The sequence below is a fragment of the Methylopila sp. 73B genome, assembly GCF_000526315.1.
Classification (GTDB): Bacteria; Pseudomonadota; Alphaproteobacteria; order Rhizobiales; family Methylopilaceae; genus Methylopila.
The window spans coordinates 3,327,060-3,381,645 of sequence record NZ_JAFV01000001.1 but is presented as its reverse complement, the minus strand read 5'-3'; the positions used below and the strand labels follow the sequence as shown (position 1 = coordinate 3,381,645).

The 54,586-nt window shown below is 69.9% G+C and carries 56 protein-coding genes and 1 tRNA gene (2 of these 57 only partly in view); 16 read left to right on the top strand and 41 right to left on the bottom strand.

Annotation, left to right across the window (positions count from 1 at the left end):
• The 6 genes from K244_RS0116265 to K244_RS0116240 form a co-directional block, all read right to left on the bottom strand.
• A protein-coding gene (locus K244_RS0116265; protein ID WP_020187343.1) for an FAD-binding protein crosses the window boundary here: on the bottom strand, positions 1 to 450 show its 5' portion. The gene continues 492 nt to the left of window position 1, outside the view; the window shows 450 of its 942 coding nt (coding positions 1–450); it begins with the start codon at positions 448 to 450; its stop codon lies off the left edge, out of view.
• Between the two features lie 2 nt (positions 451 to 452).
• Positions 453 to 1,202 (bottom strand): electron transfer flavoprotein subunit beta/FixA family protein, encoded by a 750-nt coding sequence (locus K244_RS0116260; RefSeq protein ID WP_024816554.1) that lies wholly within the window; start codon positions 1,200 to 1,202, stop codon positions 453 to 455.
• 218 nt (positions 1,203 to 1,420) lie between these two features.
• Positions 1,421 to 2,851, bottom strand: coding sequence for a chromosomal replication initiator protein DnaA (gene dnaA, locus K244_RS0116255; RefSeq protein WP_020187341.1), 1,431 nt, complete (start codon positions 2,849 to 2,851; stop codon positions 1,421 to 1,423).
• 109 nt (positions 2,852 to 2,960) lie between these two features.
• Positions 2,961 to 3,407 carry a rhodanese-like domain-containing protein gene (locus tag K244_RS0116250; protein WP_020187340.1) on the bottom strand — a complete coding sequence of 149 codons (447 nt, stop codon included), beginning with the start codon at positions 3,405 to 3,407 and terminating at the stop codon, positions 2,961 to 2,963.
• 675 nt (positions 3,408 to 4,082) lie between these two features.
• Positions 4,083 to 4,349, bottom strand: coding sequence for a 30S ribosomal protein S20 (rpsT, locus tag K244_RS0116245; RefSeq protein ID WP_020187339.1), 267 nt, complete (start codon positions 4,347 to 4,349; stop codon positions 4,083 to 4,085).
• Positions 4,350 to 4,503: 154 nt separating this feature from the next.
• Entirely contained in the window at positions 4,504 to 5,829 is a 1,326-nt protein-coding gene (locus K244_RS0116240; protein WP_245259783.1) for an ActS/PrrB/RegB family redox-sensitive histidine kinase, read from the bottom strand.
• Positions 5,830 to 6,039: 210 nt separating this feature from the next.
• Between K244_RS0116240 and phaZ the strand changes: the two genes are divergently transcribed.
• The 3 genes from phaZ to K244_RS0116225 all read left to right on the top strand — a co-directional run bounded on the left by phaZ (position 6,040) and on the right by K244_RS0116225 (position 9,124).
• On the top strand, positions 6,040 to 7,650 hold the full coding sequence (gene phaZ / locus K244_RS0116235) for a polyhydroxyalkanoate depolymerase (RefSeq protein WP_024816553.1): 1,611 nt from the start codon (positions 6,040 to 6,042) through the stop codon (positions 7,648 to 7,650).
• Between the two features lie 151 nt (positions 7,651 to 7,801).
• A complete protein-coding gene (locus K244_RS0116230) occupies positions 7,802 to 8,221 on the top strand; it encodes a hypothetical protein (protein WP_020187336.1) in 420 nt (139 codons plus the stop codon).
• A gap of 156 nt (positions 8,222 to 8,377) precedes the next feature.
• Complete coding sequence (locus K244_RS0116225; protein ID WP_020187335.1) at positions 8,378 to 9,124, top strand: metallophosphoesterase; 747 nt, start codon at positions 8,378 to 8,380, stop codon at positions 9,122 to 9,124.
• A 57-nt stretch (positions 9,125 to 9,181) separates the two neighbouring features.
• Here K244_RS0116225 and typA read toward each other — a convergent pair whose 3' ends face one another.
• From typA to K244_RS0116165, 12 genes are all read right to left on the bottom strand, one after another.
• On the bottom strand, positions 9,182 to 11,011 hold the full coding sequence (gene typA / locus K244_RS0116220) for a translational GTPase TypA (RefSeq protein ID WP_020187334.1): 1,830 nt from the start codon (positions 11,009 to 11,011) through the stop codon (positions 9,182 to 9,184).
• Positions 11,012 to 11,215: 204 nt separating this feature from the next.
• Positions 11,216 to 12,451 carry an argininosuccinate synthase gene (locus K244_RS0116215; protein ID WP_020187333.1) on the bottom strand — a complete coding sequence of 412 codons (1,236 nt, stop codon included), beginning with the start codon at positions 12,449 to 12,451 and terminating at the stop codon, positions 11,216 to 11,218.
• A gap of 117 nt (positions 12,452 to 12,568) precedes the next feature.
• A complete protein-coding gene (locus K244_RS0116210) occupies positions 12,569 to 13,936 on the bottom strand; it encodes an MFS transporter (protein WP_020187332.1) in 1,368 nt (455 codons plus the stop codon).
• 37 nt (positions 13,937 to 13,973) lie between these two features.
• Positions 13,974 to 18,788, bottom strand: coding sequence for an NAD-glutamate dehydrogenase (locus K244_RS0116205; RefSeq protein ID WP_020187331.1), 4,815 nt, complete (start codon positions 18,786 to 18,788; stop codon positions 13,974 to 13,976).
• 106 nt (positions 18,789 to 18,894) lie between these two features.
• Positions 18,895 to 19,713, bottom strand: coding sequence for a tRNA glutamyl-Q(34) synthetase GluQRS (gene gluQRS, locus K244_RS0116200; RefSeq protein WP_020187330.1), 819 nt, complete (start codon positions 19,711 to 19,713; stop codon positions 18,895 to 18,897).
• 71 nt (positions 19,714 to 19,784) lie between these two features.
• Positions 19,785 to 20,771: a cysteine synthase A gene (cysK, locus tag K244_RS0116195; RefSeq protein WP_020187329.1), complete on the bottom strand. Its 987-nt coding sequence runs from the start codon at positions 20,769 to 20,771 to the stop codon at positions 19,785 to 19,787.
• Positions 20,772 to 20,889: 118 nt separating this feature from the next.
• Positions 20,890 to 21,357 carry an Rrf2 family transcriptional regulator gene (locus tag K244_RS0116190; RefSeq protein WP_020187328.1) on the bottom strand — a complete coding sequence of 156 codons (468 nt, stop codon included), beginning with the start codon at positions 21,355 to 21,357 and terminating at the stop codon, positions 20,890 to 20,892.
• Positions 21,358 to 21,374: 17 nt separating this feature from the next.
• Positions 21,375 to 21,824: a dUTP diphosphatase gene (gene dut / locus K244_RS0116185; RefSeq protein ID WP_020187327.1), complete on the bottom strand. Its 450-nt coding sequence runs from the start codon at positions 21,822 to 21,824 to the stop codon at positions 21,375 to 21,377.
• Positions 21,821 to 23,032: a bifunctional phosphopantothenoylcysteine decarboxylase/phosphopantothenate--cysteine ligase CoaBC gene (gene coaBC, locus K244_RS0116180; protein WP_020187326.1), complete on the bottom strand. Its 1,212-nt coding sequence runs from the start codon at positions 23,030 to 23,032 to the stop codon at positions 21,821 to 21,823. The genes dut and coaBC overlap by 4 nt, the downstream gene beginning before the upstream one ends.
• A gap of 70 nt (positions 23,033 to 23,102) precedes the next feature.
• Entirely contained in the window at positions 23,103 to 24,674 is a 1,572-nt protein-coding gene (gene ubiB / locus K244_RS0116175; protein WP_020187325.1) for a 2-polyprenylphenol 6-hydroxylase, read from the bottom strand.
• 64 nt (positions 24,675 to 24,738) lie between these two features.
• Complete coding sequence (ubiE, locus tag K244_RS0116170) at positions 24,739 to 25,512, bottom strand: bifunctional demethylmenaquinone methyltransferase/2-methoxy-6-polyprenyl-1,4-benzoquinol methylase UbiE (protein WP_020187324.1); 774 nt, start codon at positions 25,510 to 25,512, stop codon at positions 24,739 to 24,741.
• Positions 25,513 to 25,584: 72 nt separating this feature from the next.
• Entirely contained in the window at positions 25,585 to 26,676 is a 1,092-nt protein-coding gene (locus K244_RS0116165; RefSeq protein ID WP_020187323.1) for a DUF2125 domain-containing protein, read from the bottom strand.
• Between the two features lie 131 nt (positions 26,677 to 26,807).
• On the opposite strand from K244_RS0116165, the gene K244_RS0116160 reads away from it, so the two are divergent.
• Positions 26,808 to 27,350, top strand: coding sequence for a gamma-glutamylcyclotransferase (locus K244_RS0116160; RefSeq protein ID WP_020187322.1), 543 nt, complete (start codon positions 26,808 to 26,810; stop codon positions 27,348 to 27,350).
• Here the strand turns inward: K244_RS0116160 and K244_RS0116155 are convergent.
• The 5 genes from K244_RS0116155 to ftsE all read right to left on the bottom strand — a co-directional run bounded on the left by K244_RS0116155 (position 27,251) and on the right by ftsE (position 31,067).
• On the bottom strand, positions 27,251 to 27,754 hold the full coding sequence (locus tag K244_RS0116155) for a hypothetical protein (protein ID WP_024816551.1): 504 nt from the start codon (positions 27,752 to 27,754) through the stop codon (positions 27,251 to 27,253). The genes K244_RS0116160 and K244_RS0116155 overlap by 100 nt on opposite strands.
• Positions 27,755 to 27,827: 73 nt before the next feature.
• Positions 27,828 to 28,631: a lysophospholipid acyltransferase family protein gene (locus K244_RS0116150; protein ID WP_020187321.1), complete on the bottom strand. Its 804-nt coding sequence runs from the start codon at positions 28,629 to 28,631 to the stop codon at positions 27,828 to 27,830.
• Positions 28,632 to 28,650: 19 nt separating this feature from the next.
• Positions 28,651 to 29,352, bottom strand: a complete 702-nt coding sequence (locus tag K244_RS0116145; protein ID WP_155932035.1) for a YdcF family protein — start codon at positions 29,350 to 29,352, stop codon at positions 28,651 to 28,653.
• Between the two features lie 63 nt (positions 29,353 to 29,415).
• Positions 29,416 to 30,411 carry an ABC transporter permease gene (locus K244_RS0116140; protein WP_020187319.1) on the bottom strand — a complete coding sequence of 332 codons (996 nt, stop codon included), beginning with the start codon at positions 30,409 to 30,411 and terminating at the stop codon, positions 29,416 to 29,418.
• Positions 30,408 to 31,067 carry a cell division ATP-binding protein FtsE gene (ftsE, locus tag K244_RS0116135; RefSeq protein ID WP_020187318.1) on the bottom strand — a complete coding sequence of 220 codons (660 nt, stop codon included), beginning with the start codon at positions 31,065 to 31,067 and terminating at the stop codon, positions 30,408 to 30,410. Before ftsE ends, K244_RS0116140 begins: the two co-directional genes overlap by 4 nt.
• Before the next feature lie 169 nt (positions 31,068 to 31,236).
• Between ftsE and K244_RS0116130 the strand changes: the two genes are divergently transcribed.
• From K244_RS0116130 to K244_RS0116120, 3 genes are read left to right on the top strand one after another with little or no spacing between them, the layout of a single operon-like run.
• Positions 31,237 to 32,121 (top strand): zinc-ribbon domain-containing protein, encoded by an 885-nt coding sequence (locus K244_RS0116130; RefSeq protein WP_020187317.1) that lies wholly within the window; start codon positions 31,237 to 31,239, stop codon positions 32,119 to 32,121.
• Positions 32,122 to 32,150: 29 nt separating this feature from the next.
• A complete protein-coding gene (gene hpt / locus K244_RS0116125; protein ID WP_020187316.1) occupies positions 32,151 to 32,699 on the top strand; it encodes a hypoxanthine phosphoribosyltransferase in 549 nt (182 codons plus the stop codon).
• A gap of 11 nt (positions 32,700 to 32,710) precedes the next feature.
• Positions 32,711 to 33,100 (top strand): response regulator, encoded by a 390-nt coding sequence (locus K244_RS0116120; RefSeq protein ID WP_020187315.1) that lies wholly within the window; start codon positions 32,711 to 32,713, stop codon positions 33,098 to 33,100.
• Between the two features lie 4 nt (positions 33,101 to 33,104).
• Here K244_RS0116120 and K244_RS0116115 read toward each other — a convergent pair whose 3' ends face one another.
• Positions 33,105 to 33,725 (bottom strand): 2-dehydro-3-deoxy-6-phosphogalactonate aldolase, encoded by a 621-nt coding sequence (locus K244_RS0116115; protein WP_020187314.1) that lies wholly within the window; start codon positions 33,723 to 33,725, stop codon positions 33,105 to 33,107.
• Complete coding sequence (locus K244_RS0116110) at positions 33,722 to 34,663, bottom strand: 2-dehydro-3-deoxygalactonokinase (RefSeq protein ID WP_020187313.1); 942 nt, start codon at positions 34,661 to 34,663, stop codon at positions 33,722 to 33,724. Before K244_RS0116110 ends, K244_RS0116115 begins: the two co-directional genes overlap by 4 nt.
• Before the next feature lie 129 nt (positions 34,664 to 34,792).
• On the opposite strand from K244_RS0116110, the gene K244_RS0116105 reads away from it, so the two are divergent.
• From K244_RS0116105 to K244_RS0116095, 3 genes are read left to right on the top strand one after another with little or no spacing between them, the layout of a single operon-like run.
• Positions 34,793 to 36,010 carry an acyl-CoA dehydrogenase gene (locus tag K244_RS0116105; protein ID WP_245259782.1) on the top strand — a complete coding sequence of 406 codons (1,218 nt, stop codon included), beginning with the start codon at positions 34,793 to 34,795 and terminating at the stop codon, positions 36,008 to 36,010.
• 35 nt (positions 36,011 to 36,045) lie between these two features.
• A complete protein-coding gene (locus tag K244_RS0116100) occupies positions 36,046 to 37,176 on the top strand; it encodes a polysaccharide pyruvyl transferase family protein (RefSeq protein WP_245259781.1) in 1,131 nt (376 codons plus the stop codon).
• Positions 37,177 to 37,200: 24 nt separating this feature from the next.
• Positions 37,201 to 39,723, top strand: a complete 2,523-nt coding sequence (locus K244_RS0116095; protein WP_020187310.1) for a hypothetical protein — start codon at positions 37,201 to 37,203, stop codon at positions 39,721 to 39,723.
• Between the two features lie 187 nt (positions 39,724 to 39,910).
• On the opposite strand, the gene K244_RS0116090 is transcribed toward K244_RS0116095, so the two are convergent.
• Positions 39,911 to 39,997, bottom strand: a tRNA-Leu gene (locus K244_RS0116090).
• Between the two features lie 156 nt (positions 39,998 to 40,153).
• On the opposite strand from K244_RS0116090, the gene K244_RS0116085 reads away from it, so the two are divergent.
• Together K244_RS0116085 and K244_RS0116080 are read left to right on the top strand one after the other, a co-directional pair.
• On the top strand, positions 40,154 to 40,735 hold the full coding sequence (locus tag K244_RS0116085) for a YqaA family protein (RefSeq protein ID WP_020187309.1): 582 nt from the start codon (positions 40,154 to 40,156) through the stop codon (positions 40,733 to 40,735).
• A 5-nt stretch (positions 40,736 to 40,740) separates the two neighbouring features.
• Positions 40,741 to 41,235 (top strand): disulfide bond formation protein B, encoded by a 495-nt coding sequence (locus K244_RS0116080; RefSeq protein WP_020187308.1) that lies wholly within the window; start codon positions 40,741 to 40,743, stop codon positions 41,233 to 41,235.
• Positions 41,236 to 41,242: 7 nt separating this feature from the next.
• On the opposite strand, the gene K244_RS22130 is transcribed toward K244_RS0116080, so the two are convergent.
• The 14 genes from K244_RS22130 to hisB form a co-directional block, all read right to left on the bottom strand.
• Entirely contained in the window at positions 41,243 to 41,431 is a 189-nt protein-coding gene (locus tag K244_RS22130) for a hypothetical protein (RefSeq protein WP_020187307.1), read from the bottom strand.
• Positions 41,432 to 41,485: 54 nt separating this feature from the next.
• Positions 41,486 to 42,043 (bottom strand): HNH endonuclease, encoded by a 558-nt coding sequence (locus K244_RS0116070; protein ID WP_024816549.1) that lies wholly within the window; start codon positions 42,041 to 42,043, stop codon positions 41,486 to 41,488.
• Positions 42,044 to 42,108: 65 nt separating this feature from the next.
• Positions 42,109 to 42,792, bottom strand: a complete 684-nt coding sequence (locus K244_RS0116065) for a dienelactone hydrolase family protein (protein ID WP_020187305.1) — start codon at positions 42,790 to 42,792, stop codon at positions 42,109 to 42,111.
• Positions 42,789 to 43,319, bottom strand: a complete 531-nt coding sequence (locus K244_RS23975) for a DNA-3-methyladenine glycosylase 2 family protein (RefSeq protein ID WP_280949672.1) — start codon at positions 43,317 to 43,319, stop codon at positions 42,789 to 42,791. Before K244_RS23975 ends, K244_RS0116065 begins: the two co-directional genes overlap by 4 nt.
• Positions 43,320 to 43,468: 149 nt before the next feature.
• The gene (gene coaA, locus K244_RS0116055) at positions 43,469 to 44,425 is read right to left on the bottom strand and encodes a type I pantothenate kinase (protein ID WP_020187303.1); all 957 of its coding nucleotides are present in this window, start codon (positions 44,423 to 44,425) and stop codon (positions 43,469 to 43,471) included.
• Positions 44,425 to 44,748 carry a phosphoribosyl-ATP diphosphatase gene (locus K244_RS0116050; protein WP_020187302.1) on the bottom strand — a complete coding sequence of 108 codons (324 nt, stop codon included), beginning with the start codon at positions 44,746 to 44,748 and terminating at the stop codon, positions 44,425 to 44,427. The genes coaA and K244_RS0116050 overlap by 1 nt, the downstream gene beginning before the upstream one ends.
• A gap of 354 nt (positions 44,749 to 45,102) precedes the next feature.
• Positions 45,103 to 45,885 (bottom strand): imidazole glycerol phosphate synthase subunit HisF, encoded by a 783-nt coding sequence (hisF, locus tag K244_RS0116045; protein WP_020187301.1) that lies wholly within the window; start codon positions 45,883 to 45,885, stop codon positions 45,103 to 45,105.
• A gap of 328 nt (positions 45,886 to 46,213) precedes the next feature.
• On the bottom strand, positions 46,214 to 46,642 hold the full coding sequence (locus tag K244_RS0116035; RefSeq protein ID WP_020187299.1) for a TA system VapC family ribonuclease toxin: 429 nt from the start codon (positions 46,640 to 46,642) through the stop codon (positions 46,214 to 46,216).
• On the bottom strand, positions 46,639 to 46,866 hold the full coding sequence (locus tag K244_RS0116030) for a hypothetical protein (protein WP_020187298.1): 228 nt from the start codon (positions 46,864 to 46,866) through the stop codon (positions 46,639 to 46,641). The genes K244_RS0116035 and K244_RS0116030 overlap by 4 nt, the downstream gene beginning before the upstream one ends.
• 109 nt (positions 46,867 to 46,975) lie before the next feature.
• Positions 46,976 to 47,953 carry a PAS domain-containing sensor histidine kinase gene (locus tag K244_RS0116025; protein ID WP_020187297.1) on the bottom strand — a complete coding sequence of 326 codons (978 nt, stop codon included), beginning with the start codon at positions 47,951 to 47,953 and terminating at the stop codon, positions 46,976 to 46,978.
• Positions 47,954 to 48,060: 107 nt separating this feature from the next.
• Positions 48,061 to 48,810 (bottom strand): 1-(5-phosphoribosyl)-5-[(5-phosphoribosylamino)methylideneamino]imidazole-4-carboxamide isomerase, encoded by a 750-nt coding sequence (hisA, locus tag K244_RS0116020; protein ID WP_020187296.1) that lies wholly within the window; start codon positions 48,808 to 48,810, stop codon positions 48,061 to 48,063.
• Positions 48,798 to 49,433 (bottom strand): imidazole glycerol phosphate synthase subunit HisH, encoded by a 636-nt coding sequence (hisH, locus tag K244_RS0116015; protein WP_020187295.1) that lies wholly within the window; start codon positions 49,431 to 49,433, stop codon positions 48,798 to 48,800. The genes hisA and hisH overlap by 13 nt, the downstream gene beginning before the upstream one ends.
• Positions 49,430 to 49,912, bottom strand: a complete 483-nt coding sequence (locus tag K244_RS0116010) for a DUF2628 domain-containing protein (RefSeq protein ID WP_020187294.1) — start codon at positions 49,910 to 49,912, stop codon at positions 49,430 to 49,432. Before K244_RS0116010 ends, hisH begins: the two co-directional genes overlap by 4 nt.
• Before the next feature lie 23 nt (positions 49,913 to 49,935).
• The gene (hisB, locus tag K244_RS0116005) at positions 49,936 to 50,529 is read right to left on the bottom strand and encodes an imidazoleglycerol-phosphate dehydratase HisB (RefSeq protein ID WP_020187293.1); all 594 of its coding nucleotides are present in this window, start codon (positions 50,527 to 50,529) and stop codon (positions 49,936 to 49,938) included.
• Positions 50,530 to 50,740: 211 nt separating this feature from the next.
• Between hisB and K244_RS0116000 the strand changes: the two genes are divergently transcribed.
• From K244_RS0116000 to hslU, 4 genes are all read left to right on the top strand, one after another.
• The gene (locus K244_RS0116000) at positions 50,741 to 51,265 is read left to right on the top strand and encodes a DNA starvation/stationary phase protection protein (protein WP_020187292.1); all 525 of its coding nucleotides are present in this window, start codon (positions 50,741 to 50,743) and stop codon (positions 51,263 to 51,265) included.
• 88 nt (positions 51,266 to 51,353) lie between these two features.
• The gene (gene hslV, locus K244_RS0115995) at positions 51,354 to 51,902 is read left to right on the top strand and encodes an ATP-dependent protease subunit HslV (RefSeq protein WP_020187291.1); all 549 of its coding nucleotides are present in this window, start codon (positions 51,354 to 51,356) and stop codon (positions 51,900 to 51,902) included.
• Complete coding sequence (locus tag K244_RS0115990; RefSeq protein ID WP_020187290.1) at positions 51,886 to 52,926, top strand: hypothetical protein; 1,041 nt, start codon at positions 51,886 to 51,888, stop codon at positions 52,924 to 52,926. Before hslV ends, K244_RS0115990 begins: the two co-directional genes overlap by 17 nt.
• Before the next feature lie 17 nt (positions 52,927 to 52,943).
• Positions 52,944 to 54,239: an ATP-dependent protease ATPase subunit HslU gene (hslU, locus tag K244_RS0115985; protein ID WP_020187289.1), complete on the top strand. Its 1,296-nt coding sequence runs from the start codon at positions 52,944 to 52,946 to the stop codon at positions 54,237 to 54,239.
• A 252-nt stretch (positions 54,240 to 54,491) separates the two neighbouring features.
• Here the strand turns inward: hslU and K244_RS0115980 are convergent, their stop codons facing one another.
• Positions 54,492 to 54,586 carry the final stretch of an ActR/PrrA/RegA family redox response regulator transcription factor gene (locus tag K244_RS0115980; RefSeq protein ID WP_146035717.1) on the bottom strand. The gene runs 475 nt beyond the window's last position, so only the last 95 of its 570 coding nucleotides appear in the window; its start codon lies off the right edge, out of view — the gene reads right to left on this strand; its stop codon occupies positions 54,492 to 54,494.

Sequence of the window (54,586 nt, the reverse complement as noted above, 5' to 3'; positions counted from 1 at the left end):
CGCGGTGCGCACCGTGATGATCTTCTTCGGATCCGAGCTCGTGACCGTCTGCAGCGCGTTGCCGGCGTAGATCGGCCGCTCGAAGGTGTCCGGGCTCTCGACCTTCACGATGTCGGAGATCTGCATGACGTCGAGCTTGGCGGCGACGCGCGGGAGCACGTTCTTGCCCGTCGTCGAGGACGAGGCGACCAGCGCGTCGTAGTTCGCCATCAGGCCGACGATGAGCTCCGCGAAGGGCTCGGCCAGGCCATGAGCGTAGATCTCGGCGCTTACGACCAGCACCTTCTCGACGCCGTCGAGCTTCGCAGCGGCTTCGGCCGCGCCCTTTGGCGACTGGCCGGCGACCAGCACGTGCACTGGGGCGCCGAGCGCCTTGGCGGCGGTGAGCGCCTTGGCGGTGGCGTCGCCGAGGCTGTCTTCGTGATGGTCGGCGAGAAGCAGGGTCGCCATGATCAGATCACTCCCGCTTCGGTCTTGAGCTTCTGGACGAGCTCCGCGACGGAGCCGACCTTCACGCCGGCCTGGCGCTTCGGCGGCTCGGAGGTCTTCACCACCTGGAGGCGCGGCGTGACGTCGACGCCGAGATCGGCCGCCGACTTTTCGTCGATCGGCTTCTTCTTCGCCTTCATGATGTTCGGCAGCGAGGCGTAGCGCGGCTCGTTGAGGCGCAGGTCGGTCGTCACGATGGCGGGGAGCTTCAGCCGCACCGTCTGGAGGCCGCCGTCGACCTCGCGGGTGACCGACACGCCGTCGGCGTCGGGCGCGACTTTGGAGGCGAAGGTGCCCTGGGGCCAGCCGAGCAGCGCGGCCAGCATCTGGCCGGTCTGGTTGCAGTCGTCGTCGATCGCCTGCTTGCCCATGATCACAAGGCCCGGCTGCTCCTGCTCGACGAGCTTGACCAGGATCTTCGCGACGGCGAGCGGCTCCACCGGGCCATCGACCTTCACGAGGACGCCGCGGTCGCCGCCCATGGCGAGACCGGTACGGATCGTCTCGGCGGCCTGGGCGGGTCCGATCGAGACCACCACGACCTCGGTCGCGGTCCCGGCTTCCTTGAGGCGAAGCGCTTCCTCGACCGCGATCTCGTCGAAGGGGTTCATCGACATCTTGACGTTGGCGAGCTCGACGCCCGACCCATCCGGCTTCACCCGGATCTTCACGTTGTAGTCGACCACTCTCTTGACGGGAACGAGAACCTTCATCGCGGCGGTCACCTCAAGGGTTCGCGGCGGGCCCCGGGCGATCGCCTCGGGCCGAGCGGCGCGGCAAGACTTGGCGCGCCGGCAGGCAGATCCGGTCGCGAGCGGGGCGGACAGTAGGGTTGCCGCAGGCGCGAAGTCAACGCTCGCAGGGGCCGCTCGCGCCCGTCAAAAGTCTAGGGTCGGGGCCCTGCGCCGCAGGGGTTTGCGCCCACGCCGGATCACTCCAGGAGCATGCGCCGGATCAGTTCGATCTCGTCGGAGAGGGTCTGGTCGCGCTTCGCCAGGTCGTCGATCTTGCGCACCGCGTGGAGCACCGTGGTGTGGTCGCGCCCGCCGAAACGGCGGCCGATTTCAGGCAGCGACCGCAGGGTCATCTGCTTCGACAGATACATCGCCACCTGGCGCGGCCGAACCACCGTCTGAGTCCGGCGGGACGACAGCACGTCGGCGCGGCTGACGTTGTAGTGCTTCGCGACGATGCGCTGGATGTCCTCGATCTTGACGCGCTTCGGCTCGACCTGGCGCACGAGGTCGCGCAGCGCCGTCTCCGCCATCTCGACCGTGATCGGCGCGCCCGTCAGCGTGTTGTGCGCCAGCAGGCGGTTCACCGCGCCGTCGAGATCGCGGCCGTTCGCCGTGATGATCTTCGCCACATAGGCGATCACCTCGGACGGCACGTCGAACTTCACATGCACGGCGCGGGCGGCGGCGATCCGCTCCACCAAGATCTTGGCGCGCAGCTCTTCGTCGAGCGAGCCTATCTCCAGCGTCAGGCCGCCGGCGAGACGCGAGCGCAGCCGCTCGTCGACGCCCTCGAGCTCGGACGGCGCGCGGTCGGCGGCGACGATCACCTGCTGGCGGCCGTCGAGCAGGGCGTTCAGCGTGTGGCCGAACTCCTGCTGCACCACCTTGCCCTGCAGGAACTGCAGGTCGTCGATCACCAGCAGGTCGATCGCGCGCAGCTTCTCCTTGAAGGCGAGCGCGGTCTGCCCCTTCAGCGACGCGACGAAGTCGAACATGAACTTCTCGGCGGTGAGGTACATGACGCGCCGGCCGGAGGCCTCGACGGCGTGCGCCGTCGCCTGCAGCAGGTGGGTCTTGCCGAGTCCGACGGCCGCGTGGATCACCAGCGGGTTGAAGGTCACGGGGTCGCCGGCCTTGGCGTTCGCAACCTGCAGCGCAGCCGCGTAGGCGAGCTGGTTGGCGCGGCCGACGAGGAAGGTGTCGAAGGTCAGCCGCCGGTCGAGCGGCGAGCCGGGAAGGCGCTGGTGCTCCGATGGGCGGCTGGAGCCGGACTGCGACGCGGGAGCCGCGCCGGCCTGGGCGGCGCGGTCGAAGAAGGGCTCGCGCGGGGCGGGCGACGTCACCACGTCGCCGCCGTTGGTCGCAAGCTTCGGCGCCGCGACACGGAGGCCAAGGGCGATGCGGGTGACGTCCGACCGCTCCTCGCCGAACACCGCCGCGATGCGGTCGGCGTAGTGCGACTGAATCCAGCTCTTCAGGAAGCGCGTCGGCACCGTCAGATGGGCCACGCCGTCCTCGATCCGGTCGAGCACCAGGCGGGCGAACCAGCTCGCGTAGACGTCGTCCCCGAACTCGGCGCGCAGCCTTTCGCTGGCCTTCCGCCACGCGGCCTCCCCCTCGGTCATCTCGCCGACCGCCGGAGTCGCAGGGAAACGTCGTTCGGGTTGCGCTGAAGGCATAGGGACCACTCCGGGGGAAGCTGATGCGGCGGTCGAAAAGATTGGCGGAGACGGATCAGCTCTGGATCCAGGGAAGGCCGTCGGCCTTCCAGCCGGCGGCGGCGCCGCGGTGGCGGTCCTGATCGAGAGGGCCTTCGAAGCCGCCGGCGACATTGTAGCAGCGGGTCCAGCCCGCCGCGGCCATCGCGGCCGCCGCAGCCTGGCTCCGCGCGCCGCTGCGGCAGAGAAAGAACACGGGAACGTCCTTGCTCGCTCCGGCGGCGGCGAGCGCGCCCTCCACCTTCGCGGGGAACTCGGGATCGACCTGCATGGTCGGAAAGGTCTGCCATTCCTGCAGCACCGCGCGCTTCGACAGCGGCGAGAGATCGGGAACGCCGACGAAGGTCCACTCGACGCTGGTCCGCACGTCGACCATCGCCGCCGCGCCGTCGCTCCCGAGCGCCGCCCAAGCCTCGGTGGGCGTCACGTCGCCAGCGTAGGGATGCCCTTTCGTCTGAGACATAGACTAGCCTTCGCCGGACTCGCCCGACGCTCCCATTTCACGTTGTCACGACTGGCCGTGCGGCGAGGCTCCCTGGTTGGGAACGTCTCGCCGGGCCACGGCTTTAAATATCCTGGAACACTAACTCAGGTGATAAGCAGCCAGCGCACACAAAAAATACTTTGAACGACTGGAGGTTATCTCCGGATGATCCGCTTTTATGTTTCTGTGGAAGAAAGATATTTGCGGCGTCTCCATGGGTTCAGACGATACACAGCGGTCTAAAACGGCGCAATGCCGACTCCCAAACGAATCGATTCATATCGCCGCAGCGTCAGCCGACCGAAGCGCCCAGACCTCCGCAAAACCTTGGGTAGCCAGCAAAATCACAGCGTCCCGGAAGGTCCTCCAAAAGCGACTCCAAGGTGTCGAATCTTGTCCTCCGGACCCATGCGACTACCCCGTGACGGGGCGGATTCCGGGTCCCTTTCGAGGTCTTGCCCCTAAGGCATTGAGATACATCGATTTTTCCTGCTCGCCTAGGCCGGATGGACTCGATCTGTTGCGAATCCTTCACAAATCGGAGTCAAGCGCGGAATCCGGGCAGCGGCGCGTTCATGGAGCCCGTCGCGCAGGCGCCACAAACGAAAAAACCCGGCCGCGAGGCCGGGTTTCGACGCGTCCTGAAACCGTCGTTCAGGCGCTGAGGGCGCGCACGCGAGCGGCGAGGCGCGAGACCTTCCGCGAGGCGGTGTTCTTGTGCAGCACCCCCTTCTGGGCGGCGCGCATGATCTCCGGCTCGGCGGCGCGGAGAGCGTTGCGGGCGTCGTCCGCCTGGCCGGAGGCCAGCGCCTCTTCGACCTTGCGGAGGAAGGTGCGCACGCGGCTGCGACGGGCGCCGTTCACGAGCGTGCGGCGAGCGATCTTACGGGCGGCCTTTTTGGCCGACGGCGTGTTGGCCATGGGCGTCTCGTTCCTTGATCCGATGCGCCGCGAGCGTCGAGCGCAGGGGCGGCGATAAAATGACGAGCGGCGAGCTCAGGCCCGCCGCGAGTGGCGGTCTCCTAGCAACGAAGCGCCCGCGCGTCAACGCCGGAGCTCATGTCCACGGCGCGGATCAGCCGAACAGGCCGCGCTCCTGAGCTTCGAAACGCCCGCGCGGCCAGGCGACGCGCACCACCGCCCCCTCCTCCGGCGCCGCGGCGTTGCCGATCTCGATCGTCGCACCCGACCGCTCCAGCAGGGTCTTGGCGATGAAGACGCCGAGCCCGAGGCCGCCGGCCTCCTGGTCGTGGCCGCGGTCGTCCGAGCGGGTGGAGACATAGGGTTCGCCCACCTTGGCGAGGATCTCGGGCGCGAAGCCCGGGCCGTCGTCCGCGATCTCCAACGTGACCCGCGCCGCATCCCAGCCGGCGGTCACGCGCACGCTCGACCGGGCGAAGTCGACCGCATTCTCCACGATGTTGCCGAGGCCATACAAAACGCTCGGGTTGCGGCGCCAGTGCGGCTCGGTCGCCCGGTCGCCGATCAGCGCGACCCGCAGCGCCACGCCGAAATTGCGGTGCGGCTCGACGACGTCTTCGATCAGGTGGCCCATGGCCATGATGTCGAAAGGCGCGCCGTGCTCGTCGAGCGACGTCAGCTTCTTGAGGATGTCGCGGCAGCGGTCGACCTGCTCGCGCAGCAGCACGATGTCGTCGCGCTGGGGGCCGGCCTCCATCCCCCGCTCGAGCTCCTTGGCGACGAGCGCGATGGTGGCGAGCGGCGTTCCAAGTTCGTGGGCGGCCGCTGCGGCGAGGCCGTCGAGCGCGGACAGGTGCTGCTCGCGTGCGAGCACCAGTTCGGTCGCCGCCAGCGCCTGTCCGAGCTCCCGACTCTCGGCCGCGACGCGCCACGCGTAGACGCCGATGAAGCAAAGCGCCAGCAGCAGAGCGCACCAGATGCCCGCCACATAAAGGAACGGCATGTCGACGGGCTCGGCGCCCGACCAGGGCAGCGGGCGATGGACCAGGCCGAGCAGGGTCGCGCAGGCGACCACGAGCGCCGCGAGCGACAACGTGGCCTTCGGCGGCAGCGCCGTCGCCGAGATCATGACCGGCGCGAGGAACAGGACGGAGAAGGGGTTCTCCAGCCCGCCCGTGAGGTAGAGCAGGGCCGCAAGCTGCAGCACGTCGTAGCCGAGCAGCGCCGCCGCCGCCTGCGGCGCGAGCCGGTGCGTCACCGGAAACCGCAGGCGCAGCAGAACGTTCAACCCGGCGGAAAGCGCGATGACGAGGAAGCACGCGGCGAGCGGCAGCGGAAAGCCGAGCGCCGCGTGGACCAGCACCACCGCCGCGCTCTGACCCGCGACAGCGAGCCAGCGCAAGCGCACGAGCGTGTCGAGCCGAAGGCGGTGCTGGACGAAGAACAGGCGCTCGCGGGCGTGGGAGATGTCGAGGGTCACGGCGACCACCTTACACGCGCTTCGCCCCCGGCGGAGAGCCGGCGCCATCGGATGGATTGACGGCGCGGCCGAAGCGCGGAATCGTCTGGCAGGTTGTGCGACGCAACATATCCGGAAGGATGAGCGATGCCGAGAGACATCAAGAGCGCGGGTATCGGCGAGTTTGGCGGGGCGCCCGCCACCGCCGACTGGGGCGGCTCGCTGACGACCATGCCGTTGTACTGGATGTACGAGGCGGCGCAATCCTCGCTGGGGCCGGCCCGAGCGCTGGCGGACGCCGGTCGGCTCTACTTCAAGAACCCCGCGAACCCGGCCTCCCACACCGACTGGGGTCGGAAGATGGGGGCGATGTGCGAGGTGTTCGAGCGCGCGACGCGCCGCTACGGCAAGCCCGAGTTCGGCCTCGCCACGACGCTCGTCAACGGCGAACGGCTGGCGGTGACCGAGAAGGCGGTCTGGAGCCGACCGTTCTGCAACCTCGTCCATTTCGAGCGCGCGATGCGGCCGGGCGCCCGCAAGCAGCCGAAGCTGCTGATCGTCGCGCCGATGTCCGGTCACTACGCCACGCTGCTGCGCGGCACCGTCGAGGCCATGCTGCCGGACCACGACCTCTTCATCACCGACTGGACCGACGCCCGCCTTGTCCCGGTCACCGACGGGTCCTTCGACCTCGACGACTACATCGACTACCTCATCTCGATGTTCCGCTTCATGAAGGGCGACGTGCACGTGATGGCGGTGTGTCAGCCCGCCGTGCCGGTGCTCGCCGCTGTCGCGCGCATGGAAGCCGACAACGACCCCTTCGTGCCGCATTCCATGACCTTGATGGGCGGCCCGATCGACACACGCGAGAACCCGACCGCCGTCAACCAGGTCGCGATCGACCGCGGCACCGAGTGGTTCCAGCGCAACGTGGTGACCATGGTGCCGTGGCCGCACCCCGGCGCCATGCGTCAGGTCTACCCCGGCTTCCTGCAGCTGACGGGCTTCGTGTCGATGAACCTCGACCGGCACGTCGAGGCCCACAAGGAGTTCTTCAACCACCTCGTGGACGGCGACGGCGACAGCGCCGAGAAACACCGCGAGTTCTACGACGAGTACCTTGCGGTGATGGACCTCACCGCGGAGTTCTACCTCCAGACGGTCGACACCGTGTTCGTGCGGCAGTCGCTGCCGAAGGGCGAGATGACCCACCGCGGCAAGCCGGTGGACTGCTCGAAGATCACCCGCTGCGCTCTGATGACGGTGGAGGGCGAGCGCGACGACATCTCGGGCGTCGGCCAGACCAAGGCGGCGCATACGCTCTGCTCCAGCCTCTCCGACGACAAGCGCGTCCACTATCTGCAGGACAAGGTCGGCCACTACGGCGTGTTCAACGGTTCGCGATTCCGGTCGCAGATCGCCCCGCGCATCCATGACTTCATCCTGTCGAACCAGCCGCGCGCCGCGTCGCCGTCGAAGCCCGCTGCGCCCGCCGAGGCACCTCAGAAGGCGGAGCCCGCCGACGTCGGCGCCGAGGCGAAGGCCTCGACGGGCGCGGACGCCGCCGTCAAGGTTCGCGCCACGGCCAAGCGCGCGAGGTCGAACGGCGCGACCCGGCTCGCCGAGCCGCAGGGCCCGGCCGACGACCTCACCCGGATCACCGGTGTCGGGCCGAAGCTGCAGGCCGTGCTCAACGAGGCCGGGATCTTCCATTACTGGCAGATCGCGCGGATGACCGAGGACGAGCGCGTGTCGCTGGACGCCAAGATGACGCCGCCCGGCCGTATCGCGCGCGACAAATGGGTGGAGCAAGCGGCGCGCCTCGTCGAGGCGGGCTGACTTCAGCGGCTTTTTGCGCGTCGGCTCTGGTCGACACTTATAAAACGCTTATAAGGAGCCCATGCAGCGTGGTTCCGCAAGGTTTGTTGTTGCGCGCGGAGTCACCGCTGCCGATTGCTCCGTTTAAGCTTATTATTATCAGGAAAACACCATGAGCGTGATCACTCATCGTCTTGGCGCCGCCGCAGCGGCGCTTGTCCTCGTGGCGGCTCCCCTCGTGGCGCAGGCCGCGACGACCATGACCGGCGCGGAAGTTCTGGCGAAGTACAACAAGGACGGCGATCAGACCATCGAGCTGCCCGAGGCTCTGATGCTCGCCGCCGACACCTATCAGGCGATCAATCCGGACGGCGACAAGACCCTCGAGCCGAACGAGACCGAAGGCCGCCTGACGGCGAAGGACTGGGAGCGCGCCAACAAGGACGGCGACAAGACGCTCGAGCTCGACGAGTGGCTCAGCATCGCGCGCAAGCGCTTTAAGGGCGCCGACGCCGACAAGGACGGAAAGCTCACCGCCGCCGAGCTCGACTCCAAGCGCGGCCAGCTGTTCGTCGCGATGATCGCGCACTGATCCGAAGGATCGACGGGCCGCATGCGCCGGCCTGTCCTTGACGCTTCGACGGCCCGCGGGGAGACCCCTCGCGGGCCGTTCGCGTTTCCGCATCGCGAACCGCGCACGGCGCGTTATGTCTTCGATCGTGTCCGTTCGTCTTTCGTAGAGCCCGCCATGGTCGCCGTCACCGTCCTGCGCCATGAGTGGCGTCCCGCCATCCGTCCCGCGCCGCCGGGGGTCGCGATCGCGGCCGTCGGCGACGTCCATGGCCAGATCGACCTGTTCGCGGCCCTGCGCGACGTGCTGGAGGAAGAGATCGCGTCGGCGCCGGAGCGGATCTTCGTCAGCGTCGGCGACCTGGTGGACCGCGGGCCGGGAAGCCTCGCCGCGCTACGGCTCGCGCGCGCCGCGCCGCAAGGCGCGACCGCGATCACCTTGAGGGGCAATCACGAGGACGTCCTGCTTGACGTGCTGGCCGAGCCTCGACCCGAGGTCGTCGCGCACTGGCTGGAGTTCGGAGGCGGGGAGGTGGCGGACGAGGCGGGCGTGCGCGTCGGCGAGAGCGGCTGGACGGACGCCCTGAAGGAGGCGATCGGCCCGGACCTGCTGGAATGGCTCGACGCGCGGCCGACGCTGTGGCGGATCGGCGATCTGGTCTTCGTTCACGCCGGGCTGGACCCGCAGACGTCGCTCGCGGCGCAGACCGACCGGACCCTGATGTGGATCCGCCGGCCCTGGCTGGAGAGCGCGGGCCCCTACGCCGAGAACGTCGCCGTGATCCACGGCCACACGCCCCAGCGCGGCGTGGATCTCGACCATCCGCACCGGATCAACCTGGACACCGGCGCCTACCGCTCGGGCCTGCTGTCGGGGCTCGTGATCCTCGGAGACAGGATGCGCCTGGTGCAGGCGGCACGATGAAAAAAGGGCGGCTCGCCCGGCTCATGGAGCCCGGACGACGCCGCCTTTCGTCAAGCCTTACGCGACTTCGGCTTCGCCCTTGCGGCTGTCGCGCTTGCGGGCGTTCGGATCGAGCAGGCGCTTGCGCAGCCGGATCGACTTCGGGGTCACCTCGACCAGCTCGTCGTCCTGGATCCAGGCGAGCGAGCGCTCTAGCGTCATCCGGATCGGAGGCGTGAGGCGCACGGCCTCGTCCTTCGACTGGGTGCGGATGTTGGTGAGCTTCTTGCCCTTGAGGACGTTGACCTCGAGGTCGTTGTCGCGCGAGTGGATGCCGATCAGCATGCCCTGATAGACCTTCCAGCCCGGCTCGATGATCATCGGGCCGCGGTCTTCGAGGTTCCAGAGCGCGTAGGCCACCGCCTCGCCGGCCTCGTTCGCGATCAGCACGCCGTTGTTGCGGCCGGCGATCTCGCCCTTGAACGGGCCGTAGGAGTGGAATAGGCGGTTCATGATCGCCGTGCCCTTGGTGTCCGTCAGCAGCTCGCCCTGGTAGCCGATGAGGCCGCGGGTCGGCGCGTGGAACATCAGGCGCAGGCGGTTGCCGCCGGACGGGCGCATCTCGAGCATGTCGGCCTTGCGCTCCGACATCTTCTGCACGACGACGCCGGAATGCTCCTCGTCGACGTCGATCACGACCTCTTCGATCGGCTCGACGATCTCGCCGGTCGCCTCGTCGCGCTGCAGCACGACGCGCGGACGCGACACGCCGATCTCGAAGCCCTCACGGCGCATCTGCTCGATCAGGATCGCAAGCTGGAGTTCGCCACGGCCGGACACGATGAACGAGTCCTTGTCGGCGGCTTCCTCGACCTTGAGCGCGACGTTGCCCTCGGCCTCCTTCAGCAGCCGGTCGCGGATGACGCGGCTCGTGACTTTGTCGCCTTCGGTGCCGGCGAGCGGGCTATCGTTGACGAGGAAGCTCATCGACACGGTGGGGGGGTCGATCGGCTGCGCCTGGATCGGCTCGGTCACCTGCGGATCGCAGAACGTGTCGGCGACGGACGCCTTCACAAGGCCTGCGATCGAGACGATGTCGCCAGCCTCGCCGACGTCGATCGCCGTGCGCTCGATGCCGCGGAAGGCCAGGATCTTGGAGACGCGGCCGTTCTCGACCAGCTGGCCGTCGCGCGACAGCACCTTGACCGTCTGGTTCGGCCGGACCTGGCCGGAGATGATGCGGCCAGTGATGATGCGGCCGAGGAACTGGTTCGCCTCGAGCAGCGTCCCGAGCATGCGGAACGGGCCGGGCTCGGTCTTGGCCTCCGGCACGTGCTTGAGGATCAGGTCGAACAGCGGCGCGAGGCCCTCGTCCTTGGGACCGTCGGGCGAGGCCGCGAGCCAGCCGTCGCGGCCGGATCCGTAGAGGATCGGGAAGTCGAGCTGCTCGTCGGTGGCGTCAAGCGCCGCGAACAGGTCGAACACCTCGTTGATCACTTCCGAGGCGCGGGCGTCGGGACGGTCGACCTTGTTGATCGCGACGATCGGGCGAAGCCCGATCTTCAGCGCCTTCGACACCACGAACTTGGTCTGCGGCATCGGGCCTTCGGCCGCGTCTACCAGCACGATCACGCCGTCGACCATCGACAGGATGCGCTCGACCTCGCCGCCGAAGTCGGCGTGGCCCGGCGTGTCCACGATGTTGATGCGGGTGTCCTTCCACACGATCGACGTCGCCTTGGCGAGAATCGTGATGCCGCGTTCCTTCTCGAGGTCGTTCGAGTCCATCACGCGCTCGGCGACGCGCTGGTTCTCGCGGAACGATCCGGACTGGGACAGCATCTTGTCGACCAGCGTGGTCTTGCCGTGGTCGACGTGCGCGATGATCGCGACATTGTGGAGTATCATGGGCTCTCGCTTCAGGGCCGCCCGCGCGGCCCCGCCTGTTCGCTTCTTCTATCTCGTGTGCGGCGCACACATGCGCGAAATATGCTCGAAACGCAAGGGCGCGCCGGCCGCGCGGCCGCGCGCCCTCCCAGACGACCCTCGGTCCCGGCCTAAAACGCGCGCCGAAACCCGCTCGGGTTCGCGCGCGTCCCGAGGACCCGTCGCTCAGCTTTCCGCTCGGTTCTTCCGGGCGGCGAGCGTCCGCAGGCGCAGGGCGTTGAGCTTGATAAAGCCCGCGGCGTCGCGGTGATCGTAGGCGACCGCGCCGTCCTCGAAGGTCACGAGCTCCTGATTGTAGAGCGAGTTCGGGCTCTCGCGGCCGGTGACGATGACGTTGCCCTTGTAGAGTTTCAACCGGACGCGGCCGGAGACCTCCTTCTGGGACAGGTCGATCGCCGCCTGCAGCATCTCGCGCTCCGGCGAGAACCAGAAGCCGTTGTAGATGAGCTCCGCGTAGCGCGGCATCAGCTCGTCCTTGAGGTGGGCGGCGCCGCGGTCGAGCGTGATCGACTCGATCGCGCGGTGGGCGGCGAGGAGGATCGTGCCGCCGGGCGTCTCGTAGACGCCGCGCGACTTCATGCCAACGAAGCGGTTTTCGACGAGGTCGAGGCGGCCGATGCCGTTAGCCTTGCCCAGCTCGTTGAGCCTGGTCAGGATCGACGCCGGCGACAGCGCCTCGCCGTCGATCGCGACCGCGTCACCCTTCTCGAAGTCGATCGACATCAGCGTCGGCTGGTCCGGCGCCTCTTCGGGCGAGATCGTGCGCATGTGCACGTCCTCGGGGGCCGCGAGGCTCGGGTCCTCGAGCACTTTTCCTTCCGAGGAGGAGTGCAGGAGGTTGGCGTCAACCGAGAAAGGGGCCTCGCCGCGCTTGTCCTTCGAGATCGGGATCTGGTGCTGCTCGGCGAACTCGATCAGCCGGGTGCGGGAGGTCAGGTCCCACTCCCGCCACGGCGCGATGACCTTCACCTCGGGCTCCAGCGCGTAGTAGGCGAGCTCGAAGCGGACCTGGTCGTTGCCCTTGCCGGTCGCACCGTGGCAGACGGCGTCCGCCCCCGTCGCGCGCAGGATGTCGATCTGGCGCTTGGCGATCAGCGGCCGTGCGATCGAGGTGCCGAGCAGGTACTGCCCCTCATAGACCGCGTTCGCCCGGAACATCGGGAACACGAAGTCGCGCACGAACTCCTCGCGCAGGTCCTCGATGAAGATGTTGTCGGGCTTGATGCCGAGCAGCTCCGCCTTTTTGCGCGCGGGCTCCAGCTCCTCGCCCTGGCCGAGGTCGGCGGTGAAGGTCACCACTTCGCAGCCGTAGGTGGTCTGCAGCCACTTGAGGATCACGGAGGTGTCGAGGCCGCCGGAGTAGGCGAGAACGACCTTCTTCACGGAGGCGGCGTCTGACATGCGAAAGGGTCCTGAGGGTCTTGGAGCGCAAGGGTCTTGGAGCGCGGCGCACTCTAGCCATCGGCGCGCGCGGCGCAACCCGTGAGCGGCAAGGCCGCGCCCTGAGGCGGGAGGCCGCTAGTCCCGCGCGTCGGGCACCCGGACGGCGCCGAGCAGCGCCGCCCCGCCGAGGAAGAAGGCGATCAGCACCGACACGCCGACCCGCTGGCTGTCGGTCAGCGCGGTCACGGCCGCCACCGCGAACGGCCCGAGGAAGGACGTGACCTTCCCCGACAGCGCGAACAGGCCGAACGCCTGCGTGAGCTTTTCCTTCGGAGCGAGGCGCACCAGCAGCGAGCGGGAGGACGCCTGGAGCGGGCCAGAGGCCGCGCCGAGCACCAGGGCGAGGCCGATGAACAGCCGCTCGGGGGCGGACGAGAACAGCGCGTCGTCCGGCACCGGGGGCGTCACCGGCACCACAAACAGGATGCGCGCGCGGTCGATCGAGGCGATCGCCACCGCGGCGGCCGTCAGCAGCCCGAGCGACCACGCAACCACGCGCTCCGGCCCCAGGCGGTCGTCGAGCCAGCCGCCGACCAGCGATCCGCCGATCCCCGAGACGATAACGAGCACCCCGAAGACGCCGGTTTCGATCGGCCCCCAGCCGAGGGCGCCCGCCCCGTAGATTCCGCCGAAGGCGAACAGGGCAGTGAGCCCGTCCACGTAGAGCATGTGAGCGGCCAGGAAGAGCGCGAGGTCCGGCGATCGTCGCAGGCTCTTCAGCGTCCGCCAAAGGTCGCTCAAGCCCGCCTTGACCGCGCCGCGCGGAGATCCGGCCGCCACGTCGGGCGTGAACAGGAACAGCGGGGCGGCGAAGACGAGGTACCAGAGCGCCGAGAAGGGGCCCGCCGCGCGATCCCCTGCGGAGGTTGCGGGATCGAGCCCGAGGATCGGCGCGATCCCGGCGAGCGTCAGCCCGTCCTCCAGATCGGCGGAGAACAGCAGCAGCGCGATCGCCAAGGCGATCAGGCCGCCGACGTAGCCGGTCGCCCAGCCCAGGCCGGACAGACGGCCGATCCGCTCCGGCGGCGCCAGCGTCGGCATCATGGCGTTGGTGAACGCCGTGGCGCATTCCGCCCCGATGGTCGCGATCACGAACCCGCCGAGCGCGATCGGAACCGCGTAGGCCGAGCCGGGGACCGCGAACCACAGAGCCGAGGCGCCGAGGACGATCAGGAGCGAGAACCCCGCGATCCACAGCTTGCGGCCGCCGGTTCGGTCCGCGATCGCGCCGAGCGGCGGCGTGGCGAGGCCCACGATCAGTCCCGCGGTTCCCGCCGCGACGCCCCACAGCGCCTGCCCTTCCGCGGGATCGTCCATCAGCCGCGACACGAAGAACGGCGCGAACACGAAGGTCGCGAGCAAGGTGAACACGGGCTGCGTCGCCGCATCGTAGAGCGCCCACGCGGCGACCGCGCGGCGGGAGACGGTTCGGTGCTGGGGCATGGGGCTCGCGTAACGCAGGCGTGGCGGGACGCGCAGTCTACGCCACGTCCCGCGCCAAATCTCCGAGCAGGCTGGAGGCCACCGTCAGCCGCGCGAGCGTGAGCCCGCCGCCGGCGATCTCGCCGACCGCGCGGCGCACGCGGGCGACGTCGGGAGCGTTCTCGGCCCACGCCGACACCGCCGGCCACCCGTCGAGGCCGGGCTGGGCCACGAGCGCCGCGACCGCCATGGCCCGCGCGGCGAAGCCGATCTGGTCCAGCCCGCGGTCGAGCGCGAGGCGGTCGTAATAGTCCGCCACGCCGATCGCCTGCGCCGACCGCACCATCCGGGCGAGCTGGAACTCGTCGGCGACCGCGAACAGCGCCGCCGCGGCGACGTCGATCGGCCGGCCGGTCCTTTCGGCGATCAGCACCGCGTCGGTCGCCCCCTCCATGGCGAGCAGAGCCGAGAACCGCACCGCGAGCGGGCCCGGCAGGCCCGCGCGCACGAGCTCGGTCGCCCGGGCGGACCGGCGGGCCGCCGCGTCAGGCCCGAGCGCGTCGTCGAGCCCGGCGGCCACCGCGTCCACCCCGGCCCGGAAGCGGGCGACGACGCTGTCAAGGCCGCCGTCGAGATCGACGTTGCGGAGGAACCAGACCATGCGGTGGAGCAGCAGTTCGCGCATGCCGGCGTAGAGATCGAGCTGGAGAGCGCCGGGGATCTTGGCGTCCAGCGCGTCGATCTCGTCGTGCACCTCGTCCATGCGGAACGCGTCGCGCGCCACCGCGAAGGCGGCGGCGATGCGGGACGGCGGCGCCCCGGTCTGGTCCATCAGCCGGACCACGAGCGCCGGCCCACCGCGGTTGATCATGGCGTTCGCGAGCATGGTCGCGATGATCTCCCGCCGCAGCCGGTGGCCGGCGATCGCCTCCGCGAAGCGCTCGCGCATCAGCGTCGGGAAATAGCGGACCAGCTCCTTCGCGAGGTAGGGATCGTCCGGCGTGCCGGAGGCGAGCAGGTCGTCGTAGAGCGCGATCTTGGACCAGGCCAACAGCACCGCGATCTCGGGCCGCTCCAGCGGATCGCCGGCGCGCACGCGCTCGGCGAGCGTGGCGTCGTCCGGCAGGGTCTCGACCGCGCGATCGAGCAGGCCGCGGGCCTCGAGCGCCTGCATCAGCCGCGACTGGAAGCCCGCCTCGTCGACGCCGGCGCGCTGGCTGAGCGAGATCGCCAGCGTCTGGTCGTAGTTGTTGGCGAGGACGAGCCCCGCGACCTCGTCGGTCATCTCGCTGAGGATGCGGTTGCGCTCCTCGAGCGCCAGCGCGCCGTCGCGCACGGGGCCGGCGAAGGCGATCTTGATGTTCACCTCCACGTCCGAGGTGTTGACCCCCGCGGAGTTGTCGATGGCGTCGGAGTTGATCCGCACGCCCTTGGCCGCCGCCTCGATGCGGGCCTTCTGGGTGACGCCGAGGTTGGCGCCCTCGCCCACCACCTTCACCCGGAGGTCCGGCGCGACGACGCGGATGGCGTCGTTGGCGCGGTCGCCGGCCTGCTCGTCGGTCTCGCTCGTCGCCCGCACATAGGTGCCTATGCCGCCGAACCAGAGCAGGTCCGCGGGCGCCTTGAGGATCGCGCTCATCAGCTCCTGCGGCGTGGCGCTCGCCGTGTCGAAGCCGAGCGCGGCGCGGACGGGCTCCGACAGCGGGATCGTCTTCAGGCTGCGGGCGAAGACGCCGCCTCCGGCCGAGATCTTAGCGGCGTCGTAGTCCTTCCAGCTCGAGCGCGGCAGCGCGAACAGGCGCTTGCGCTCCGCGAACGAGACGGCGGGGTCCGGATCGGGGTCGAGGAAGATGTCGCGGTGGTCGAAGGCTGCGAGGAGCTTGATCGCAGGCGACAGCAGCATGCCGTTGCCGAAGACGTCGCCCGACATGTCGCCGACGCCCACCACCGTGAAGGGCGTGGTCTGGATGTCGACGTCCATCTCGCGGAAATGCCGCTTCACCGCCTCCCACGCGCCCCGCGCGGTGATGCCCATGGCCTTGTGGTCGTAGCCGACGGAGCCGCCCGAGGCGAAGGCGTCGCCGAGCCAGAAGCCGCGGGCCTCGGCGATGCCGTTCGCGGTGTCGGAGAAGGTGGCGGTGCCCTTGTCCGCGGCCACCACGAGGTAGGGGTCGTCGCCGTCGTGGCGGACGACCGCCTCGGGCGGAACCAGCTCGTCGCCCTTCAGGTCGTCCGTGACGTCCAGCAGCGCGTTGATGAAGATCTTGTAGGCCTCGGTTCCTTCCGCGAACCAGGCGTCACGAGGCGCCGCGGGCAGCTGCTTCGGCACGAAGCCGCCCTTGGCGCCCACCGGCACGATGACCGCGTTCTTCACCTGCTGGGCCTTCACGAGCCCCAGCACCTCGGTGCGGAAATCCTGCGGCCGATCGGACCAGCGCAGGCCGCCGCGCGCGACCTTGCCGAAGCGGAGATGCACGCCCTCCACGCGCGGCGAATAGACCGAGATTTCGTAGAGCGGCCGCGGGGCGGGCAGGCCGTCGACCCTGGCGCTCTCCAGCTTGAAGGCGAAGGTGCGCTTCAGCCCTCCCGCGGCGTCGTCCTGGAAGAAGTTGGTGCGCTGGCAGGCCTGCACGAAGTTCTCGAACCGGCGCAGGATGCGGTCTTCGTCCAGGCTGTCGACGGCGGCGAGCGCCTCCTCGATGCGGGCGACAATCGCGGCCTCGCGCGCGGCCCGGTCGCCGGGCGCGCCCGGCGTAAAGCGGACGTGGAACAGCTCGACGATCATCGCGGCGACGCCCGCGTGCTTCGTCAGAGTGGTCCACATGTAGTCCTGGTCGTAGGGGACCCGCGCCTGCCGGAGGTAGCGCGAGAGCGCCCGCACCAGCGCGATGTCCCGCCAGCCGAGACCGCCTTCGAGCGCCAGCGCGTTGTACCCGTCGCTTTCCGCGTCGCCGTTCAGCACCGCGATGAGCAGCGCCTCGAGCTGGGCGTCGAGCGCGGGCGTCAGCTCGAACGCGCCCCCGCTGGCGCGCTCCAGCGCCATGTCGTGGATAAAGACATGGGCCTCCGCCCCGAGACCCGCGGGCTCCGCGCGGTAGCTGCGCTCCTCGATCACCCGGAATCCCATGTTCTCGAGCATGGGGACGCGGCGCGACAGCGGGATCGGCGCCCCGCGCGAAAACACCTTCAGGCGGATCTCCGGCTCGCCGTCGCGGCGAAAGAAGTCGATCGCGAAACCGGCTTCGGCCGGCAGGCGCTCGATGTGGCCAAGATCGACCACAGCCTCCGCCGGCGAGGTGCGCGACTCGTAGGCGCGGCCGAACGCGTGGCCGTAGCGCTGCGCCAGCCGGCGTGCCTCGGCGCCTGTGCGGCTGGCCGAAAGCGCGGTCCGCAGCAGGTCGCCCCAGGTCGCCGCCTGCCGCGCGACGTCCTCGTCGAGCGCGGCGGGATCGATCTGCGGGGGCGGGCCGTCGAGCTCGACCACAAACTGGACGCGGGCGAGCGGACCCTCGGGGAAAGCGGGATAATAGGCGCTCAGGCGCCCGCAGAGACGCTCGGCCAGCCGCTGACCGATGCGCGCGCGCACGGCGGAGTCGTAGCGCTCGCGCGGCACGTAGACGAGCGCCGAGGCGAAGCGTTCGAACCGGTCGACCCGAAGCAGCGCCTTCACGCGCGGGCGTTCGTAGAGCGCGAGAATCTCCATCGCGGTGTCGAACAGCGCGTCGGCGTCGACCTGAAACAGCTCGTCGCGCGGGTGGGTCTCCAGCACGGTCGCCAGCGCCTTGCCGGAGTGGCTGTCCGGATCGAAGCCCGCGCGGCGGATGACCTGATCGATCTTGCGGCGGACCACCGGCAGGCTGCGGGCCGGCCGGGTGTAGGCCGAGGCGGTGAACAGGCCCACGATGCGGAGCTCGCCGACGAGGCGGCCGTCGCCGTCGAACCGCTTCACGCCGACGTAGTCCATGTGCCGCCGCCGAAAGACCTTTGCGTGCACGCTCGCCTTGGTGACGATCAGCGGCTTCGGCTCGTGCAGGAAGGCCCGTATCTCGGGCGTGAGGTTGACCAGCTGGCCGCCGCGACGGAGCACGCGGGCGGCGGGATCGCGCAGCGCGCCGAGGCCCGTTTCGGACAGCTGCTCCAGCCGCTCGTCGTCGCCCTCCCCCTTCAGCGCGTACTCGCGGGCGCCGAGGAAAATGAACTCGTCGCCGTCGAGCCATTGCAGGAACTGGATCGCCTCCGCGATCTCGCCGACGTCGAGCGGCGGCGGCGTCTCCTTGAAGGCGGCGACCTGCGCCTGCACGAGCGTTCGCATGGCCTCGTAGTCCTCGGTCGCCTTTCGGACCTCGGCCAGCACGTCCTCAAGCGCCGCGACCAGATCGGCGCGGGCGGCCTCGTCGTCGATCCGGTCGACGTGCAGGTGGATCAGGCTCTCGCGCGGCGTGTCCTCCACCTCCGCGCGGTTGGCGTCGCCGAGGAAGCGGGCGAGCCTGCCGTCGGCGTCGCGCTCCACCGCGATGATGGGATGGGCCACGAGCCCCGCCGTCATGGCGCGCTCGCCGAGCTCGGCCAGCACGCTGTCGAGCAGGAACGGCATGTCGTCGTTGACGATCTCGATGACGGTCGTCTCGGCGCGGCCCCCGAGTTCGGGGTCGATCAGCCGAATATCGGCCTTCCCCGGGGCCCGGCGCGCCAGATGCCGCCACGCGTCGCTGGCGAGGGTCGCGAGCGCGTCCGGCTGAAGGGGTTCGAGATCGTCCAGCGCGGCGCGGGAGAACAGGGCCTCGACAAAGGCCGCCGGCGGTCCGTCCGCTTGGCTGGCCCGCTCCGCCGCGTCGCCGATGAGCCTGGTGCGGATGGCCTCGCCCTGCAGCATGATCGTCTCCTGGCATGCGCGGCGGCGGCCTCGACGGCCGGCCGTCAGAGCTGAACCTAGGTCGCAAAGCGCGACGGGTCGATAACGCTTCTGCGACGAGGCCCGCTCAGGCCGCCCCGACCGCGCGCAGGACGTCCTCGCGCGACCACCCCTCCGCCCGCAGCGACCGCAACGACGGCGAGCCGCGGCTCTTCGACAGCTTCCCGCCGTCGGGCGCCAGCAGGATCGGATGGTGGCGGTAGGCGGGCTCCGGCAGATCGAGCAGGCGCTGGAGCAGCCGGTGAACGGCGGTCGCCTCGTAGAGGTCGCGGCCGCGCACGACGTGGGTGACGCCCTGCGCCGCGTCGTCCACGACCACGGCGAGATGGTAGCTCGTCGGCGTCTCCTTGCGCGCGAGTACGACGTCGCCCCAGAACTCGGGCCGGGCCTCGATCGCGCCGACGCCCTCCTCCCGCCAGAAAAGGCGCTCGTCGCCGAGCGCCCCCAGCGCCTTCGCCATATTCAGACGATGCGCGGCGGGGCCGTCCGGATCGGCTGGACGGGCGCCCCCGAGCGGCAGGCGCACGGCGCCGTCCGGATCGCGCGCAGCGGCCGGCGGCGCGGCGGCCGCGATGTCCGCCCGGGAAAGTCGGCAGGGATACAGCAGCCCCTTCGCGTCGAGGCGAGACAGGGCCGCGGCGTAGAAGTCGAAGCGCTCGGACTGGCGAACGACCGGGCCGTCCCAGCGGAAGCCGAGCCACGCCAGATCCTCCTCGATCGCCGTGGCGAACTTGGCCTTCGACCGCTGCGGATCGATGTCCTCGATCCGCAGCAGAACGCGTCCCCCAATGGCCTCCGCGGCGCGCCAGACCGCAGAGGCCGACGCCGCGTGGCCGAGATGGAGCAGCCCCGTCGGCGACGGGGCGAAGCGAAAGACGGGCGTCATGTCAGATGGTCATGCCGGACCAATGTCAGCATGACCATCCCAAAGCCGGCGGGACGCGGAAGCCGCCGCTCTCAGAGGCCCTCGAACAGCGCGGTCGAGAGATAGCGCTCGGCGAAGCTCGGGATGATGATCACGATGTTCTTGCCGGCGGCCTCGGGCCGGGCGCCGATCTCCAGCGCGGCGGCGATCGCGGCTCCCGAGGAGATGCCGACGGGGACGCCTTCGAGGCGGGCGACGAGGCGCGCCGTCTCGAACGAGGTCTGGTTGCCGACGGTCACGACCTCGTCGATCACCGAGCGATCGAGCACGCCCGGCACGAAGCCGGCGCCGATGCCCTGGATCTTGTGCGGTCCGGGCTGTCCGCCGGAAAGCACGGGCGAGTCCTCGGGCTCCACCGCGACGATCTTCAGCGTGCTCTTGCGCGGCTTAAGCGCGGAGCCGACGCCGGTGATGGTGCCGCCGGTGCCGACGCCGGACACGATGTAGTCGACCTCGCCGTGCGTGTCGTTCCAGATCTCCTCCGCTGTGGTGCGGCGGTGGATGTCCGGGTTGGCCGGGTTCTCGAACTGCTGCGGGATGATCGCGTTCGGGATCTCCTGCACCAGCTCCTGGGCGCGGGCGACGGCGCCCTTCATGCCTTTCGGACCCTCGGTCAGCACCAGCTCCGCGCCGAGCAGCGCCAGCATCTTGCGGCGCTCGATCGACATGGTCTCGGGCATCACGAGGATCAGACGGTAGCCACGCGCCGCCGCCGTAAAGGCGAGCGCGATGCCGGTGTTGCCGGAGGTCGGCTCCACGAGCACGCTGTCGGGCTTCAGCACGCCGTCGCGCTCCAGCGCGTCGATCATGGCGACGCCGATGCGGTCCTTCACGCTCGCGATCGGGTTGAAGAACTCCAGCTTCGCCAGCAGGTTGGCCTTCACGCCCTTGTGCTTGGCGAGGCGGTCCAGCCGGACGAGCGGGGTATCGCCGATCGTGTCGGTGATGCTGTCGTAGATGCGGCCCCGGCCCGGGGCGCGCTCGGGGGCCGCTTCCGTCTTGAACGCAGGCTGGCTCATGGGACCTCTCCTAGGAGACCTGTTTCTCGGGCCCTTCGCCTCTGCGCGTCGGGCCATGTTCTAGTCTGAGCCTACCAAACCCACAGAACATTGTCGATAAAATCGATATTATGCGTCGCTATATTGTGAAATCGTAGGTCTGCCGGCTGTCGCCGAACACGCGACGGCGTTCGGCCTCCTGGCACAGGTCCTCGACGTTGATCTCGTCGAGCCGTTCGAGAAAGCTCTCGGAGGCGGAGCGGATCATCGGCTTGACCACCTCCGCTACCAGCAGGGAGCCCCCCTCGCGGACCTCGCGCGCAGCGAGCGCGTCGACGTCCTCCTCCTCGCCCATGGCGGCACGAACGATGTCCGCGATCGAGATGCGCCGGCGCTCGCGCGCGAGCTCATATCCGCCGCGAGGTCCGCGGACGCCCTTGAGGATGCCGGTGCGCACGAGAACCTGCAGCAGCGTCTCGAGATGCCGCGGGGGCAGGCCATGGCGGGCGGCGAGGATCTTGGCGGCGATCGGCGTGGGACGCGCGTGGTAGGCGATGTCCACGACCGCCGCCACGGCGAGCAGGCTGCGGCGCGGCAGCAAATTCATGACCTCTCCTTCCGACCTCACCGTCCCGTGGAGCCGAAGCCGCCCTCCCCGCGCCCGCTGGGATCGACCGCCTCCGCTTCGACGACCATGGCGCGCGCGACCGACGCCAGCACCAGCTGGGCGATCCGCGCTCCACGCGTCACCGCGAAGGGTTCGTCCCCGTGATTCACGAGAAGAACCTTCAACTCGCCGCGATAGTCCGCGTCGATCGTCCCGGGAGCGTTCAGCACCGTCACCCCGTGACGAAGCGCGAGGCCCGAACGCGGTCTGACCTGGGCTTCGAACCCCGTGGGGAACTGGAGCACCAGCCCTGTCGGGACAAGAGCGCGCGCGCCCGGCGCGATCACGATCGGCGCATCCGCCGGCACGGCCGCAGGCAGATCGAGGCCGGCGGCCGCCGAGGTCTCGTAAGCCGGGGTCGGAAGCCCCTCGCCGTGGGGGAGACGCAGGATGCGGAGTTCGGTCATGGCCGCGGCCTCAGGGCGGCTGCGAAGCGCGCGACGAGCGCCTCGGCGACGGCTTCCTTGGTCATTGTCTCCCAGGATTCGACGCCGCCGCTCCCGACGAGATGCACGGTGTTGCGCGCGCCGCCCATGACGCCGCCGCCCCCGGCCGAAACGTCGTTCGCCACGATCAGGTCGCAGCCCTTGCGGGCGAGCTTGGCGCGCGCGTTGTCCAGCACGTTCTCGGTCTCCGCCGCGAAGCCCACCACCAACTCCGGCCGCCCCTCGGTCCTGCGGGCGACGCTCGCCAGGATGTCGGGGTTCTCGACCAGCGTCAGCGTCGGAGGGCCGCCTGCGCCCTTTTTGATCTTCTGGACGGCGTCCTCGGCCACCCGCCAGTCGGCCACGGCGGCGGCGAACACCGCCACGTCCGCCGGCGGCGCGGCCTCCACGGCGGCCAGCATCTCCCGGGCGCTCTCCACATGGACCGTCGTCACGCCGGCGGGATCGGGCAGCGCCACGGGGCCGGACACCAGCGTGACCTCCGCGCCCGCCCGCGCGGCGGCGGCGGCGATGGCGTGGCCCTGGCGGCCGGACGAGCGGTTCGCCAGCACGCGCACGGGATCGATCGGCTCATGCGTCGGGCCCGACGTCACCAGCACCCGCCGGCCCGCCAGCCCGCCGGCGGTCGGCCGCAGCCGCGCTTCGACGGCGGCCACGATCGCGAGCGGCTCGCTCATCCGGCCGAGCCCGCTCTCGCCGCGCTCGGCCATAAGGCCCTCCTCGGGGCCGACGAACGCGACGCCCTGCGCCTCGAGCCAGGCCACGTTTCGACGCGTGGCGGGGTGCGCCCACATCGTCGGGTTCATGGCGGGGACCGCGAGCACTGGCGCGGTGGTGGCCAACAGCGTGGTCGAGGCGAGGTCGTTGGCGAGCCCGTTCGCCATCTTGGCGAGCAGGTCGGCCGTCGCCGGCGCCGCCACCACCAGATCGGCGTCGCGGGCGAGCCGGATGTGGCCCACGTCCTGCTCCTGCGTCAGGTCGAACAGCTCCTGGAACACCGGCTCCGCCGTGAGCGTCCCGACCGACAGCGGGGTCACGAACTCCGCCGCGGCTTTGGTCAGGATCGCGCGGACGGAGAAGCCGCGCTCCTTCAGACGGCGGATCAGGTCGAGCGTCTTGTAGGCGGCGATGCCGCCGCCGATGACGAGCAGGATGCGGGAGGAGCTCATGCGCTGACGCCGTACGTTGAGGACGAGGGGACCAATGGATGCCGATCCAGGCGCCGCGTCCGAGCCTCGCTTAGCGGAAGACGTATACCAGCAGCCCGACCGCAATCGCGATCAAGGCCAGATTGCTCCACAGCGCCGCGCGGCGGACGCCGCCGACGATCGCCTGGATGCTTTCCTCCGAATAGCTCAGGCCGCCGCGCACGACCTCCTCGAACTCGATCGAGGTGCGTTCGATCCGCAGCAGAAGCTCCGGCACGGCGCCGAGGCCCCGCACGAGCTGACGGAGCTCTTCGGCCGCCGTCTCGGCGATTCCGATCGGCCCGAGGTTGCGCTCGAGCCATTCGCGGACGACGGGGGCCGCCGTCGCCCACATGTCGAGCTTCGGGTCGAGCGACCGCGCGACGCCCTCCACCACCACCATGGTCTTCTGCAGCATCAGCAGCTCGGGCCGCGTCTGCATCTGGAACAGCTCCGTCACCTCGAACAGCAGCGTGAGCAGCTTGGCCATCGAGATCTGGTCGGCGGTGCGGGAATGGATCGGCTCGCCGATGGCGCGGAGCGCGCGGGCGAACTCGTCGACCGACTGGTCAGCCGGAACATAGCCGGCTTCAAAATGCACCTCGGCGATTCGCTTGTAGTCGCGGGTGATGAAACCGTGAAGGATTTCGGCGAGGAAGCGCCGCTCCTTCTTGCCGAGCCGGCCGGTCAGGCCGAAGTCGACCGCGATCAGGCCGCCGCCCGCGTCCACGAACAGGTTTCCCGGGTGCATGTCGGCGTGAAAGAAGCCGTCGCGCATGGCGTGCCGCAGGAAGGTCTGCATCACCAGCTGGCCCAGCGCCGGTAGGTCGAGCCCCGCGGCCACCAAGCCCTCGCGGTCCGAGAGCTTGATCGCCGCGATCCACTCCATGGTGAGCACGCCGCGCGCGGTGCGCTCCCAGTCCACCTCGGGCACGCGGAAACCGGGGTCTGCGGCGGTGTTCTCCGCGATCTCCGAGAGGGCGGCGGCTTCGAGGCGCAGGTCCATCTCGATCGCGACCGAGCGCGCCAGCGTCTCCACCACCACGACGGGCTTCAAACGCCGGGCCTTCGGGACCCAGCGCTCGATCATGCGCGCGATGGCGAGGAAGGCCTCGAGATCCCGCCCGATCCGATGCGCGACGCCGGGGCGCAGCACCTTGACCGCGACCACGCGCTCGCCGAAGGCGTCGCGCACCGTCGCCTGATGCACCTGGGCGATCGAGGCCGCCGCCACCGCAGGCCCGAGCGCGACGAAACGGGCCGCGAGCGGCGCCGCCAGCGCCTCTTCGATCGCGGCCTCGGCCTGGTCCTGGGGGAAGGGGTCGACGCGGTCCTGCAGACGTTCCAGGTCGCGCGCCGTCCGCAGGCCCACCACGTCGGGCCGGGTGGCGAGGAACTGGCCCAGCTTGACGTAGGACGGTCCAAGGCGCTGCAGCGCGCGGGCGAGGCCGTCGGCGCCGTCGGTCGCGCCGCGGCGCTCGATCAGGCGGCCGAGCCGGATCAGCGTACGAATGTGCGGCGGCAGGTCGATCGGATCCGCGAGCCGGAGCGCGCCCTCGCGCGCCATCACGAAGCCGCCGCGCGCGAGACGCAGCAGGTTCGGCGCGACGCTCAGTACGGACATGACGCCGCCGGCGCAGGTCGGCCGCCGGCGGGCGCGGCGGGGGCGTGCGGGATCGACGGTCCGCTCAAATTCGGAAGCCCAGATGCAGCGCGGCGACGCCGCCGGTCATGGGCGTCGCGGTCACCTGCTCGAAGCCCGCCTCGCGCATCATCTCGGCGAAGGTCGCCGCGTCGGGGAAGCGGCGGATCGACTCGACCAGATACTGGTAGGGCTCCGCGTCGCCGGCCACGAGCTTGCCGAGCTGGGGGATCACCCGGAACGAGAACGCGTCGTAGACCTTGTCGAGGCCGGGGACGTCGACGGTCGAGAACTCCAGCACCAGCGCCCGCCCTCCCGGCTTGAGCACGCGCCGCATCTCCTTCAGCGCCTTGGGGATGCGCGGAACGTTGCGGATGCCGAAGGCGATCGTGACCGCGTCGAAGGAGCGGTCCGGGAACGGCAGCTCCTCGGCGTTGCCCTGCACGAACTCGACCCGTTGGCCCAGCCGGCGCGCAGCCGCGCGCTCCTTGCCGACGGCGAGCATGGCGCCGTTGATGTCGAGCACCGTCACGTCGACGCCGGCGCCGCCCTGCTTCAGCGCGCGGAAGGCGATGTCGCCGGTGCCCCCGGCCACGTCCAGCATCTTGAACGGCCGTGCCGCTTTCGGGAGAGCGATCGCCGTCACCATCGCCGCTTTCCAGGCGCGGTGCAGGCCGCCGGACATCAGGTCGTTCATCAGGTCGTAGCGCGAGGCGACCTTGTGGAAGACGTCGTCGACCAGCCCCTGCTTCTCGGTCGTGCGCACGTCGGAAAAGCCGAAATGCGTGTCTTCGTCGTGCGTTGGGTCAGGTCGGTCCATGGCGTCCTCGGGAGGCGGAACGCTCCGCCTCGGGCGGCTGGACCCTACCGCGGCGGCCCGCGCCGCGCCAGATCAGAACAGGGGCGGCGACCGCCAGAGCTTCACGGGACCGATGGAGAGCCGCCCGTTCGCGATCCGGACGGGGTAAGCGGTGGCGGGCCGGTCGTCGAGGGTGGCCGGCGACCCCAGCATCTTGGCGCCGGCGCCGAGCAGCGACGACAGCAGGTCCTTCTTGCCGTCGCTCTCCTCGCCCGCCCCGAACAGGGTCTGGACGAGTTGGTCGACCCCGCGGGCGGTAAGGGTGAGCTTGCCCTCGGGCCGGCCTTCGATGTTCAGCGCGAGGTCGCCCTTGGCCTCGGCCGCCACGTCGCCGCGGGTAACGCGCGCCAGCGCGACATGCAGGCGACCGCCGGCCTCGGCGAAGGCCCGCAGCCGTTCGGAGGTCGGTTGCGGCGCGAGGTCGCCCACCCCACGCGCCTCGATCTGCAGTTCGCCCGACAGCGGCCCGGCGCCCACGGGCACCAGCGCGAGCGCCGGCGAGGTCGCCTGCTCGACGCGCACGGCCAGGTCGTAGACGCCGTCGGCTCCGTCCGGCGCGCGCCGGAGATGAAGCTCGAGATGCTTCGCCGCGCCGATCTCGTCGGCGCCCGCCACCAGCCGCGGCGCCGTCAGCGCGATCGAGGTGCGCTCGAACCGGCGGTCCGAAGAAACCGCGACGCTCGCCTGCGCGGTCGCGAACGACAGGGTGGCGTTGCGGCCGCTCCCGTCCGTTACCTCGATCGGCCCGCGGACGTCGCCGATCAGCCGGCGCGGATCGTAGATCTGGGCGACCGCGACGAAGCGCGGAGCGGTCGCAACGACCGGGCCGCCGTCCGCCGGCAGGCTCGCCGTCGCGCCGTTGCAGGACAGCTCGATCCGGAACGGAAACCCCGACGTGTCGCGTTCGGCGCAGGCGTAGGTCCGTCCGCGCTTGGCTTCGCGCGCGATCCAGGCGTCCGCGGCTTCGGTCGCCTTGCCCGCCGCCACGAACCAGAAGACGGACCAGCCCGCCGCCAGCGCGACGAGAAGCGCCACGGGCAGGAACACGCCCCAGCGCGACAAGCCGCGGGAGGGCGGCGGCGCCTCAGGAGAGCGGGTCGGGGGCGGCGACATCGGGGACGTCATGGGCGGATCTCATTCTCTGCGCGAGCAGGACGCGACGCGCCGTCGTCTTGCCGCGACGGCGCAGGGCTGGTACCGGAAACGGACGCCGCTTCTCCTGTCAATCGCTAGGGCCGGTCCTCGACCGCGACGGGATGATTCCGACCGACGTCGACCTGTGGGTGTTCGCCTACGGCTCCCTCATGTGGCGGCCGGGCTTCGCGTTCGTCGAGCAATCGCCGGCGACCGTCGACGGCTATCATCGCGCGCTCTGCATCGCCTCCCATCGCCACCGCGGCACCCCGGAGCGCCCGGGGCTCGTGCTCGGCCTCGACGAAGGCGGCTCATGCCAGGGCATCGCCTTCCGGGTCGACGCCGCGCATGTGCCGGGCGCCCTCGCCTATTTGCGCGAGCGCGAACTCGTGACCCACGTCTACCGCGAGACGCTGCTGCCGACGCGTCTCGACGGAGACCGCACCGTGCAGGCGCTCGCCTATGTCGTGGACCAGGAGCATCCCCAGTATGTGGGACTCCTGCCTCCGGAAGAGACCCTCGCGCGCGTCCGCTGCAGCGTCGGCGCGGCGGGCCCGAATCCCGATTACGTCCTGAACACCGTGCGGGAGTTGGAGCGGCTCGGCGTGACGGACCCGACGCTCGCCTGGCTCGCATCGGCGCTCACGCTCAGCACCGACGAGTAGGACTGCGCGCCGTCCGCGAGGTCGTCGATCGCGGCCTGCCGCTTCTCCGCGCTGAGCGCGATCAGATGCACGTGAGCCTCGACGCGCAGGCCCGGCTCGAGCCGAAGGCCGGGAAGCCTCGCCCCGCTCTCGCCGGCCCAGACGACGCGGCGCGAACCGTCCGCTTCGACCGCAACCACGAGCACGACGCCGTTCTCGATGCGGATCGCCTCGCCGAGCGGCATCACGGTCACGAGATAGCGCGCGCCGGACCGACCACGCCACACCCGGTAGCGGTCGTCGAACGAGCCTTCCTGCGCGACGCGCGCCAAACCCTGGTCGGCGGCGGTGGTGGTCGCCTCCGACGACATGGCGGCCGCGATTCGCGCAATGACGTCCGCAGCACGTTCGGCCGAATCAGTCATGAAAATCCTCCGCCGAAACCCTACCATGGTAAGGGTTTCGGCGTAGAGCCCGGCAGACTCGTCAACCGATAATTTATGGACGGAGAGGATCGCCCCCGGTATCCACAGGAGGCGCCCACGCAACGCCGAGCGATTCCGCCGCAAGCGCCGCGCTTCGGCCCTCGATGCGCTCCTGCAGAACGCGTTCGAAGGTCGCGCGGTCGAGACCGGGCGGTATCGGCTCGAGAAACTCGATGACCGTCCGGCCGGGCCGTCTCCGCCACGTTCCCCGCGGCCAGAACGCGCCTGTGTCCATCGCGACCGGCGTCACGGGAAGGTCGAGCTGGCGATAGAGATGGGACACCCCGTGCTTGTAGCGCGGGGGGGCGCCGATCAGGCGACGGGTGCCTTCGGGAAAGATGATGATTTGGCGATCTTCCGCGGCGACGATCTTCGCCTGCGCCAAGATCTGCGCCAGCGCGTCGGAGCCTGCCGATCGGTTGATCGCGATCATGCGCAGCCGCATCAGGAACCAGCCGAAGAACGGGATCCAGGTCAGTTCCCGCTTCAGAACGAACAGGGGATCGCGGATCGCCGGCACCATGGCGAAGGTCTCGAGCTCCGACTGGTGCTTCGCGGCGATGATGGCGGCGCCGGTCGGGATGTGCTCGCGGCCGCGGATCTCGACCTCGATGCCGAGGATCGCGTGGGTGAGCGCGACGCTGCGCCGGCACCAGAACTTCGCGACGGCGAGGACATGGCGTCGCGGCAGGAACAGCACGATCGGCAGGCTCACCGCCGCGATCGCGAAGGTCTGGAGCGTGAAGGCTACGGTGAAGCCGACGGAGCGCCAGAACACGGCGGCGCCGGCGCGGCGCGGGAGATGAGGCTCGGTCACGGGCAGGCGGTCGCGGCCGTCAGGAGCAGCAGGCCGCGGGCGACGGGCGCCCCTTGGCGGCCGTCTCGGTCTCGGCCAGGCGCGGCGCGAGGCGGACGCGCACGAGGGCGGCCACGTATTTCACGTATTCGCCGGCCAACAGCTTCGTCGTCGCCCAATCGCCCCACCACGGTTCTTCGCGCAGGCGCTCGGTGACGACGGCGTAGGGGATCAGTTCGATGTTCGGCATCTGCCGCGCGAGCTCCATCATCGTGCGTGGCATGTGATAGCCCGAGGTGACGACGACGAGCGAGCGAAACCCGTGGCGTTCGGCCCACCGCCGCGTCTCGATGGCGTTGCCCGCGGTGTTGAGCGCGCGGCGGCCGAGATCGACGCAGCAGCGCGCGAACTGGGCGTAATCCGGCTGGGCGCGCGCCAGCTCCTGCTCGGTGGTCGACGGATGAACCCCGGAGATCAGCAGACGGCGTCCGCTGCCGGAGGACAACAGGCGGAGGGCGTCGGCGAGGCGCTCAGCCCCTCCGGTCAGCGCCACGATGCCGTCGCCGCGGACCGAGGCCGGTGGTTCGTCCCGCGGCACGAGCGTGAGGAAGACGGCGAATCCGGCCCCGGCGATCGCGCCGGCGGTCAGCGAGACGACGAGCAGCGTGCGGGCGGCGCGCCAGAAGGCGCCGCCCGGCGGCGTCGCCGCTCCGCTGGTTCGCACCTGCGCCTGCCCGTCCATGCTGGTCACGCCGTCCTCATCATCCAAAGTGCGCCTCGGCGCGCGCCCTCGCAAGCCGCCCCGTCAATCCAGGGCGCGCAGCGTCCGGAACACGGTGACGCGCGAGGTCACGGCGGTGAGGACCGAGATCAGCACGACGATGGCCACGACGCCGGCGTAGGCGGTGGGTCCGACCTGAAACCTGCCGAACAGGGCGTCCATCTGGTCGACGGCGGCGCTGCCGACGCCCTGCTCGGCCGTCAGTTCGGCGAGCAGGAAGGTCGCGATCGCGGCGAGGCCGCCCGCAAGCCCTCCCTTGAGGCCGAGCCTCAGGAAGCGGCGCTGGAACTGGCCGGCGATGTAGCCGTCCTTGGCGCCGACGAAATGCAGCACCTGAACGATGTCGCGATTTCCGGCCATCGCCCCCCGCGTGGCGAAGACGACCGACAGCACCGTCGCGGCCAGCACCAGCGCGAGCACGCCGAGGCCGAGCGCGACCAGCGTGCGCGCCATGGCGACGAGACGATCGAGGAAGCGCCGGTGGTCGTCGAGCGAGGCGCCCGGCGCCTCCCGCTCGAGCGCCGCCTTCAGCGCGGCGGGATCGAAGCGACCGTCGTCCGACAGACGCAGCACCACGAGCCGCGGGATCGGCAGATCCGAGAACGACAGGCCGGCGCCGAGCCAGGGCTCCAGCAGACGGGCGGTCTCGGCCTCGCTGTAGGGCCGCACTTCGACGACGCCGGGCGCGGCGCGAGCGATCTCGGCGACGCGCGCTACCGCCGCGTTCATGTCGCGGCCGTCGGCGGGGCGGATCTGGACGGTCGTCTCGCGCACGATGTCCCGCTCCCAACCCGCCGCGGTGGCGCGCACGAGATCGACCGCGCCCGCGGTCAGGGCCGCGAGATAGGTCATGATCGCGATGACCATCACGAGGGTGTGGCCCGAGACGGAGGACGCGGGAACGATCGGCCCCTGCCGCCGCGCTTTGGGTGCGTTCGCGGTCTTCGTCTTCGGCTTGGGGCCGGTCTTCGGGGCCGGACGGCCCTTGGGCTCCGGCGCGGCGGCGGCGTTGGCGCTCATTCGTAGATATGGAGCCGGCCGTCGTGGAGCACGAGGCGGCGCGCGTCGTAGAGATCCATGAGGGCGATGTCGTGGGTGGCGATCACGACCGAGGTTCCGGATTTGTGAAGCTCGACGAAGAGCCGGAGGATGCGGCGCGCGAGCTGCGGGTCGACGTTGCCGGTGGGCTCGTCGGCGAGCAGCAGCTCGGGCCGCGCGACCAGCGCCCGGGCGATGGCCGCGCGCTGCTTTTCGCCGCCCGAGAGCACGGGCGGCAGGGCGTCGAGACGCTCCCCGAGTCCGACCCAGCCGAGCAGCTCGACGACTTCGGCACGATACGAGCTCTCGTCGCGGCCCGCCACCCTGAGCGGCAGCGCGACGTTCTCATAGGTCGTCATGTGGTCGAGCAGCCGGAAGTCCTGAAACACGACGCCGATCCGCCGGCGCAGGCCCGGCAGGTCCTTCTTCGGGAGCGTGGCCATGTCCCGGCCGAAGATGTTGACGAGGCCGCGCGTCGGCTTCAGCGCCAGGAACAGAAGGCGCAGCAGCGAGGTCTTGCCCGCTCCCGACGGCCCGGTCAGGAACTGGAACGAGTTCGATTCGATCTCGAACGTCAGGTCGCGCAGCACCTCGGGCCCGGGCCCGTAGCGCAGACCGACGTTTTCGAAACGCAGCATAGGCGGGAAATCCTGGTCCTTCGGGGCGGAATTCGGAGCCGGACTCCGTTGTCGCGCCGCACGTTTTAACGATCCATTAACGATAAAGTGGCGAGGTCGTGGTGAGACCCGGCGCCTCGACGCCGCGCCCGGTGCGCGGCCGCGGGCGGCCGGGGCGTCTGGACCCGCGATGCTGATCGTCTGCCCCGCCTGCTCAGCTTCCTATCGGCTCGCTCCGCAAGCGCTGGGCGCCGGCCGCAAGGTGCGTTGCGCGCGCTGCCGGACGGAGTGGTACGCCGACGCGCCGCTGGACGCCAAGCCCCCCCTCAAAGCCGAAGGCCTTCCCCGAGCCGGCGATCCATTCGCCGCGTGGGACGACCAGCGGAGCGTCGAACCGCAGCCGGACGAGCCGGAGTGGACGCTGGCGATCGACGAGCCTGAGCGAGAGACATCGCCGGACCTTCCGTCGATTTCCGGCTTCGATGAGGCCGACCCCGTCGACATGATGGGCGACGCGCCGATTGATCCCGAGCCCGACGCCCTCGCCGGCCGACGCCGCGCAGGCGCGCGGCAGCCCCGCGCCGGCCGCCCTGGAGCGCCGCCGCGGCGCCGGGCGCTCGTCAACGCCCTCGCGAAGCGCCCCGCCCTCGCCGCCGCGGCGTTGGGCGTCGGCGCCCTGTTCGTGGCGATCCTGATGCGCGCCGATCTGGTCGAGGCGGCGCCGTCTCTGGCCTCGCTCTACGCTCGCATCGGGATGCCGGTGAACGTGCGCGGTCTCGAGATCTCCGGCGTGCGCTCCGTCGAGGAGATGGAGGAAGGCGCGCCCATGCTGCTCGTGACCGGCACGATCGCGAACGTCGCGCGGGGGCCGCGCGACGTTCCGCGCCTGCGGCTCGCCGTCGTCGCCGACGACGGACGCGAAGTCTACTCCTGGACGACCGTCGCCGGGCGCACGAAGATCGGCGTCGGCGAGACCACCCAGTTCAAAGCGCGCCTGGCCTCCCCGCCCGCCGAGGGGCGGCGGATCGTCGTGCGCTTCCTCGCTCGGCAAGACCTCGCGACGCACCCGCGCTAGACACCCGGGCGCCTCTCGAAAGGAACGACATGATCCGTCGCCTGAACGTCCTGTTCGACGCCTCCACGATCGCCGAGCGCAACGCGGAGCTCGCCGCCGCGATCGCCGCGGCGGGAACCGAGCGGCTGCTCGTGATCGCCGTGCTGAAGGGCAGCTTCGTCTTCGCGGCGGATCTGATCCGCGCCCTGCACGCGGCGGGCCTCGCGCCCGAGGTCGAGTTCATCTCGCTGTCGAGCTACCGCGAGGCCACCGTCTCGTCCGGAGCGGTGAAGATCGTCCACGACATCGAGAGCGAGGTCGCCGGCCGCGACGTGCTGCTGGTGGACGACATCCTGGAATCGGGCCGCACCCTCGCCTACGCCAAGGACCTGATGGCGGCGCGCGGCGCGCGGCGGGTGCTCACCTGCGTGCTGCTCGAGAAGCCGCACAAGCGCGCGGTGGTGATCGACGCCGATTTCGTCGGCTTCAAATGTCCCGACCATTTCGTGGTGGGCTACGGCATGGACGTGGCCCACGCCTACCGGGAGCTTCCATTCGTCGGCGTCGTCGAGGTCGACGCCGACGACGGTCCGACCTGAGGAGACCCGTCATGGCCCGCATCCTGCTGACCGACGACGAAGAGGCCGTGCGCGGCTTCGTGCAGCGCGCGCTCGAGATGGACGGCCACGACGTGGCGCAGGCCTTCGACGGCGCCGACGCGCTGGAGAAGCTCGGCGCCGCGGCCGAGGGCTTCGACCTGCTGCTGACCGACATCCGGATGCCGATGATGGACGGCATCGCACTTGCGCTCGCGGCCGCGCGCGATCACCCCGACACCATGATCCTGCTGATGACCGGCTACGCCGACCAGCGCGAGCGGGCGACCGGCCTCGAGGCGTTGATCCACGACGTGGTCACGAAGCCGTTCTCGCTGGCGCAGATCCGCTCGGTGGTGGCCGACGCGCTGGCCGCCCGCGACGCGCAGCGGCTGTCGTCCTGACGTCTCAGCCGAGCGCGGCCAGGGCCGCGCGGAAGGCGACCGCGTTGGCGGCCACGCGCTCCGCAGTCATGCCGGGCGCATAGAGCGCGGAGCCGAGACCGAACCCCCGCGCGCCGGCGGCCCAGTAGCCCGCGAGGCTCTGGGGCGTGACGCCCCCGACGGGAAGGAGCGTCGCCGCCGGCGGCAGCACCGCGCGCCAGGCCTTGACCACGGCCGGCGGCATCATCTCGGCCGGAAACAGCTTGAGCGCCGTCGCGCCGTTCGCAAGCGCCGCGAAGCCTTCCGTCGGCGTCGCCACCCCAGGCACGCAGGCGAGACCGAGCGAGGCCGCCCGGCGCACCACGGCGGGGTCGCTGTGCGGCATGAGGAGCAGTTCGCCGCCGGCGTCGCGGATGCGGTCGACGTCGGCGGGATCGAGCACGGTGCCCGCGCCGATCATGACGTCCGGGAAGCGCCGCGCCAGCCGCGTCACGCTGTCGAGCGGCTCCGGCGAGTTCATCGGGATCTCGACGATCCCGAAGCCGGCCTCGACCAGCGCCTCGGCGACGCTCTCGACCTCGTCCGGCCGGACCCCGCGCAAAATCGCGATCAGCGGAAACGTCGTCAGGCGGTCGTGGAAGCTCATCGCTCGTCCTCCATGCGCGTCAAAGCCCCGGCGAGGGCGTGCAGCCCCCGGAAGGCCAGGTCCTCGCCCGCAGAGACCGTCTCGATCCCGGACAGGCCAAGCGCCAAGGCGTAGCGCTCCGCGAGATCGCCTCGGCCGACGAGCCGCGCGGCACCGGAGGGCGCGCCCATCAGCGCGAGCGCCTCGCGCGCCTCCTGGCCGATCAGCAGACCCGACATGTAGCTCGGCAGGGCCTCGGCTGCGAGCCGATCGAACAGGCCGTGGGTGCGGACCGCGAACAGTTCGTGCAGCGGCGCGCCCGAGCGCCGCGCAGCCGCGCAGCCCTGCGCGAAGGCGTCGGCGTCGAGCCCGGTCTCCTCGCCCTCCTCGGGCATCAGCCGGCCGAGGATCGAATGGCGGCGCAGCACGCCGTAGAGCTCGCCCGTCATGAAGGTGTGGAAGCCGACGATCCGGCCGCCGACCACGCGCGCCCATTTGCTGTGGGTGCCGGGCAGCACGAACACAGCGTCCGAGATGCCGGCGGAGGCGATCGCGCCGAAGATCTCGGTCTCCTCCCCGCGCATGACGTCCGCCGTCCCATGGGCGTGTTCAGCCCGGACGCCGGGCGCGAAGCCCACGCGGACGCCCTGCGCCGTGGTCGTCCACGCCATCGCCTGGGCGAGGTCGGCGAAGCCCGCCGGGCAGGCGGCGTAGGGCGCTTCGACCCAGCCCTGCCGGCTGCCGATCATGCCCGACGCGAGCACGCGGGTCCCCGGCCGGCGCGCGAGCCAGGGCGAGATCAGCGCCTCGAACATGCCGTCGAAGCTGCGGCCGTTCGCGAACATGATCCCGTCCGGCGACGACAGCCGCTCCTCGATCGTTCCGTCCGGCGCGATCAGCGCGGCGCGCAGGGAAGAGGTGCCCCAGTCGAGGGCGATGAGGCTGCGATCGGCGGTCATGCGGCGTTCCGGGTCCGGCGCGTGGGCGCCGTTCCGAGCTAGACGAGCCGGACGACGAAGGACAGGCCTTTCTGACGCCGCACCGGCTGCCTATGGATGGGCGCGACCAAGATCGCCGGAGACAGTCCCTTGACCGACGCCCCCGCCCGCGACGTCCACGCGCCCTCGAACGCCGCCTTCGACTGGTCCGATCCGTTCGACCTCGAGTCCCAGCTGTCCGAGGAGGAGAGGCTCGTGCGGGACACCGCGCGGGATTACGCGCAGGAGCGGCTGTTTCCGCGGGTTCGCGACGCCTACCGCACCGAGACCTTCGATCGCGCGATCATGACGGAGATGGGCGCCCTCGGGCTCCTGGGCCCGACCCTCCCGGAGGCCTACGGCGGCGCGGGCCTCGGCTACGTCGCCTATGGGCTCGCCGCGCGCGAGATCGAGCGGGTGGACTCCGGCTACCGCTCGGCGATGAGCGTCCAGTCGTCGCTCGTGATGCATCCGATCTGGGCCTACGGTTCGGAGGAGCAGCGCCGGCGGTTTCTCCCGCGGCTCGCCCGCGGCGAGGCCATCGGCTGCTTCGGGCTCACCGAGCCGGACGCAGGCTCCGACCCAGCCGCGATGCGGACGCGCGCGACGCGCATCGACGGCGGCTACCGGCTCTCCGGCGCGAAGACCTGGATCACCAACGCGCCGATCGCCGACCTCTTCGTGGTCTGGGCCAAATCCGACGCGCATGACGGCGAGATCCGCGGGTTCCTGCTCGAGAAGGGCGCCAAGGGCCTGTCCGCGCCGAAGATCGAGGGCAAGCTCTCGCTTCGCGCCTCCGTCACCGGCGAGATCGTGATGGACGCCGTCGAGGTCGAGGAAGACGCGCTGCTGCCCAACGTCTCCGGCCTCAAGGGTCCGTTCGGCTGCCTCAACCGCGCCCGCTACGGGATCGCTTGGGGCGCGATTGGCGCGGCGGAGTTCTGCTGGCGCGCCGCGCGGCAATACGCGATCGACCGCGTGCAGTTCGGCCGCCCCCTCGCCCAAACCCAGCTCGTGCAGAAGAAGCTCGCCGATATGCAGACCGAGATCGCGCTCGGTCTCCAGATCGCGCTCCGCGCCGGCCGCCTGTTCGACGAAGGCCGGCTCGCGCCGGAGGCGATCTCGCTGATCAAGCGTAACGCCTGCGGCAAAGCGCTCGAGATCGCCCGGCTGGCGCGCGACATCCACGGCGGCAACGGGGTGTCCGACGAGTACCACGTCATGCGCGTCTCCCAGAACCTCGAGGCGGTGAACACCTACGAGGGCGCCCACGACGTCCACGCTCTCATTCTGGGACGCGCCCAGACCGGGCTGCAGGCGTTTTTCTGACAAAGGGCCGTTCGTCTTGAACCTTCGGCGTAGGCATGCGACCGTTCAGTGGGGACAATCAAAAAACAACAATGGCTGCGTCAAAGGAGCTCGCGTCGATGGCACGCGCGCGATCATTGGTTGTTCGGGGTTACTATGGCAACGGCAACTGCGGCGATGAGGCGCTGCTTGCAACGCTACTCCAGTACTTCTCGCCGGCTTACAGGTTCATCGTTTCGGTCAACGACGCTGGGCGCGTCGCCGCAAACCTGAAGAAGAAAAAGATCGGCGCCTACGCCGACGTCAAAGTGGTGTGGAGCCTGGACCGCGGCGTCGTAACGAGGGGCGATGTGGCGGGCTTCCTGCTCGGGGGCGGAGGGCTTGGATTGGGTTTCGGTTGGGACCAGTACATGTTCGCCTGGCGCAAGGGAAAGAAGATCATCCACGCGGGAGTCCACGTCACCGAAGAGTACGTCTCGCCGACGCCGGACGCCTTCAACGACGTGACCCGCGCTTTGCTGGGGTCGGCGCATTTCTTCAGCGTGCGACACCGCCTTTCCGTGGAGACCGCCGCGCGGCTCGGCGTCCGGGCCGCCTATGTTCCCGACTGGGCGTTCGCGCTCAAAACGGAGCCGGGTCCGACGCCCGGCCGTGACTACGTCGTCGTCACGATCCGGGCTGACGCCCACCAGCGCAATCCGCACACGCTCCGCTGCCTGCAGAGCATCGCCGCCTACGCCGAAGCCGAAGGCCTCGACATCGTGCTGCTGCCCTTCGACATCAGCGATCAGCGGCTGACCAAACGGCTGAAGGTCGCGGGCCAGATGCTTGGCGGGCTGTTCTATCGGCCCGCCTACGTGAAACACCTGATTGCGCACGCAAAGGTTGCGTTCTCTCTTGGCCGTTATCACCCGATCGTCTTCGCCATGGCGTCGGACGTGCCGATCTTCAGCGTGGACGCGGTGCGGCGCGGCCGTTCGGACGACAAGACATGCCTGCAGCTCATCGAGGAAGGCCTCGACGACTTCCATTTTCCGATTGATCGTCTCGACGACTTTACGCCGGCGGAGATCGGGCGCCTCGTGCGCCGCTACGCCGTCTCCGGAACGTATTCAAAGAGCTTTATGAACAACGCCGCTCTCGTGGACGCCGCAGCGGGGCGGATCCACGAGATCCTCAAATCCTGATCGAAGTCTTGGTACGGTGGCACGATGAACGTCATTCAGCTCTGCGGTTCGTTCGGCGAACGGTGCGGCATCGCGCGGTACACGCAGTATGTCGCGGACACCCTGTCGCTCCTCGGGGTGAACAACCGCATCGTCCGCTCCTGCGGACAGCTCGACGCGCTGCTGCGCGCCGACGAGTCCGCGGGCCGGACCGAGCCGACGCTCGTGCTGGTGCAGCACGAGTACGGCATCTACGACATGCTAGGCGAGCTCTCCTCGGGCGACTCGACCGGCAACATCATCGCGACGCTGACGGAGCTTTCGACGCGCGGCCGCATCCGCGCCGCGGCCTTCATCATGCACACCATCGTCGCGCGCGACCACGTGCTGAGCTTCGCGAACAAGCAGCTGTTCACCAGCCGCTTCCCGGTGTTCCACCTGAACCGCCTCGGCGCGGCCCAGGGCGGCGTCGAGTTTCTGGAGCACGGCGTCTACCGCATGCCCGGCTCCAACCTCGACCGGATGCTCAAGGGCGAGATGGACGTGGACGCCTTCGCCGAGCGTCAGCTCGCGACGAAGTCGGTCGGCACCTTCGGTCTGCTGTCTCCCAACAAGATGCCGCGGCGGATCATCGAGCTTGCCGGCGCCCACAACCTCGAGCTCAAGGCCAACTTCGCGAGCCGCTCCAAGGTCGACCCCAAGCGGCTGCTCCGGTTCCTCGACGAGGCGCACGTCACCGGCACGATCGGCTTCGACTTCCTCTCGGAGGAGGACCTTCTCAGGACGATCGAGACGGCCAGCTTCGTCGGCAGCTTCCAGGAGGACTTCAACCACTACGCGACCAGCGGCTCCACCCGTTTCCTGCTGAACTCCGGCGTGCCGCTGATCGTGAACAGCGTCACCTGTTTCATGGATCTCAGCGAAGTCGCGGTGTTCGTGGACGACTCCCGCAGCGAACTGCTCGCGCGGATGATGGTCGACCGGGACCTCTACAAGTCGAAGATCGACGACGTGGTGCGCTTCAGCCGCGACAACACGATGGAGCGGGTCTACGAGCGCCTGCTGAACGACGCCGTCTATCACTTCGACCAGAAGAAGGACGGCAAGCAGCGCTACGTCTACTACCACCAGAACCTCATGAGCACGCCGTCGCTGAAGGACGCCGTGCGCTTTTTCGGCATCGACGAGCCGGAGATGACGGCGACGGGCCTCGTGAACGCCGTCAACCGCCGGTTCAGCGCCGTGGCGCCGAAGGCGGTCTGGGAGAGCTACCTCGACACCTCCAAGAGCATTTCGGATCCCGAACTGCTCGAGGAGTTCGATCCGAAGTTCGACCCGAAGGCGCAGCCCGTCTGGGAGCGGGAGAGCGACGAGCCGCAGCCGGCTGACGCCACCGCCGCCTTGCGCGCCGCGAACAGCGCCCTGACCGCCTGGACGCCGCCGACGCTCAGCCGTCTCGCCATGATCCCGCCCTCGCGCTGGCGGGACTACCTGAGCCGGGCGGGCGGCGTCGCCGACCAGAACGCCCTGCAGACCATCGACGCGATCGACCCCGGCGCGACGGTCGGCGAGCGCCTGCGCATCACGGCGGAGGCCCTCGCCGGGCAACAAATGCGCACACCGGGCCATGGCGCGCACCTCATCGACGACGCCCTCGCGCGCACCGTGTTCTACTCCTCCGAGATCGACTCGTTGCCGAGCGCCGAGCGCGCCTATTGCGTCGCCCTGATGCTCGACCGGCAGCCGCCGGACGAAGGCCGCCTCAAGCTTTTCAAGCACCTATTCGACAACGGCGCCTCGATCGCCGATTTCGTGGGGACCTCGGAGTTTGAGAACGCGCTGATCGACCTCGCCGACGGCGGCGCGAGCACGCGCTTCGGCAAGGCCACTTTCGGGCCAGCCTTCACCGCGACGCTCGAAGGCCGGTCCTCGCGCGTGGCGTTCTGGCGGCAGTTCATCCGGCGCCGGTTCAACCTCCCCGCCTCGGCGGGCGAGTTCGACGTCCACGATGCCGGCGACATCCTGGACGTGCGCCCGGGCGAGCCCGATCGCACGGGCTGGACCGAGTTCGCCACGGCGATGCGCAGCCAGCGGTTCCGTTTCCCCGTCGCCGCCATGGAGCCCTTCGCCGGGCTCGCGGGCGATCGTCCGTGGTTCGAGATCGCGCTCTACGCGCTCTCGCTCAAGAACGCGCGCATCGTGACCTCTCACAAAGAGTTCATCTCCTCCTGGACGCGGGCGCAGCAGGTCTTCAGCCAGGACGAGGAGCTTCCCGACTTCGACTTCTTCCTCCTGCACAAGGACGCGGCTCGCGCCTTCATTCCTTTGCTCGAGCGCCGGCAACCGACGCCCTGCCTCGCCTTCGCGAACGAGGTGTTCTTCGTGGTCTCCGACCTTAGCAAGATCGCGCGCTCTTACGACGGCCGCCACGGCGGCGGCTTCATCGCCCCGCCGCGCGATCCGATCCCGGCGCCTCTGCCGACCGTGGCCGCGCCCCCGCCCTCGGCCGAAGTGGACCCGGCCACCGCCGCAGCGGTGGCGGCGCATCCCCAGCCCTGGGAAGTGTGATGAGCCGCGCCTGACGCGGTTCGGCGACTGGCGGAAGCCAGTTTGCGGAGGGACGGCTCACCGAAGCGGGCCTTCCCCGCCGCAACTGCCATGGCTGACCGCGCCGGGACGACTTCGAAAGGCGGACGGACGCAGCCTGAGGCGAGGGCGGGGGCCTCGGCTCAGCCGATCGGGCCGAGGGAGGCCGTGGTGCGGGTGGTCGGACTCGAACCGACACTCTGTCGCCAGAAACGGATTTTGAGTCCGTCGCGTCTACCGGTTCCGCCACACCCGCACGAGGGCCTTCGCCGAAGCGGCGCCACGATGTCGACAGAGCGCCGCACTGTCAATTCATCCTGTTACGCCAATAAGGCCCTTCCGCTCTTGCGGCCGTCGCCGACAGCTTCTACGGGAAATGCATCCGCCGACGCACCGGCGCCAAAGGCTCCCCATGCTGAGACGCCTCTACGACTGGATGCTCTCCCTCGCCGCCGGTCCGCGGGCAAAGCTCGCGCTGTTCGGGGTCTCCTTCGCCGAAGCCTCGTTCTTCCCGCTGCCGCCGGACATCCTGCTGGTGCCGATGACGATCGCGCGCCCGCACGACGCCTACAGGCTCGCGCTGCTGACGGGCCTCGGCTCGACGCTCGGCGGCGCGCTCGGCTACGCCATCGGATCGCTGCTCTACGACAGCGTCGGGCTCTGGATCATCCATCTCTATGGCTACGGCGATAAGATGGACGCCTTCCGGGAGACCTACGCCCATTACGGGTTGTGGATCATCCTGCTGAAGGGCCTGACGCCGATCCCCTACAAGCTGGTGACCATCACCTCGGGGTTCGCGGGCTACAATTTCTTCCTCTTCATGCTCCTGACCGTCATCTCGCGCACGCTGCGGTTCCTGGCGGTGGCATGGATCCTCAAACGCTATGGCGAGCCGGTGCGGGAGTTCATCGAGCGGAAGCTGGCGCTGTCCGCGTTCATATTGCTGTTCTTCGTGGTCGGCGGCTTCGTGCTGGTGAAGTACGTGGTGTGACGGCTATGGCGGCCTCCCCTCTCCGCTCCCCCGCGACCGCCGGCTTCTTCATCGCGGTCGTCGCGGCCGCGACCGTCGGCGGCGCGCTCGTGTTCGAGCACGGCTTTGGCTACGTCCCCTGCATGCTGTGCCTGTGGGAGCGCTGGCCCTATTACCTCGGCGCGCCGCTCGCGCTGCTCGCCGCCCTGCTCGCGCTGCGCGGCCACGCCGCGGCGAAGCTTCCGTTCGCCGCCCTCGCCCTGCTGTTCCTGGGCGGAGCCGTCCTCGGCGCCTACCACGCCGGCGTCGAGTGGGGGTTCTGGCCGGGCCCGACCAGCTGCGCCGGCGCGAACGCCGCTCCGACCTCGGCCGGCGGCCTGCTCGCCCAGATGAAGACGACGCGGATCGTCCCCTGCGACCGCGCGGCCTGGCGCCTCTTGGGAGTCTCCTTGGCGGGCTACAGCGCGCTGATCTCGCTGGGTTGCGCCGCGCTCGCCGGGCGCGCGGCGCAGCGCGCCTGAGGCTGCGCTACAGGGTACGGCCGTCGAATGGCGTGGTCTCAAGCGTGAACGCCTCCGCGGCGGCGAAGGCGAGGTTCAGTCCCTTTATCGCGCAGATCGGGCAGTTCCACGCCGTCACCATGGCGAGGTCGGTCTCGACATCGAAACGCACGGCCCAGCGGTGGCAGGCGCCGGAATAGCGCTTGGTTTCGGGCATCGACGTCGCCTCCGTGCCGCAGGCGGACCGATCGCGGCCGCCGTCCCCTCGGCGCTACGGCTCGAGCTCGCTGTCCCAGTAGAGGTAGTCGAGCCAGCTGTCGTGCAGGTAGTTCGGCGGAAAGGCGCGGCCGTTCTGGTGCAGGTCGTGCACCGAGGGCTGGAACGGCGTTTGGGCCGGGTACATCCCGCAGTCCGCCGGCATCTGGCCGCCCTTCCGGAGGTTGCAGGGCGAGCAGGCCGCGCAGACGTTCTCCCAGGTGGTCTGGCCGCCGCGGGAGCGCGGGATCACGTGGTCGAAGGTCAGGTCTTCGCGCGTGCCGCAGTACTGGCAGGAGAAGCGGTCGCGCAGGAATACGTTGAACCGAGTGAACGCAGGGTTGCGCGCCGGCTTCACGTAGGTCTTCAGGCACACCACCGAGGGCAGCTTCATCTCGAAGCTGGGGCTGTGCACTTCGCGGTCGTAGTGGGAGATCACGTTCACGCGGTCCAGGAAGATCGCCTTGATGGCGTCCTGCCAGGACCACAGCGACAACGGATAGTAGCTGAGCGGACGGTAGTCCGCGTTCAACACCAAGGCCGGGCACGCGTCAGGTGAAACGGCGACCGTCACCGAGCACTCCTTGCATGAGCGCCGGCGCGCCGGCCGACGCTGGGCGATACTCTACAGGTCGTGTGTCAGCCTTGTGAAGCCATACGAGCGAATGTTTTTCGAGGAGCGAAGGCGCTCGCCAGGAAGGCTGCGCCCTGGCGCAGGCCCTCGCCGTCGATGCCGTGCCCGAGGCCGGGCGAGAGATGCCATTCGCAGGGAATTTCCGCGGCCCCGAGGCCGTCCGTCGCGGCGAACAGGGCGTCGATCGGGATGACCTCGTCGCGGTCGCCGTGGATCAGAAGGATCGGCGGCTTGCCCGTCGCCTCGTCCTTCAGGACCTCCGGCGAGACCAGCATCCCGGAGTATCCGAGGATCGCCGCCGGCGGGACCCTGCGGCGCAGGCCGACGTGCAGCGCCATCATCGTGCCTTGGCTGAAACCGACCAGCGCCAGCCTGTCGGGCGCGACGCCGGTGCGGGCGAGTTCGGCGTCGAGGAAGGCGTCGAGATCGGGGCGGGCGGCGACCACGCCGCGGCGGCGCTCGTCCGGATCGCGGAACGTGAGCGGGAACCACTGCCGGCCCATCGGCGAGCCTGGGAGCAGCGAGGGCGCATGCGGCGCGACGAAGGCCGCGTCCGGCAGCAGCTGCCGCCACTCCCGGCCGATCGCGATCAGGTCATTTCCGTCCGCGCCATAGCCGTGCAGGAAGACGACGAGCGCTTTGGCCTGGCCGGAAGCGGGGGCGAGGCGGGGTCCGTCGATCGCGGTCATCGAAGCTCCTCGGCAGTCTCGGGTCGGTGCGGGGCCGGCGCGTCGTCGCGGCCGCCGCGGCGCTTCAGGTAATAGGCCCAGAGCAGTTGCGCCGCCACTCCCCGCAGCGGCCGCCAGCCCGCGGCCAGCGCCTCGGCGGCCCGCAGGTCTGGCCGCGCGGGCAGGCCGAACGCCTGCTTCAGCGCGGCCTGCACCGCGATGTCGCCGCCGGGGAAGGCGTCGGGACGGCCGTGGGCGAACAGGAGAAAGACGTCCGCCGTCCAGGGGCCGACGCCGGACACGCGAAGCAGCGCCGCGCGCGCCTCCGCCTCGTCCATCAGCTTCAAGGCCTCGAGGTCGAGGCCGTTCTCGACCGCCGAGCAAAGGGCCCGAACGGTCCTCAGCTTCGGCCGCGAGAGGCCTGCGGCGCGAAAGACATCGTCGGGCGCGGCGGAGAGCGTTGCGAGGTCGAGCCGCCCGAGCGCGGCCTCCAGCCGCCCATGGATCGCCTTTGCGGCCGCGACCGAGATGAGCTGCGAGTTGACGATCCAGACCAGTCCCGCGAGATCGGGCGTCAGCGTCCGGAGCGGCGGCGGGTCGCAGACGGCGCGGATCGCGCCCAGCCGCGGGTCGAGCGCACAGAGCCGGTCCAGCGCGGCGTCGAGCTGCGGTCGTGTGAGGATGCGGTCAGGAGCGATCAGATCTTCCGCAGCCGGACTTCGTCGATCCGGTGGCTGCGGCCCTTCTTCAGGATCAGGTCGGCGCGCGGCCGGGTGGGGCGGATGTTCTCGCGCAGGTTCGGCAGGTTGATGTCGGCCCAGAGCTTTTCCGCCTGCTCCATCGCCTCGGTCTTCGACACCTGGGCGTACTTGCGGAAGTAGGACTGCGGGTCGCGGAACGCGGTTTCGCGCAGCCGCATGAAGCGCTCGACGTACCAGCGATGCAGCAACGGCTCGTCGGCGTCGAGGAAGATGCCGAAGTCGATGAAGTCGGACACAAAGGGCGTGACGCGGCCGTTCTGCGGCTTGTCGCCGGTCTGGAGGACGTTCAGCCCCTCGATGATGACGATGTCCGGGCGGTCGATGACCAGCTGCTCGCCGCGCACCACGTCGTAGACCAGATGGCTGTAGACCGGCGCGGTGACCTCGCGCTTGCCGGCCTTGATGTCGGAGATGAAGCGGATCAGCGCCTGGACGTCGTAGCTTTCCGGAAAGCCCTTGCGGTTCATCAGGCCTTCGCGCTGCAGCACCGCGTTGGGCAGAAGGAAACCGTCGGTGGTGACGAGGTCGACCTTCGGCGTCGCCGGCCAGCGGGCGAGCAGCGCGCGCAGCACGCGGGCGGTCGTGGATTTGCCCACGGCGACTGACCCAGCCACCGCGATCACGTAGGGCACCCGCGTCTCGCCGTGGCCCAGGAAGCGCTGGGTGGCGCGAAACAGCTGCTGGCGCGCGGTGACGTAGAACGCGAGCAGGCGCGAGATCGGCAGGTAGATCTGCTCGACCTCGTCCACGTCGATCGGGTCGTTGAGCGAGCTCAGCCGATCGAGGTCGGCGGCGTCCAGCGTCAGCGGGGTGTCGGCGCGGAGCTTCGCCCAGTCCTGCCGGGTGAAGGTGGCGTAGGGCGAGGGATTTCGGATCCGCGGCCGGTCGTCCATCAGCGCTCCCGGGAGGCCTTTTCCGCGTGGCCCGACTGCACGGTGCGGCGCTCAAGTTCGGCCATGACCTCGGCGAGGTCGACCTCTCGTACCCTGAGAGCCACCAACAGGTGGTAAAGCACGTCCGCAGCCTCGGCCACGAGTTCGACCTTCGTTCCCGAGGCGGTGGCGAGCGCCACCTCGACGCCCTCCTCCCCCAGCTTCTTGGCGCAGCGGGCGGGGCCCGCCTCCACCAGCGAGCGGGTGTAGGATTTTTCGGCCGTGGAGGCGTCGGCGCGCTGGGCGACGATGCGTGCGAGGTCGTCGAGGGTGAAGCCGGTCACTGGACGCTCGCTTGAAGACGGCGGAACGCAGCGCGTCCCCGCCACCCTTGCGGGGCAGGAAAACCAATCGGTCCTGGCTCTGCGGTCCGGGATGATCCGGGACATGCTGGTCTCCCCTCCCCCTTGCGGGGAGGGGTAAGGGGTGGGGGTAGCGCCGCAGATGTCGCGACGCTTCCACGTCGCGCTTCTGCAAGCGCGCCGGCCCGGGGCGATGCGGAGAGAAGGCCCGATCCGTCGAACGGGGCCGTATCCGAGGGTGACGTTTTATCCTGCGCCACCCCCACCCCCGGCCCCTCTCCGCAGGGGGGAGGGGAGAAGGACGAAGCCGGACGTGAGTTCGTCATCATTTCGTCCTTACGCCGCCGGATCGAGCCGGACCGGCAGGCCGGCGGCGGCCATGGCGGCCTTGGTCTCGCCGATCGTGTATTCGCCGAAGTGGAAGATCGACGCGGCCAGCACGGCGCTCGCCCCGCCCTTGATGACGCCCTCGACCATGTGCGCCGGCGTGCCGACGCCGCCGGAGGCCACCACCGGCACCGGCACCGCGTCCACAACCGCGCGCACCAGCGGGAGGTCGTAGCCGTGCTTGGCGCCGTCCTGGTCCATCGAGGTCAGCAGGATCTCGCCAGCGCCGAGGCTCGCGACCTCGGCCGCGTAGGCCACGGCGTCGAGGCCGGTCGGGCGGCGGCCGCCGTGGGTGAAGACCTCCCAGCGGTCGGCCTCGCCCGCCTGCGAGACCTTCTTGGCGTCGACCGCGACCACGATCGCCTGCGCGCCGAACTTTTCGGCGGCCCGCGCCACGACGGAACGGTCGTTCACCGCGGCGGACATGATCGAGACCTTGTCGGCGCCGGCCAGCATCAGCGCGCGCACGTCCGCCACCGAGCGCACGCCGCCGCCGACCGTCACCGGCATGAAGCAGTTTTCCGCCGTGCGGGCGACGACGTCGAGCAGGATCGCCCTCTCCTCGTGGCTCGCTGTGATGTCGAGGAAGCAGAGCTCGTCGGCGCCCGCGGCGTCATAGGCGATCGCGGCCTCCACCGGATCCCCGGCGTCGCGCAGGTCGACGAACTGGACGCCCTTGACCACGCGGCCGTCCTTGACGTCGAGGCAGGGGATGACGCGGATTTTTAACATGCTTTAACGCTTTGCACGGGAGCTTGTGCTCTTACGAGTTCGGGAGACCAAGCGGTGGCGCAGGCCTTTGGACTTCTTTCTCTCGCAACAGCCGTAATCGCTTTGGTCTACGGGTTCTGGATCTTCTCATACAGACTTTGGCCGACAATCGCCGGCGAGAAGACCGTTGGCCCGAAGGTTTCTGCCGCTCTGCTGGGCGCCCGAAAGCACCTTGCTGCGTTGGCTTGTCTATTCGCGCTCACTCTATCGCTAATGATCACGAGCGGCGTGGCCCAGCGTATCGCCTCGATGGCGGCGCACTGACTGGCGCACACGGCTCCTCATGCTGTCATATCACGACCAAAGCCTCGCGCCCGCGTGATACCGCGTCAGGCGCCAAGCGGCGGTCGAGCGTCACAAACCGACCGCCGTTCTTGACCGCAAGCGCCAGGAGATAGGTGTCGGTGACTCGACGATGCGACGACAATTGCAGAACGTCCACCCGATCGTCGGCGAGCAGGCTGACGTCGTCCGCCCAGAACCGGTGGCCGGGCATGGCGAAGAAAGTCCTGAGAAGCGTCGCCACGATCGCCGGAGATCCGGGCGAGTTGAGGTAGCTCGGCTGGCTCACGATCCGCAGGACGCCGTTTTCGACGATGGGGCACGTGGCCCAATCGTGTCGGCCTTCGGCGGCGAACCAATCGTGCGCAAGCTGGCTCTCAGCGTGCGCGGAGTCGATCAGCGCGATCAAGACGCTGACGTCGAGCAGGAAGCTCACGGCAGTTCATCTTCCAACCGCTTCACAAGTTCAGTCGTGATGACGACCCCGGGCCGAGATATCGGCAGTTGCGGAATTCCGTTCCGGGTCTTCGAAATGGGCACGTCCGACAAGGACCGGCGCGCAAGGTCGGAGAGCACCGCTCCAAGGCTCCGCCGCTCCCGTTCCGCAAGCGCTCGCGCGGCGGACAGAATGTCGTCGTCGATCGTCACCGTGGTGCGCATGCGGAAATCTCTATCGCATCGATCATCACGCATCAACCAAGCGCTATGTTCCCGCCTGCGCCGTCCGTGGGAACCGCCTCCCAGCGCGTCGCGACGGACGGTCGGCCGTTCAGTTGCCGGCGAGAAGCGCGGCGACCGGCGCGGCCAGCGTCACGACCACGCCCTCGGGCCGGTAGTCGATCTTCGCCTCGCCGCTGAGATAGCCCGACAGCGCCCGCTCGATGACGTGCGAGCCGAAGCCGCGCCGCGTCGGGGGCGAAACCTTCGGCCCGCCCTCCTCGCGCCATTCGAAATGGAGCAGGCCGTCGGCGAAGCCCCAGCTGAGGTTGACGCGCCCGCCGTCCGCAGACAGGGCGCCGTACTTGACGGCGTTGGTCGCCAGTTCGTGCACCGCCAGAGCGAAGGCCATCGCCGCGCGGTCGGCGAGCCGCACGGGTGGGCCATCCACGCGGACGCGCTCCTCCAGCCCATGGGGCTTGAGCACGCTGCGCACCAAGGCGTCGAGGTCCGCCTCGGCGGACGTCGTCTTCATGAGGCTGTCCTGGGCCTTGGCGAGCGCGACCAGCCGCTCCGAGATCTGCGCGTGGAACGAGCGCGCGACGTCGCCGCCCGCCCGCAGGGTCTGGCCCACGATCGCCTGCACCAGCGTCAGCAGGTTCTTGATGCGGTGATTGAGTTCGGCGGCCAGCAGCTTGTGCCGCTCTTCGCTGTCCTTGAGCGTAGTGATGTCGCGCGAGACCGACAGGATCGACTCCGGGCGGCCGTCGCGGCCGATGATCGGGCTCACCTGCACGTCCCAATGGCGGGGATTGCCCCTGCCCGTGTTGGCGATGTCCTGGAACCGGTAGCTGCGGCCGTCGATCGCCGCCGCGATCGCGGCCTTGGCGTGAAGGTTTCCGGAGCCGGTCCAAAGGTCCGGCCAGTTGCAGCCGGCGAGAGCGCTGAAGTCGTCGATCTCCATCACCCGCTGGCCGCCCTCGCTCATGAAGACGAGGCGCCCCTCAAGATCGATGATCTTGATGCAGTCGTCCGAGGCGGCGAGGACGCTGCGCATGAAGCGCGCGTCGCGCTCGGCTGCCGTAGTCATATGATTACATTCCATCGCGCGGGACGCACGACAACCTTTCTACAAGAGCGCCGTCAGCTACGCTTGACTTTTAGCGGCTGCGCCGCGCTTTCGCGAAGGTACCTTTATTACGTCGCCGTCTTCGCCGCGCGCACGAAGGCGAGCGCCTCGCGTCCGTTCAGCCGGCCGTCGTAGAGCGCACGGCCTGTGATCGCGCCCGCGACGGCGGCGTTTTCCGGCGCGAGCAGGCGGCGGACGTCCTCGATGTCGGCGAGGCCGCCGGAGGCGATCACCGGAATCGCGACGGCCTCGGCCAGCTCGCGGGTGGACTCGAGGTTGAGGCCGCCGAGCAAGCCGTCGCGCGCGATGTCGGTGTAGATGATCGCGGCGACGCCGGCGTCCTCGAACCGGCGGGCGAGGTCGAGCGCCGTGATGTCCGACAGCTCGGCCCAGCCCTGCACCGCCACGCGCCCGTCGCGGGCGTCGACCCCCACCGCGACCTTGCCCGGATGGGCCCGGGCCGCCGCCTTCACGAACTCCGGGTCGCGCACCGCCGCGGTGCCGATGATGACGCGGGCGACGCCGCGCTTCAGCCAGGCGTCGACCGCCTTCATGTCGCGGATGCCGCCCCCGAGCTGCACGGGAACCCGGGCCTGGTCGAGAATGGAGTCGACGGCCGCGGCGTTGACGCTGGCGCCGGCGAAGGCCCCGTCGAGATCGACCACGTGGATCCACGCGAAGCCCTCGGCGGCGAAAGCCTTGGCCTGGCCGCCAGGGTCGCGGCCGTAGACCGTCGCCTGGTCCATGTCGCCCTGGCGCAGCCGGACGACCGAGCCGCCCTTGAGGTCGATCGCGGGGTAAAGGATCACGGACGCCACCTGACGAAGTTCGCGAGCAAAGCGAGGCCGAGGGTCTGGCTCTTCTCGGGATGGAACTGGACGCCGGCGACGTTGCCGCGCGCCACCAGCGCCGTCACCTCGCCGCCGTAGGTCGCGGAGGCGACGACGTCGTCCGGGTCGTTCGGCGTGAGGTGGTAGGCGTGCAGAAAGTAAGCGTGCAGGCCGCCCTGCCCCAGCGCCAGCCCGTCGAGCAGGGCGTGATCGCGGTGCGGGTTGAGCGTGTTCCAGCCCATGTGCGGCACCTTCAGCCGCGCGTCGCCGGGCTCGATCCGGCGGACCCGGCCGGGAATCCAGTCGAGGCCCGGCGTCTCCTCATACTCCTCGCCTGTGGTGGCGAGCAGCTGCATGCCGATGCAGATGCCGAGAAAAGGCCGCCCGCGGCGCGTCACGACCTCGTCCAGCGCCTCACCGAGGCCGGAGGCCTGGCCGAGCGCCGTGCGGCAGTCCGGGAAGGCGCCGTCGCCGGGCAGGACCACGCGGTCGGCGGAGGCCACCTGCGTGGGATCGCTCGTCACGACCACGCCCTCGCCTCCGGCCCGGATCAGAGCCTTCTCGACCGAGCGGAGATTGCCGGCGCCGTAGTCGACGACCGCGATCGTCACCGCGCCGCTCCGGGCTGCGGAAAGAAGCTGAACGCCGGCTGCGCCGGGCGATAGGGCGTCCCGGACGGCCGCGGCCGCGCGGTCTCGCGCGGTTGGTCGGCGAGCCAATCAGTGAAGAAGTGCGCCTCCGCCTCCTCCCGGCCGCGGGCGAACACGCTGGCGACGTAGGAATAGCCGCGACGCTCCAGAGCGCGGGCGCGGAGCCACGACGCCTCGAAGCCGACCGCGAGGTTGGGCAGCAGCGCGAAGACGAGCGCCGATCCGCCGCGCAGTTCGAGCCCGCGCGCGACCAGCGCCAGCGCGACCTCGGCGGCGACATACAGCGCGAAGGCCATCCAGCAGCGCCGGTAGAGCAGCCAGATCGCAGGCGCGAGGAAGGCGAGCTTGTGGAAGCCCTCGCGCACGACGACGAAGCGTTCGGCGTCGTCGAGCGTGCGCGCGGCGCCGCCGGGGGGTTCGTAGATCAGCCAGGTCTGCAATGTGGGTCAGCCTTTGAAAGACGTCAGTCGCCGATGCGGCCCTTGGTGGAGGGCAGCCGGTCGCCGGCGCGCGGATCGAGCGCGAACGCCGTCTTCAGAACGCGCGCGAGCCCCTTGAAGCAGGACTCGGCGATGTGATGGGAGTTCGCGCCATAGAGCGTCTCGACGTGCAGTGTCACGGCCGCATGGGTCGCGAACGCCTGGAAGAACTCCCGCACCAGCTCGGTGTCGAACTCGCCGACCTTCTGGGTCGGAAACGCCGTGCGCCAGACCAGAAACGGCCGTCCCGAAACGTCGATCGCGACGCGGGTCAGGGTCTCGTCCATCGGCATGTGCACGTCGGCATAGCGGGTGAGGCCCTTCATCTCGCCGAGCGCCTTGCGCACGGCTTGGCCCAGCGCGATGCCGACGTCTTCCGTGACGTGGTGGAAGTCGACGTGCACGTCGCCCTTCGCCTTGATCTCCATGTCGATCATGGCGTGGCGCGACAGCAGCTCCAGCATGTGGTCCAGGAAGCCGACGCCGGTCGAAATCGTCGACGCGCCTGAACCGTCGAGATCGACGGAGAGCGCGATGTCGGTTTCGGCAGTCGTCCGGATCACCTCGGCGCGGCGCATGGAAGCCTCTTGAACGCCGCGAACGCAGTCGCGGATCTGTCATGGGAACGCGGGGTCGATAGCACGCCGGCGCGCCCAAGGCCAACGGACGCCTCCCACAAGACGGCATAGCGCATCTGCGGCGCCCGCGGGCGCATATCGACGGCGTCGACTTGCCCTCTACTTGGACCCTCACCGGCGCTTCGTCCGGTTTCATCCCGAGGTGACTGCCATGGCCAAGAAACCCACCGAAGAGGTCCGGGCGCGCAAGAAGGCGGCGCTCGCAACTCCGACCGACCTAGGATCAAACGCGATCCGCGATCTCGAGGGGGCGCTGAACGCCGTCCTCGCCGACACCTATGCGCTCTACCTGAAGACCAAGAATTTCCATTGGCACATGAGTGGGCCGCACTTCCGCGACTATCACCTGCTGCTCGACGAGCAGGCCGCCGAGATCCTGGCGACGACCGACGACATCGCCGAGCGAGTGCGGAAGATCGGCGGCACCACGCTGCGCTCGATCGGACACATCTCGCGCCTCCAGCGCGTCAAGGACAACGACGCCGACTTCGTGACGCCGCAAGACATGCTGGCGGAGCTTCGGGACGACAACCGCGACCACGTCAAACGGCTGCGCGAAGCTCATGATCTCGCCGACGAACACGAGGACGTCGCGACGGCGAGCCTGATCGAGAACTGGATCGACGAGACGGAGAAACGCGCCTGGTTCCTGTTCGAGACCAGCCGCGGCGCCTGACGCCGGCGCAAGCAGCGGAGGCGCCGCCCTTTTCGCCGCCGCGAGGAATGCCTACCTGTGCTCCCACGACAGTCCTGCGGGAGCCTCCATGTCCGAGATCATTCTTCACGGGACGACGATCGTGCTCGTCCGCAAGGGCGGGCGCGTCGTCATCGGGGGCGACGGCCAGGTCAGCCTCGGCCAGACGGTGATGAAGGCGACCGCCAAGAAGGTCCGGCGCATCGCCAAGGGGCAGGTCATCGCCGGCTTCGCGGGCGCGACCGCCGACGCCTTCACGCTGTTCGAGCGGCTCGAGGCCAAGCTCGAGCAACATCCCGGCCAGCTGTTGCGCGCGGCGGTGGAGCTCGCCAAGGACTGGCGCCTCGATCGTTACCTCCGCCGGCTCGAGGCGATGATGCTGGTCGCCGACAAGAACGTGGCGCTCGTCATCACGGGAACCGGCGACGTGCTGGAGCCGGAGGACGGGATCGCCGCGATCGGCTCCGGCGGCAACTACGCGCTCGCAGCGGCGCGCGCGCTGTCCGACACCGACGCGGACGCCGAGGCGATCGTGCGCAAGGCGATGAAGATCGCGGCCGAGATCTGCGTCTACACCAACGGCAACGTGACGGTTGAGAGTCTTGAGACCGTCGGCTGACGACCTCGCCGCGGCGGTCGCGGCGGACGTCATCGACCAGGCCGCGGCCGACCGGCTGCGCGCCTTTCTGACGCGCGACGACGAGGGGCCCTCCCCGCTCGGCGCGGCCGACCGAGAGGACGTGCGCTTCGTGCGCGGCTTCCACGACGTGTTCATGAGCTTCGGGCTGGCGGCGGTGCTGATCGGCTTCCGGCTGGCGGTCATGGCCGTGATCCCCGAGGGCGCGCAGGCCGCCGCCTTCGCGCTGGGCGCGGGCGCGATCTGGGCGCTCTCCGAGATCTTCGCCCGCCGGCAGCGGCTGGTGCTTCCGAGCATCGTACTCGCGCTCGGCTTCGTCACCTACGCCGTGACTGCGGCCGCCTTCGCGCTGGGCGCCTTGGCCGAAGCGCCGGGCGGCGCGACGTTCTTCGCCGTGGCCGGCGTGGGGCTTGCGGCCGCCGTCGCGTTCCGGCTGCGCTTCCGCCTGCCGTTCTCGAGCCTGCTGATCGCAGGCGGCGCGATCGGTCTCGGGCTCGCCGCGCTCGAGACCGTCGCGCCAGGCGCCGTGGAAGCCCATTGGGACGGCCTGTTGCTCGCATTGGGGCTGGCGGTGTTCGCCGTCGCCATGCGGTACGACCTGAAGGACCCAGGCCGGGTGACGCTCGCGGCGGACCACGCCTTCTGGCTCCACCTCCTCGCCGCCCCCATGATCGTGCACGCGCTGCTCGCCTTCGCGGTCGCGACGCCGAGCGCGCCCACCGGTCCCGAGGCCGGCCTCGTCGTCGCGATCATGCTCGCGCTCGCCCTGCTCGCGCTCGCGATAGACCGGCGCGCCCTGCTGATGTCCGGGCTGATCTACTTCGGCGCCGCGATCGGCGTGCTCGTCGCGCAGACCGACATCGACCCCGGCGCGATCTTCGCGCTGACCCTTGTGCTTCTTGGCGGCTTCGTCGTCACGCTCGGGGCGGGCTGGCGCCCGGCGCGCCGCCTCGTGCTCGCAGGCGTTCCCTCCCCCGCCCGCCGCGCCCTTCCACCCGTTCGGTAGAGTTTCCGAGGCCCGCCATGACCGACCTCTCCCCCCGCGAAATCGTCTCCGAGCTCGACCGGCACATCGTCGGCCAGCGCGACGCCAAGCGCGCGGTCGCGATCGCGCTCCGGAACCGCTGGCGCCGCCTGCAGCTCACCGGCCACCTGCGCGAGGAGGTGCAGCCGAAGAACATCCTGATGATCGGGCCGACCGGCGTGGGCAAGACCGAAATCTCGCGCCGGCTGGCGCGGCTCGCCAACGCCCCGTTCCTGAAGGTCGAGGCCACCAAGTTCACCGAGGTCGGCTACGTCGGCCGCGACGTGGAGCAGATCATCCGCGACTTGGTCGAGGTCGCGATCGGCCTGACGCGCGAGACCAAGCGCAAGGACGTCTCCGCCAAGGCCCACATGGCGGCGGAGGAGCGGGTGGTCACCGCGCTGGTCGGCGCAACTGCGAGCCCGGCGACCCGCGAGAGCTTCCGCAAGAAGCTGCGCGACGGCGAGATGGACGAGAAGGAGATCGAGATCGAGGTGGCCTCGTCGGGCGCTCCGATGATGGAGATCCCGGGGATGCCCGGTCAGGTCGGCATGATCTCGCTGGGCGACATCTTCGGGAAAGGCATGCCCGGCCAGAAGAAAACCCGCCGTGTGCTGGTCAAGGACAGCCACGAGGCGCTGATCGCCGAGGAGTCCGACAAGCTGCTCGACCAGGAGCAACTCGTCGCCGAGGCCATCAAGGCGGTCGAGAACGCTGGCATCGTGTTCCTGGACGAGATCGACAAGATCTGCGCCCGCGAGGGCCGCGCCGGGGACGTCTCGCGCGAGGGCGTGCAGCGAGACCTGCTGCCGCTGATCGAGGGCACCACCGTCGCGACCAAGCACGGGCCGGTGAAGACCGACCACATCCTGTTCATCGCCTCGGGCGCGTTCCATGTGGCGAAGCCCTCGGACCTGCTGCCGGAGCTGCAAGGCCGCCTCCCGATCCGCGTCGAGCTCTCGGCGCTCGACCGGGAGGACTTCGTGCGCATCCTCACCGACACCGAGGCGAGCCTCGTCAAACAGTACGTGGCGCTGCTCGCGACCGAGAACGTGACCCTGGATATCACCGCGGACGGCGTCGACGCGCTGGCGGACATCGCCGTCGAGGTGAACTCCAGCGTCGAGAACATCGGCGCGCGGCGGCTGCAGACGGTGATGGAGCGGGTGCTCGACGAGATCAGCTTCACCGCCGCCGACCGCAGCGGCGAGACGGTGACCGTCGACGGCGACTACGTGCGCAAGTTCGTCGGCGACCTCGCGAAGAACGCGGACCTGAGCCAGTTCATTCTTTAAGGCGCGCGTCGCAGCGTTTTCGCCAATGTGCGCGGGACATCCCTCCTCACGCGCAGCGTGGGGAGGGTGGCCTCGGCGAAGCCGAGGTCGGGTGGGGTCTTAGGCGTCGAGCACGATGGCGTAGAACGGGCGAAACGGGCGGAGCCCGTACGGCCGCCACCCCGCCCGGCCGGGCTACAGCCCGTCCACCCTCCCCTCTATCGAGGGGGGGATTCCTGCGCTTCGTTCGTCAGGCGCAGCTCTGCCCGCGCCTCAGCGCGGGGCGCGCTTGGCGAGGATCCGCTGAAGCGTGCGGCGATGCATGTTGAGGCGGCGCGCGGTCTCCGAGACGTTCCGGCCGCAGAGCT

Excerpts from the sequence above, each read along its gene's own strand:
- K244_RS0116030 (WP_020187298.1), bottom strand. The coding sequence starts at position 46,866 with ATGCGCACCACGGTGACGATCGACGACGACATTCTGTCCGCCGCGCGA.
- K244_RS0116095 (WP_020187310.1), top strand. The coding sequence starts at position 37,201 with ATGAACGTCATTCAGCTCTGCGGTTCGTTCGGCGAACGGTGCGGCATC.
- ubiB (WP_020187325.1), bottom strand. The coding sequence starts at position 24,674 with ATGTCCGTACTGAGCGTCGCGCCGAACCTGCTGCGTCTCGCGCGCGGC.
- K244_RS0116140 (WP_020187319.1), bottom strand. The coding sequence starts at position 30,411 with ATGAGCGCCAACGCCGCCGCCGCGCCGGAGCCCAAGGGCCGTCCGGCC.
- gluQRS (WP_020187330.1), bottom strand. The coding sequence starts at position 19,713 with ATGACGCCCGTCTTTCGCTTCGCCCCGTCGCCGACGGGGCTGCTCCAT.
- K244_RS0116160 (WP_020187322.1), top strand. The coding sequence starts at position 26,808 with ATGATTCCGACCGACGTCGACCTGTGGGTGTTCGCCTACGGCTCCCTC.
- K244_RS0116100 (WP_245259781.1), top strand. The coding sequence starts at position 36,046 with ATGCGACCGTTCAGTGGGGACAATCAAAAAACAACAATGGCTGCGTCA.
- K244_RS0116230 (WP_020187336.1), top strand. The coding sequence starts at position 7,802 with ATGAGCGTGATCACTCATCGTCTTGGCGCCGCCGCAGCGGCGCTTGTC.
- K244_RS0116115 (WP_020187314.1), bottom strand. The coding sequence starts at position 33,725 with ATGAGCTTCCACGACCGCCTGACGACGTTTCCGCTGATCGCGATTTTG.
- ftsE (WP_020187318.1), bottom strand. The coding sequence starts at position 31,067 with ATGCTGCGTTTCGAAAACGTCGGTCTGCGCTACGGGCCCGGGCCCGAG.
- K244_RS0116205 (WP_020187331.1), bottom strand. The coding sequence starts at position 18,788 with ATGCTGCAGGGCGAGGCCATCCGCACCAGGCTCATCGGCGACGCGGCG.
- hpt (WP_020187316.1), top strand. The coding sequence starts at position 32,151 with ATGATCCGTCGCCTGAACGTCCTGTTCGACGCCTCCACGATCGCCGAG.
- hslV (WP_020187291.1), top strand. The coding sequence starts at position 51,354 with ATGTCCGAGATCATTCTTCACGGGACGACGATCGTGCTCGTCCGCAAG.
- K244_RS0116130 (WP_020187317.1), top strand. The coding sequence starts at position 31,237 with ATGCTGATCGTCTGCCCCGCCTGCTCAGCTTCCTATCGGCTCGCTCCG.
- K244_RS22130 (WP_020187307.1), bottom strand. The coding sequence starts at position 41,431 with ATGCCCGAAACCAAGCGCTATTCCGGCGCCTGCCACCGCTGGGCCGTG.
- K244_RS0116260 (WP_024816554.1), bottom strand. The coding sequence starts at position 1,202 with ATGAAGGTTCTCGTTCCCGTCAAGAGAGTGGTCGACTACAACGTGAAG.
- cysK (WP_020187329.1), bottom strand. The coding sequence starts at position 20,771 with ATGAGCCAGCCTGCGTTCAAGACGGAAGCGGCCCCCGAGCGCGCCCCG.
- K244_RS0116000 (WP_020187292.1), top strand. The coding sequence starts at position 50,741 with ATGGCCAAGAAACCCACCGAAGAGGTCCGGGCGCGCAAGAAGGCGGCG.
- K244_RS0116120 (WP_020187315.1), top strand. The coding sequence starts at position 32,711 with ATGGCCCGCATCCTGCTGACCGACGACGAAGAGGCCGTGCGCGGCTTC.
- coaA (WP_020187303.1), bottom strand. The coding sequence starts at position 44,425 with ATGGACGACCGGCCGCGGATCCGAAATCCCTCGCCCTACGCCACCTTC.
- K244_RS0116210 (WP_020187332.1), bottom strand. The coding sequence starts at position 13,936 with ATGCCCCAGCACCGAACCGTCTCCCGCCGCGCGGTCGCCGCGTGGGCG.
- K244_RS0116215 (WP_020187333.1), bottom strand. The coding sequence starts at position 12,451 with ATGTCAGACGCCGCCTCCGTGAAGAAGGTCGTTCTCGCCTACTCCGGC.
- ubiE (WP_020187324.1), bottom strand. The coding sequence starts at position 25,512 with ATGGACCGACCTGACCCAACGCACGACGAAGACACGCATTTCGGCTTT.
- K244_RS0116145 (WP_155932035.1), bottom strand. The coding sequence starts at position 29,352 with ATGGACGGGCAGGCGCAGGTGCGAACCAGCGGAGCGGCGACGCCGCCG.
- K244_RS0116155 (WP_024816551.1), bottom strand. The coding sequence starts at position 27,754 with ATGACTGATTCGGCCGAACGTGCTGCGGACGTCATTGCGCGAATCGCG.
- coaBC (WP_020187326.1), bottom strand. The coding sequence starts at position 23,032 with ATGAGCTCCTCCCGCATCCTGCTCGTCATCGGCGGCGGCATCGCCGCC.
- hisB (WP_020187293.1), bottom strand. The coding sequence starts at position 50,529 with ATGCGCCGCGCCGAGGTGATCCGGACGACTGCCGAAACCGACATCGCG.
- K244_RS0116065 (WP_020187305.1), bottom strand. The coding sequence starts at position 42,792 with ATGACCGCGATCGACGGACCCCGCCTCGCCCCCGCTTCCGGCCAGGCC.
- rpsT (WP_020187339.1), bottom strand. The coding sequence starts at position 4,349 with ATGGCCAACACGCCGTCGGCCAAAAAGGCCGCCCGTAAGATCGCTCGC.
- dnaA (WP_020187341.1), bottom strand. The coding sequence starts at position 2,851 with ATGACCGAGGGGGAGGCCGCGTGGCGGAAGGCCAGCGAAAGGCTGCGC.
- hslU (WP_020187289.1), top strand. The coding sequence starts at position 52,944 with ATGACCGACCTCTCCCCCCGCGAAATCGTCTCCGAGCTCGACCGGCAC.
- K244_RS0116085 (WP_020187309.1), top strand. The coding sequence starts at position 40,154 with ATGCTGAGACGCCTCTACGACTGGATGCTCTCCCTCGCCGCCGGTCCG.
- K244_RS0116225 (WP_020187335.1), top strand. The coding sequence starts at position 8,378 with ATGGTCGCCGTCACCGTCCTGCGCCATGAGTGGCGTCCCGCCATCCGT.
- K244_RS0116025 (WP_020187297.1), bottom strand. The coding sequence starts at position 47,953 with ATGACTACGGCAGCCGAGCGCGACGCGCGCTTCATGCGCAGCGTCCTC.
- phaZ (WP_024816553.1), top strand. The coding sequence starts at position 6,040 with ATGCCGTTGTACTGGATGTACGAGGCGGCGCAATCCTCGCTGGGGCCG.
- hisF (WP_020187301.1), bottom strand. The coding sequence starts at position 45,885 with ATGTTAAAAATCCGCGTCATCCCCTGCCTCGACGTCAAGGACGGCCGC.
- K244_RS0116250 (WP_020187340.1), bottom strand. The coding sequence starts at position 3,407 with ATGTCTCAGACGAAAGGGCATCCCTACGCTGGCGACGTGACGCCCACC.
- dut (WP_020187327.1), bottom strand. The coding sequence starts at position 21,824 with ATGACCGAACTCCGCATCCTGCGTCTCCCCCACGGCGAGGGGCTTCCG.
- K244_RS0116165 (WP_020187323.1), bottom strand. The coding sequence starts at position 26,676 with ATGACGTCCCCGATGTCGCCGCCCCCGACCCGCTCTCCTGAGGCGCCG.
- K244_RS0116080 (WP_020187308.1), top strand. The coding sequence starts at position 40,741 with ATGGCGGCCTCCCCTCTCCGCTCCCCCGCGACCGCCGGCTTCTTCATC.
- K244_RS0116110 (WP_020187313.1), bottom strand. The coding sequence starts at position 34,663 with ATGACCGCCGATCGCAGCCTCATCGCCCTCGACTGGGGCACCTCTTCC.
- K244_RS0116190 (WP_020187328.1), bottom strand. The coding sequence starts at position 21,357 with ATGAATTTGCTGCCGCGCCGCAGCCTGCTCGCCGTGGCGGCGGTCGTG.
- typA (WP_020187334.1), bottom strand. The coding sequence starts at position 11,011 with ATGATACTCCACAATGTCGCGATCATCGCGCACGTCGACCACGGCAAG.